Genomic DNA, 57671 nt, shown 5'->3' with positions numbered 1-57671 from the left:
GTCTTAAAACAGATAAAGGCGAATGGTTATTACATCAAGCAAAAGTGGTTGGTGTTGAAACTAAGTCACTTATTGCAACGATGGCACAAAAATCTCTTGATAAGTTACCTATTCCTAAGCCTATGCGCTGGGGTAGCAATACCACACAGTTTATCCGTCCTGTTCACACCGTAACCATGTTATTAGGTGATGAGTTAGTTGCTGGTGAATTATTAGGTATTGAATCAGCACGCACGATCCGTGGCCATCGTTTCATGGGGGTGGATACCTTTGAACTAGACCATGCAGACAACTACTTAACCGAGTTAGAAACGCAAGGTAAAGTATTAGCTGACTACCAACGTCGAAAAGACATCATTAAAGTGAATGCTGAAATTGCAGCCAAACAAATCGGCGGCGTGGCAGAACTTGAAGATGAACTACTTGAAGAAGTCACAGCATTGGTTGAATGGCCGGTTGTGTTGACTGCAAGCTTCGAAGAAAAATTCTTAGATGTGCCAGCTGAAGCCTTGGTTTACACCATGAAAGGCGATCAGAAATACTTCCCAGTATTTGATAAAGCGGGTCAGTTATTACCTAACTTTATCTTCGTCACCAATATTGAATCTAAAGATCCACAGCAGATTATTTCGGGTAACGAGAAAGTCGTTCGCCCTCGCCTTGCTGATGCTGAGTTCTTCTTTGAAACTGACAAAAAACAGTCTTTAGAAACACGTTTATCCAGCTTAGAGTCTGTTGTTTTCCAAAAGCAATTAGGCACGATTAAAGCCCGCGTTGAACGTATTTCAGGTATGGCGAGTTTCATTGCCACCAGCATAGGTGCAAATAGCGAAGAAGCTGCGCGTGCAGGTTTATTGTCTAAGTCAGACTTGATGACAAATATGGTGATGGAATTTACCGACCTTCAAGGCACCATGGGCATGCATTACGCACGCTTAGACGGTGAAACTGAAGCGGTTGCTGTTGCTCTTGCTGAGCAATACAAACCTAAATTCTCTGGCGATACTGTGCCTACTGCACCTATCTCAATCTGTGTCGCATTAGCTGAAAAGCTTGATACTTTAGTGGGTATTTTTGGTATTGGCCAAGCACCAAAAGGCGCAGCTGATCCATTCGCACTTCGCCGTGCTGCTATCGGTATTTTGCGTCTTTGTTTAGAGAACAATTTACCGTTAGATTTAGTTGATTTGATTGCTAAAGCAAAAGAGTTACACGGTGAAAACCTGACTAACGATAAAGTATCTGAGCAAGTACTTGAGTTCTTTATGGGCCGCTTCCGTTCTTGGTATCAAGATCAAGGTGTGGGTGTTGATGTTATTCTTGCGGTCTTAGCACGCAAACCTACAGCCCCTGCAGATTTTGAAAGTCGTATTAAAGCTGTGGCTCACTTCAGAACTTTAGAACAAGCATCAGCACTTGCTGCTGCCAATAAGCGTGTGTCTAATATCTTGGCTAAAGTTGAAGGTGAAATCCCATCTACTATTGATTCAGGACTTTTAGTTGAAAGTGCTGAAAAAGCACTAGCAGACAAATTAGTAGCGCTACAACCTCAGCTAGCGCCTTTATTTGCTGCCGCTAACTATCAAGAAGCATTATCTTTACTAGCAAATCTACGTGAAAGCGTTGATACCTTCTTTGAAGATGTGATGGTAATGGCTGATGATGTAGCACTTAAGAATAACCGTTTAGCACTGTTAAATAGCTTACGTGAACAATTCTTACACGCTGCGGATATTTCATTACTTCAGTAATGAATATGTCTTATAAGCACTTATAAAAAACGCGCCTTTCGGCGCGTTTTTTATTGTTCATCAAGCATTAATCACGTCGAAGTTAGATCAACTTATAACTATAAACTCAGCAATTTTTGATGCAGCACTTCAAACTGCTCGGCATCTATTTTCACTTGAGACAAAAGTTGTCCCTGCGCCTCAACAGTTAATTTATTCACCTGCTTTAGCATAGAACATTCACTGACAATATTGGCTCGCCATACCGCGATTGCTAATGGATCAGTAGGTTGATGAAGTGAGTTAGCCAGTTGCGCTAATGGCTGTTCAAATTGAGCAGGTAACTGCCAATGTTTAACCAGCAACGCACTTAAGCTTAATGATTTAGTGGTCATGACTTGCTTAAACAACACTGAGCTAGGCTGTTCACCCGGTTCTGCTTGTCGAAAAGCTTCAATCATCATTTTAAAAATGGCAATTTTACCCACATCATGCAATAAACCGAGAAAAAAAGCTGTGTCACCATCCTCGTCAGCAAACGCCTTCGCAAGAAAGGCAACCTGCATAGAGTGACGCCAAATTTCGGCACCAAAACGCCTGAAGTAAATAGGCTTAATATTTATCATTTCTTTCATCAAACTAGTACGTACAAACAACTGCAGCTGCTGCAAACCAATTTGAACCACAGCTTGCTGTAAGCTAGTAATCTCTTTGTCAGAACGTTTAAAGGCACTGGAATTACATAGTTTTAAAACCTCGATACTCAAAACAGGATCTTGTTCAATCATGCCGAGCAAATCTTTAGTATCAATATCTTCTTGAGCCAACTTTCTATCTAACTCAGATAGACGGCTTGGCAATTTAAGTACCTTCTCTGCAATCACTTTTGGCGAACTAAAAGCCAGCTCAATTTTAGATAGAACATTGCGCTCTAAACTATTGGCCATTCCACCAGTGTCTTGATCGCTTACAGGAAACAATAAGCTGTAGAACAAAGCTGAAGAGTCGACAGCGATTGCCATCGTTGCCGCTGGCTGATTTGTAGACTGATGTGTCGCCGTTTTGCTCACCGCATGTGATGCGTTTACAGAAGCCGTTTTAGATAAAAGACTGTTTTGCGAATTTAATGCGCTAGCAGCATTCACCTCTTTCTTAGAGCGAATATTAAATATCTTATTAAATAATGCTTTAACCACTTGTATGACCTAAGTAAAAGTAATAACCGCTAAACCGAGAGTAATCCTTTACTGTGTTCTAGTATAAAGTATAGCGACCGCAAGGAATCAAGAACGTAACCACTTCACACATTTGGAAATATAAAAAGATATCTCCCAATAATGTCTAAAAGTGAACGTAACATGATATCCAAACAAACAAATTTATTTTATCCCTTTAAAGGATAATGATTTATAACCCTTTGCTTATATCATTACCTCTATGAGTCATCACAGTAAAAATAAATAATAAAAAACCGAACCATTCAATGTTGTCTCTCGTCTTTACTCTACATCTTGTTAAAACCTTACATGGAGTATCTATTTATCCGACAAGCACAAATAGAACTTTGGGTACTTGAAGCGCAAGCTGGAAATTTAAAAGCGTTTGATCAGCTCTATCAGCACTTTTATCCGCAAGTATTGTCGTTTGCATATAGAACAACCAGCAACAAAGGGCTAGCTCAGGATGCTGTTCAAGAGGCATGGCTAAAGCTTTCAACAACAATGACTAGAATAAATGATCCTGCAGCATTTAAGACTTGGTTATTTAAACTAACTCATTGGCAAGTTTTAGATATGGTCAAAAGCAATAAAAAGCATATGTACACCCCACTTGATGCAATAGGTGAGATAGCAGCAGAAACCAAAACCGATACATCAGAGTTAGCACAAGCAATGAAGCATTTAAGCTTAATTGAGCATCAGGTCATTCATTTATTTTACTTAGAAGGCTTCAGTCTCAGTGAAATAAGTCACATTTTAAACATTGCTTCAGGCACAGTTAAATCAAGACTGTTTCGAGCCAGAGCAGCGTTAAAACAAGTATTAGATAAGGATTAATTATGAGTTTAGATGACAAAATACGTGAACAGCTTGAGCATGAAAATGAGTTATTAAAAGCCCAAATAAATCGAGACCCCAATTTGTGGAGTATGTTGGCAAGTGCCTATCAAGGTAGGCTAGGTGGCTGGATGATCATATCGACTATTGTTGCATTTGGTCTTTCTGCTCTGATGTTGTGGTGTGGCTATGAATTCTTTTTTGTAGAGTCATCAATGGCAACTAAACTGCAATGGGGAGTGGGCCTACTACTGAGTAGTATGATGCAAATAGCAATAAAAATGTGGACCTTTAATGAGATGAACCGCAGTGCAACCCAAAGAGAGATTAAAAAATTAGAAATTGCGATTCAGACATTGAGTCTGCAAATCACAGAAAAGCAGAAATAGGTTTTGTGTAAGTAGGTGATTGTGATTGTGTATGTGTAAATGTATTGGGATGAGTATGTTTGAGTGTGACACTGAGATGTAGGCACAAAAAAGGGAAAGCAAAGCTTTCCCTTTTAATTTAAGACTTAACGAATAATTGTTACACGTCTAAGTTAGCTACGTTCAATGCGTTAGTTTCAATAAAGTCACGACGTGGCTCTACTTGATCACCCATTAACGTTGTAAATAGTTGATCAGCACCTACAGCATCTTCAATCGTCACACGTAACATACGACGTGTTTCAGGATCCATTGTAGTTTCCCACAATTGCTCAGGGTTCATCTCACCCAATCCTTTATAACGTTGGATATAAAGACCACGTTTAGCTTCGCTCATCGTCCACTCAAGCGCTTCTAAGAAAGTTTCTACTTCCTTCATACGCTCACCACGTTTGATGTAACCGCCTTCTTCAATCATACCGTCTAACGCTCTACCTAGCTTAGCAATAAGCGAGTAGTCGTTTGACTGGAAGAAGTCATAGCTGAACAAGTAATTCGTATCGATACCATGCTTACGAATCGTTAAGCTAGGCAGGTAAGCTTTACGCTCTGGATCTAATACCGGCTCAATGCTGTAAATCACGCCGTCAGACTCAAGTTCAATTAAGTCTGCCACGAATGCATCACACCACTGCTTCATTTGACCTTCATCAGATAGCATTTCATTGCTCACACCTGGATGATGGATCATACGATTAGTAATAGACTCAGGGTAACGTTTAGCTAAACGATCAATGATTGCTTCAACTTCACGATATTGGCTCACTAAACGTTCTAAAGGTTCACCAGTCATACCTGGAGCGCCTTGAGTCGGATAAATATGAGTGCCATCTAACGCTTGAGTAGTTAAGTATTCAGTTAACGCCGGCTCATCTTTTAGATACTGCTCTTGCTTACCTTTTTTAACTTTAAACAAAGGAGGCTGTGCAATATAGATAAAGCCACGCTCAATTAGCTCAGGCATTTGACGGAAGAAGAAGGTCAATAGCAAGGTACGAATGTGCGAGCCATCGACGTCGGCATCGGTCATGATGATGATGTTATGATAACGGGTTTTCTCTGGGTCGTAATCTTCACGGCCGATACCACAACCTAGTGCAGTAATTAACGTTGCCACTTCTTGCGAAGATAACATTTTATCAAAACGTGCTTTCTCAACGTTTAAGATTTTACCTTTAAGCGGAAGAATCGCTTGGTTTTTACGGTTACGTCCCTGCTTGGCTGATCCGCCAGCAGAGTCCCCTTCCACTATGTAGATTTCAGAAAGACCAGGGTCTTTCTCTTGGCAATCTGCAAGTTTACCTGGCAAACCACCTAAATCGAGTGCGCCTTTACGACGTGTCATTTCACGAGCTTTACGCGCTGCTTCACGAGCTCGAGCGGCATCAACAATCTTACCCACAATCAATTTTGCATCGACAGGGTTTTCTAATAGGTAATCATTTAATTGCTCACCCATTGTTTGTTCTACAGCGCCTTTCACTTCACTTGAAACCAATTTATCTTTGGTTTGTGAACTGAACTTTGGATCTGGTACTTTTACAGAAACAACCGCGGTCAAACCTTCACGAGCATCATCACCCGTTGCGTTGGTTTTGCCTTTCTTATTGAAGCCTTCACGCTCCATGTAGTTATTTAAGTTACGTGTTAATGCACCACGGAAACCCGCTAAGTGAGTACCACCATCACGTTGTGGAATGTTATTGGTAAAACAGAAAATGCTTTCTTGATAACCATCATTCCACTGCATTGCGACTTCAACGGTAATGCCATCTTCACGTTCTTGAGTAAAGTGGAATACGTCTTTGTTGATTGGCGTCTTGTTACGGTTCAAGTAATCTACGAATGCGCTAATACCGCCGTCGTATTTAAAGAATTCATTACGCTCATCACGTTCGTCAACAAGGCGGATACCCACACCTGAGTTCAAGAATGATAATTCACGTACACGTTTGGCAAGAATATCAAAATGGAACAAGGTATCTGAGAAGGTTTCAGCACTTGGCCAAAAACGGATATGAGTCCCAGTCTTTTCAGTATCACCAACTGGTGCGATAGGCGCATCTGGAACACCCATAGTGTAGAACTGTTCATAAATATGACCATCACGACGAATGATCATTTGCAGTTTTTCAGATAATGCGTTTACTACCGAAACACCTACACCGTGCAAACCACCAGAAACTTTGTATGAGTTATCATCGAACTTACCACCAGCATGAAGTACGGTCATAATAACTTCTGCAGCTGAAACCCCTTCTTCTTCATGGATTGCAACTGGAACACCACGGCCATCATCTGTAACAGATACAGAACCATCAGCATGAATGGTGATAGTAATGTCATTACAGTGACCCGCTAAGGCTTCATCGATAGAGTTATCGACCACTTCGAATACCATGTGATGAAGACCCGTACCATCATCTGTATCGCCGATGTACATCCCTGGTCTCTTACGAACTGCATCAAGGCCTTTTAAAACCTTAATACTCGAAGAATCATAACTATTCTCTGACATATTTCTCTCTCGTTTTTATTCAACTACCGTGACTTGCCCGTGTTCCACATGAAACATTTTACTTGGCGGGCTTGCCAGCGAATCGACTATTGCAACAGGATCAATCGCTGTGACAAAAATTTGTGCACCGGTTTCGGTTAACTGTTTTAGCAATAGCTGCCTATGTTGTGCATCCAACTCAGATGGAAGATCATCCACAAGGTAAATACTATGCTTGTTCTGTTGTTCTTGAAGCAATTTGCCTTGTGCAATACGCAGTGCACAGACTAATAATTTTAACTGTCCTCGGGATAACGCATCTTGCACGGGTAGGTTGCCAACACGTAATCGCAAATCTGCTTTGTGTGGTCCACTACCTGTATTACCCGATGATAAATCTCGGTGATATTGAGTTTCGAGTAACTCGGAAAAATCCGTTTTGCTATCCCAGCCACGAGTAAAGGAAACTTTAATATCAACTCGTGGTAAAAACTCTTCGATTATACCCTTAAGTAGCTCATTTAACGAGTCTACATAGTGATTTCGTATCGAAGTAACTTGTTCAGCATACCGCACCAATTCCTTATCCCAAAATTGAATTGTGGCATAAGAAGATCCGTCTCTAAGCAGCTGATTTCTTTGCTTTAAAATTCTTCTCGTATTTACCCATGCTTGATAAAAATTAACGTCAGCATGAAAAGCGCCCCAATCAATGAATTGACGGCGGGCTTTTGGACCTTCAAATAGCAAAGAAAAACTTTCAGGGGTGATAACTTGAATAGGTAACGTTTCAGCTAAAACAGATAATCGCTTCACTTTATCGCCATTCATTTTGACATCAATGTCGCCATTTCTAAAACGTCTTAGGCCTAATTTCGCTTCACCCGACTCCATTTCGAGTTCGGCAAATAACGTTAGGCTGTCTTGCTCAATATTAATCACCCTTTGCGATAAGTGACTTCGAAAAGAACGCCCCATTCCCAAAAAATATATCGCTTCTAATATACTGGTTTTTCCACTGCCATTTTCACCATAAATCAAGTTTAAACCTGACGCTGGTGTTAATGACGCCGAAAGGATATTACGAAACTGGGCGATATTAAGACGGGTTAAACTCATGAGTGGTAATTTCTCAAACCTATCAACAAAGACATAAAACTAAAAAAGGTGCCTTAATGTAGCACCTTCTTGGGATAAAAACGTTTCGGTAATCTATTTAGTTCAATAGAAACTATAAACGCATAGGCATCACGACATACATTGAATCTTCTTCGGCGTGGTTTTCTATTAACGCACTCGAGTTTCCATCAATAAGCGTGATTCTGACGTCGTCACTGGCTAAGTTATTCAATACATCTAGCAAATAGCTTACGTTGAAGCCAATTTCTAAATTTTCAGCGTTATATTCAACATCGATAATTTCTTCAGCTTCTTCCTGCTCAGGGTTGTTGGCAGTAATGCGCAATAAACCAGGTTCAAGCTGAATACGCACCCCACGGAACTTCTCATTAGATAAAATAGAAGCTCGTGTTAATGCTTGTTTTAAGTGGTTTCGACTAGCAACGACAATCTTATCACCGCCTTTTGGCAATACACGGCGATAATCAGGGAAGCGTCCATCAACTAACTTACTGGTAAATACCGCATTGTCAGTGGTCGCACGTATAGCACTATCGCCAATGGCAATATTAATTTCTTTGTCTTCACTTTCTAGCAAACGAGACATTTCTACCACACCTTTACGCGGCACAATGACTTGTTTTTCAGGTAGTGCAATACCAATGTCACGATGACTTAATGCTAAACGGTGTCCGTCAGTCGCAATCGCTTTTAATGAAGTACCAGAGGTTTCAAATAACAAACCATTCAGGTAATAACGCACATCTTGGTTAGCCATTGAAAATTGAGTTGAATCAATAATCGACTTAAGCGTGCCTTGTTTAAGGCTAAATTCTATTTCAGCTTGGAATGCTTCAACATTCGGGTAATCGGATGCTGGTAAGGTTGCTAAAGAAAATCGGCTTCGGCCTGAGCGCAATAACCATTTGTTTTCTTGTTGCTCAATCTTGATTTCGACTTGTTCTGGAAGTGACTTAACAATGTCTAATAGCTTTTTAGCAGGAACAGTCGTACTGCCCACTTCAACTTCACCTTGAATAGGAGCCTGACCAACAAGCTCAACCTCTAAATCCGTACCTGTAAGCTTAAGTGAGTCTTCACTAACTTCGATTAGCAAGTTGGATAAAATAGGTAAATTGTGACGTCTTTCTACTGCGCCACACACTAATTGAAGTGGTTTTAATAGGGCATCCCTATCAATTGAAAATTTCATTCGACTCAATTTCCTGATATTAAGAAGATAATGTACGTATCAAGTTAGCATAATCTTCTTTAATGTCATGACTTTCTTCACGCAATTGGGCAATTTTTCTGCATGCGTGTAATACGGTAGTATGATCACGACCCCCAAAGGCATCCCCAATTTCAGGTAAGCTTTGGTTAGTTAGTTCTTTTGATAATGCCATCGCGACTTGACGAGGTCTCGCAACACTGCGAGAACGACGCTTAGATAACATATCAGCCATTTTAATTTTGTAGTATTCAGCAACCGTCTTTTGAATATTATCAATGGTCACTAATTTTTCTTGCAGTGCTAATAAATCACGTAATGCTTCACGGACAAAATCAATTGTGATGGGTCTGCCGGTAAAGTTAGCGTTGGCAATCACGCGGTTTAATGCGCCTTCCAATTCACGAACATTAGAACGTAAACGCTTAGCAATAAAGAAAGCCACTTCATCAGGAAGGTTAATACCACTCTCTTCTGCTTTACGCATTAAGATTGCCACACGGGTTTCCAGTTCTGGAGGCTCAATCGCCACCGTTAACCCCCAACCAAAACGTGATTTTAAACGATCTTCTACCCCATCAATTTCTTTAGGGTACTTATCAGATGTCAGGATGATCTGATGATTACCTTCTAATAGTGCATTGAAGGTATGAAAGAATTCTTCTTGTGAACGATCTTTATTGGCAAAGAATTGAATGTCATCAATAAAGAGTGCATCTACACTACGGTAATAACGTTTGAAGTCTTCAATTGCATTATTTTGCAATGCTTTAACCATATCCTGAACAAAACGCTCAGAATGCATATAAACCACTTTAGCATTGGGATTATTTTTAATAATGCCATTACCCACAGCATGTAATAAATGGGTTTTACCTAAACCGGTGCCGCCATATAGGAATAATGGGTTGTATGCACCACCAGGGTTTTCTGCTACTTGCAGTGCCGCCGCTTTACCTAATTGGTTTGATTTACCTTCAACAAAATTATCAAACTGGTAAGTTGGGTTGATGTTACTGCGATGGTTCGCATGTTCAACTGGCTCTGCTTGCGTATTAAATGCAGTGCTAACACGTGGCTTAGCTTGAGTGCTTTGCGGTTGTCTTACCTCTGCCTTTACAGGTGCAGGTGTTCTGACCGCTGACGGACGGCTACCAATATCAAAGCGCAGCTTAGGGGCATTTCCACCTAACTGTTCGGTAAAAAATTGATTGATGATATTGATGTACTTATCTCGAACCCAATCGAGTACAAAACGATTAGGTGCATAAAGTACCAAAGTATCGCCATCCATTTCAGCCTGTAACGGACGGATCCACATACTGAATTGCTGCGCAGAAAGTTCGTCTTGCAGCCTGCCGATACATTGTTGCCAAAGTGAAACCGCCACTTAAAATTCCTTAATATCGTTTGTTGAAGGAGGGGTATTCTATCGTTAGATCTCAATGATCGCTATCGATAAAAAAATATTTATCCCCAGCCTGATCATTGTATGTGGATATCTGTGATCTTTAAAGATCAAAAACGATCCAATTAATCGTATTTGTTCGCAGATCCTGCTTTATTAACCGATCACTCTTGATCTATAATAGCCGCAGTTTGATCTCGTAAAACTGCCTTTGATCCACTACATGTAGTGTTGATTCACAGAGTTATCCACATCCTGTGGTGCATTTTTGGCGTTTAACGAAAAACTAATTAGGTAAAAATTGTTCATATAGCTACTTTCCTTGTTGACGGTAGTGATTAAAGTGATTACAATTCGGCCTCTTTTTTGCCCTTACCTCTTATTTTAAGAATGTAAGGTTTATTAACTACTAAATATACGGATTGCCAAAATGAGTAAACGTACTTTTCAACCAAGCAACCTGAAGCGTAAGCGTTCTCACGGCTTCCGCGCACGTATGGCCACTGTAGGCGGCCGTAAAGTGATTGCACGTCGTCGTGCAAAAGGTCGCGCTCGTTTATCTGCTTAATCGGTAGATATTCATAGTGACTAGCTATGCTTTTACGCGGGAGTTACGTTTGTTAACTCCCGCGCAATTTAAATCTGTATTTTCAAATCCCATCAAAGCATCTTCTGCTGAAATAACTCTGCTCGCTATACCTAATTCAGAACAGCATCCTCGTATTGGATTAACAGTTGCTAAACGTTTTGTTAAAAATGCCAGCGACCGTAATCGTATTAAGCGAATAATCAGAACAAATTTCCGTTTAAGTCAGCATGACATCCCAAATCTTGATATTGTAGTCTTGGTTCGAAATGGCGTGGTCGATATGGAAAATGCAGAACTACATAAATTAACAGAGAAGTTATGGCGCAAGCTCAGTCGCCGTTACAATGGCTAGCCACCAAGGCTATTCGTGGTTATCAACTTCTTATCAGCCCCATGCTGGGACCTCGCTGTAGATTCAACCCAACGTGCTCTTATTATGCAATTGATGCAATAAAAACGCATGGAACTGCGAAAGGTTGTTGGCTTGCAGCGAAACGCATACTAAAATGTCACCCTTTACATCCCGGCGGAAGTGATCCCGTCCCCCCTAAAAACGACAGGTGTAACAAATAGGCTATGGAATCTCAACGCAATTTAATGCTTATCGCACTACTGTTTGTCAGTTTTTTACTTTGGCAAGCATGGCAAGACGATAAAGCACCACAACCGACAGCAACACAATCGGTTGTTCAAACGAATAACGTACCTTCGTCAAACATTGGCGATGTACCCGATGCTGATTCAAGCATGCCTGTTCAATTACCGGCGACGCAAAACCTCATTTCAGTTAAAACTGATCAGCTAGATATCAAAATCGACCCTGTCGGTGGTGATATTGTTTACGCAGCGCTGGTTGACCATAAAGTTGAAATCGACAGTGATGACTCATTTGTTCTATTAGAGCAAAACGGTACATTCAACTATATTTCTCAAAGTGGTTTAATCGGTCGTGATGGTATTGATAGCAGTACTCATGGACGTGCGCATTTTTCTGCTGAATCAGAAGAATATGAATTAGCGGCTGGCCAAGACTCTTTATCTGTACCATTAAGCTATGTAGATGCAAATGGCGCAAGTTACACCAAAGTATTTACCTTCACTCGTGGCCAATATGATGTGACTGTTGATTACAACGTAAACAACACCACTGCAGCTCCGCTTCAAATGCAAATGTACGGTCAAATTAAACAAACCGTTCAAGCATCTGAAAGCAGCATGATGATGCCAACTTACCGTGGTGCAGCATTCTCTACTCAAAACGTGCGTTACGAAAAGTATGATTTTGAAGATATTGCTAAAAGTAACCTGAACCAACAAACACTGGGTGGTTGGGCTGCAATGCTTCAACATTACTACGTGTCAGCTTGGGTGCCACCAGCAACTGATTCAAACACTATTTTCACTAGCATGAGTGCTGGTGGACAAGCGAACATTGGTTTCCGTGGTGCTGTTCATGATATTGCTCCTGGTACACAACAAACCATCAGTGCGCAGTTCTTTGTAGGTCCTAAAGACCAGAAAGCCCTTTCTTCTATTTCAGAAACCCTGAACTTAGTAGTCGATTATGGTTTCCTTTGGTGGTTAGCTATTCCAATTTACAAACTACTGATGTTCTTCCAGTCGATTGTAACTAACTGGGGTTTGGCAATTATCTTAATTACGCTTTCTGTTCGTGGTCTGTTATATCCACTGACTAAAGCGCAATACACCTCAATGGCAAAAATGCGTAACCTACAGCCAAAACTTGCTGAACTGAAAGAACGTTTCGGTGATGACCGTCAGAAGATGGGTCAAGCAATGATGGAGCTGTACAAGAAAGAGAAAGTTAACCCAATGGGTGGCTGTCTTCCTATCTTGCTGCAAATGCCAATTTTCATCGCATTATACTGGGTATTACTAGAAAGTTATGAATTGCGTCACGCACCATTCATGCTTTGGATTGACGATTTATCGGTTCAAGACCCTTACTACGTACTACCGTTACTAATGGGTGTGTCAATGTGGTTAATGCAGAAAATGCAACCAATGGCACCAACCATGGATCCTATGCAAGTTAAGATGATGCAGTGGATGCCGGTTATCTTTACTGTGTTCTTCCTATGGTTCCCATCAGGCCTAGTACTATACTGGTTAGTGGGTAACTTAGTGGCGATTACACAACAAAAGATTATTTATGCAGGTCTTGAGAAAAAAGGCTTAAAATAAGTCATAGCTCAAACTGATATAATCTTTAAAGGCGGCTATTAAGCCGCCTTTTCCTTTACTATTTTCAACAAGGTTTTCCTCAATGACAGACACTATCGTGGCACAAGCAACCGCACCAGGTCGTGGCGGCGTCGGTATCATTCGTGTATCAGGTGACAAAGCAACTGAAGTCGCGCACAGCGTTCTAGGCCACTTACCTAAAACTCGTTATGCCGATTACTGTGACTTTAAAAGTGCTTCTGGAGAAGTCATTGACCAAGGAATTGCCTTATTTTTTAAAGGACCTAATTCCTTTACTGGTGAAGATGTATTGGAACTACAAGGCCACGGCGGTCAAATCGTACTAGACATGCTGATTAAGCGTGTGATGGAAGTCGAAGGACTTCGTATTGCTAAGCCAGGCGAGTTTAGTGAACAAGCCTTTATGAACGACAAGCTTGATTTAACCCAAGCTGAAGCCATTGCCGATTTAATTGATGCCACCAGCGAACAGGCTGCTAAAAGCGCCTTAAACTCGCTCCAAGGTGAATTCTCAGATGAGGTACATCAACTCGTAGAGCAAGTCACTAACTTGCGCTTATACGTTGAAGCAGCGATTGATTTTCCCGATGAAGAAGTCGATTTCTTATCAGACGGTAAAATTGCCAACTCACTGTATAAAATCATCGATAAACTTGATTCAGTTCAAGCGAGTGCAAAACAAGGCTCAATTATCCGTGAAGGCATGAAAGTCGTTATTGCAGGCCGTCCGAATGCGGGTAAATCGAGTTTACTGAATGCATTAGCAGGTAAAGAGTCTGCCATTGTGACTGAAATAGCAGGTACGACTCGTGATGTGCTACGTGAACATATTCACCTTGATGGTATGCCACTGCATATTATCGATACTGCGGGTTTACGTGACACCGTTGATACTGTAGAAAAAATCGGTATTGAGCGTGCTTGGGATGAAATAGCCACTGCAGATAGAGTGTTATTTATGGTTGATGGCACAACTACTACTGATGTTAACCCTCATGATATTTGGCCTGACTTTATCGACCGTCTACCATCAAGACTTGGCGTCACTGTTGTACGTAACAAAGCTGATTTAACCGGCGAGCCCGTTATGACCACAGATGAACATGGTTATAACGTTTACCGCATTTCTGCTAAAACAGGTTTAGGCGTTGAAGAACTTAAACAGCACCTTAAGACATTAATGGGTTACCAAAGTAACCTAGAAGGCGGCTTTATCGCCCGTCGTCGCCATTTAGAAGCATTAGACTTAGCATCAAGTCACTTACAGCTAGGTAAAGAACAGCTGGAAGTGTATTTAGCAGGGGAGTTACTGGCAGAAGAACTGCGCATGGCACAAATGGCGCTATCTGAAATTACCGGTAAGTTCACCTCTGATGATCTATTGGGTAAAATCTTTAGCTCATTTTGTATTGGTAAATAAGTTCCACATTTAAAAGAGAAATTCTGTGTCTATAGCATCAAGCACATTAGCAAATACCGTCATCGTTCTCGACTTTGAAACCACAGGTTTATCACCAGATAATGGTGACCGCTCAATTGAAATTGGTGCCGTAAAGCTAGTTGATGGTGTGGTAGTTGATTCATTTCAAGAATTGATGAATCCAGGGCGTCGAGTAAATAGTTTTATTGAAAACTACACAGGTATTAGCAATCAAATGCTGCAAACAGCTGATGATTGCGAAACCGTCATGGCGCGGTTTGCGGACTTTATTGGAGATTTCAATCTTGTAGCCCATAACGCAAGCTTTGATAAAAAGTTTTTAGATGCTGAATTCAAGCGAATTAATTACCAATACTCTGGACAGTTTGCTTGCTCTTTATTGCTATCACGCAGAATTAACCAAGATGCGCCCAATCATAAATTAGGGACTTTGGTGGATTATCATCAACTACCCAATGATGGTGTTTTTCATAGAGCATTGGCTGATGCCACCATGACAGGTCATTTATGGCTTCACCAGCTTGAAACTATTAAACAACATCAACCTCAGCAAGCTGTCACTTTTGATAAAATTCAAAAGATTACAGGTATGCCAAAGGCGAAAGTCATGGATTATATTAAGCAAACATAATAATTGATGGAAGTTAAAGCTGAGATTTAAATAAATGCCTATCCTTTTAGATAGGCATTTTTATTCATGTTGTAATAATACTTCACTCTTTTTTAATGGCTTGGGGCCCTCTAATCCATATCGCTCAAAATACTGATTTATCTTCCCCATTTCCCCATACTCACTTATCAATTTAGCTACATCTGCGTGTAATTTAGCTGCTTTAGACTTTTTAGGTATGCTTACATACAGAGGGTTTTCAAAAGTATCGACAAGAGTAATTTTTTCGAAGTGTTCATCAAATAACTCAATACTATGGGAAGCGGAAGTCACAGCGACATCTATGCGGTCCCGCTCTAACATCCCTAAAAGTTGTTGAGTTCTACCTACCAGTGTTAACTCCCGACTTTCAATAGTTGAAAAAGTCAGTGAGTAAAAAACCCCACGAATGGCACCAACTCTGTAATTTTCGAGTTCTTTATATGATGTTATATCAACATCTAACCTAGGGGATTTATAAAAAGTCAGATTTCTTATGTTATAGCCATAGGCGATTGGGTATAAGAATACTTGTCGTGCTTCCGTCATAGAATGACGAATCAACAAATCTACTCTCCCACTTTCAGCTTCTTTCATGGAACGGATCCATGGCACATTTTCCCAGTTAATCTGATGCCCTAACTCAGTAAAAATATCAGTCATCATTTCAGGTATAGCACCTTTGCATTCGCCATTTTCAAAAAATAATTCAGGAGGGTAATTGCGGCAGTGTGCAGTGAATGTTTCAGCAAAGATATTCGAGGAAAAAAATCCAACAAAACAAATGATCAATATTTTCATACGCCTCCTTTTTTATCTAATACTTGCAATAAAGTCCCACTTAAACAGTTTAGTTCAAACAAGCTAATTAGGAATAATATGCGGAGACTTTATCAAGGCTAAGCCTGTATCGAGTGCAGAGTTTTACTCTCCACCTTACTTAACCTATGCCGCACACTGTTGCTGCGGCATGTTATTTAACCACTCTTGAAATTTAGCTATCCCAGGTAAACGCTTATCTGAATGCCCCAATAACTGCACAATGGCGTAGCAGTATTGATAATATAACTGGACATCATTACCATCTTTATCAGCATCATCAGTGTTAATTATTGCGCCGCGTAAATAGTTAATCACTAACTCACCTCGATTAAAGCCTTCAACTTTACCAATTCTAGCAATCATCTCATTGAACCATACAAAGTAAGCATCGTAGCTTTGCTGATATGCTAACTGATAAACCTCACTTGCCTGTGATAGTACCTCAGAGTTCGGCATAACTCTTTCAATAACAAAAGTCTTATTCACTAAAGTGTCGTGTAATCGCCAACATTGATGAGCTAAAAATTGAATGAGAGGATCTTGATAATCCTGTTTATCAAGTTCAGCTTGAGCACTCCAGCGATTTAAATCATTAATAGCAACCGCGACCATTAAATCAGCCTCTGTCGGAAAGTGATTATAAATAGTTCCTTTTGAAATCTGGCTCGCTTTGACTAAATGTGAACGGCATAAATCAAAAGTTTTATGTCCTTTTAAGCATCGTTGTGACACTTCAACTAGGTATTCACCTCTTTGCTGCCAACTTCCCATGTTACATTCCTTACTTCATATCAAAATTATGTTATCAGTTCACATTCACACAATAACAAGCTTTTTACGACTTCGATATTAAGTAATACTGATACCACTATGAACATTATCAATAGCCAGTTTTTCTAAAGCCTATGTTAAAAATTGAATTACTAGAAAGCTTCATTGCGGTCGCAGAAAATGGCAATCTTTCGAAAGCAGCTGAGCAAATTTGTCGAACTCAATCAGCATTGAGTTTGCAAATAAAAAAGTTGGAAGAGAGTGTCGGCCAGCCATTATTAATACGTGATAATAAAGGGGTAACACTGACAGAGTCTGGTGTCACTTTACTCAATTACGCCTATAAAATGATGCAACTGAATTCACAAGCTTTAGATGATTTAAAAGATAGTCAAAACCGTGAAATCATTCGTCTTGGCGTGCCAACAGACTATATAAAACGTTATCTAAGTAGCTGTTTACTTGAATTTATTCGTGAATTTACTCGTATCGAATTAGTGATTGATACAGACGTGAGTGGCAACCTTTACAAACGCCTAAAGCAAGGTGAGTTTGATGTGATAGTCGCGACACATTGGCAAACACCGGCCAACGGTGAATTACTGTTTGAGCGACGTTTTCATTGGGTTGCTGCTAAAAATGGTAATGCTCATAAACGTAGTACGATTCCAATGGCTTTATACCCAGAAAACTGCCCTATTCGTGCCCAAGTATTTGCTAACCATCAACTGACAATGCGCTCGATCAATGTATTACTTTCAACCCCCTCACCCCAAGCCTTATGTATGGCCGTTGAAAATGATCTGACTATTGCACCCGTTGCCGAATTTAGGATCAACGATAAAATGCAGATATTAGATCCCGTTGAGCACGGACTGCCTATATTGCCGGTATTCAATGAAGCGCTATACCTCAATCCTGATACTCAAACAGATGCAACGCAGCAACTGATCACTCTAATCAAAGCCAATGTTGAAAACTTAGCAGAAGTGGCTGATAGCTAATAATTCAAAACGATTAAAAAACAAAAAGCCCCTAACCAGATAGTTAGAGGCTTTCAGAAGACTTCATAAATAAATTAAATGAGCAAATTAATAACTCATTATTTGTACTAGCTCAATCTTCTTTTGAGGCGTGACAATTAAGTATTATTTTTTGTGCTTATCATACTTAAACGTATGACAGTCACTACAAATCGGCTCTTTCGCTTTATGTTCACCGTGACATTCCTGACAAGGTAACTCTTTACCGTAATGTAAGTTGTTATGTGGGTTTTGCCACTTATCCTCTTCACTACGGGCAGTTGTTTCAGCTAATTCATCAACATCATGACATTGTTGACACGCTTGGTCTGATGGAAATTGCTTAATACCATTGTCATGACAAGCTTTACAATCTTTGCCGATAACGTCTTGATGGTAAGCTCTGATTTCTACCGCTTGTACTGTTGCACTACTTAAGCAAAGTAATCCCAATGCAAGCATCATCTTTAATGTTTTCATCAATAATTCCTCTTGTTAATGGGGTTAAGCTTTCATTGTGCTACGGGCGGCTGTCATACCCATGACCATACACTCAGGGATAGAACAACTACCTAAACGGCTCACACCATGGATACCACCACACACTTCACCTGCGGCATATAACCCCTTGATAGGGTTACCTGTAAAGCTATCTTTCACTTCAGCTTTAGTAGTAATTTGCACGCCGCCTTGGCAGTAATGCACTTTTGGCCATAAACGAACTACAGTAAATGGTGCTTCAATATACTTATCTTTCGCTTTGGTCATGTTCTTGCCAAACTGAGTATCTTCACCTGACTTAACATACTGGTTATATTCTTCAATTTGGGTTTTAAGTGCTTTTAATGGCACTTTGAAATGCGCAGCTAATTCTTCGACAGAATCAAACTTCCAGCCGACGTTATACTTAATGACCTTTTTAGTATTAGGATGCTTTTTAGAATCCTTATAGCTGGTAATTAAGATTGGCGGTAATGCATTGCCTTTTTCATCACGACAAGCTAACTCAGCATCAGCACGGGTTTTACGGTCGGCAATTTCATTCATGAAGCGCTGACCAGTTAGACGGTTAATCGCAATTGAATGTGGAAAGTTATAAATAGAGTAGTTAGACACATAGCCAAATCCACCTTCATCAGGTGATGCCCAAGGGCCAGATTGAATATGCGCTAAATGAACAGGTACCGCGCCTAAGCGGAACATTTCATACATCCCCTCACCTGTAGCACCAGGCGCATTGGTACAACCCACTTCAGAGGTTAATGTTGGATCTTGTGCCATACGTAAATTAACGTTTTGAGCAAAGCCGCCAGTTGCCATTATCACACCGCGTTTTGCGCGGATATTAATAATTTTTCCAGGTTGGTCTTCGCCAAAGTGGTAGTTATCACGCATTTTAACGCCTACAACTTCACCTTTATCACCAATCAAGAAACCTTCAAACTTTGAGCGATTATGGGTATGAACACCCAATTCACGACACTTATGTAATAAAGGCTGAGTGATACCCGCGCCACAACTCACAGTTGTTTGGTAAGTACGCGCAACCGAGTGACCACCAAGTTGCTGTAAATATGGATGGTATTCAGACCCCGCATCAAAGGTCATTTGCAACGCTTCCATTGCATGTTCTGCAACATGGCGTAATAAAGCTTCATCAGCGATACCACGTCCAGCAGCCATTTGATCAGCAACCATTCGCTCTACTGAGTCATTCACGCCTTCTTTAGATTGCATTGGCGTACCAGGGGCGGCAAACAAACCACCATTAATCGCCGAATTACCACCAAAATAAGACATTTTCTCGAAAATATGGACATCTTTAGCGCCTAGTTTAGTCGCTTCAATTGCGGCGGCTAAACCAGCAAAGCCCGAACCAATAATGACAATTTCAATTTCCTTGTCCCACTTAACACCGTCTGCCTTTTCAGAAACAGCCATCGCAGGCGCTACCATTGCAGCCCCTGCTGCTACACCTAGTCCAGCAATAAATTTACGGCGTCCTAACAGATCTACATTACTCATAGGTCATCACCCTTTGTTTAAATTGACCCTTTCATCATAAAGATGGAATCAATTCCAAAAAGGGAATTAGGCAGCAGTTAGCTATATCTAAAGGAGTAGATATTCAAAAATGAAATGTAGCGCATAATTTAATCAAATATGGATGTGAGTTACCGATTTGGAACCTATTCCAAATCGGTAACTCACAATAAAATCGAGGGAAATAACAAGTAAATTACTGCTGAGTAAGAGAAACTGTCAATTTATCTACTAACAACCTTACTTTAGGAGACAAATGACGGTTTTGTGGGTACAAGGCCCAAATCCCTTCTTTTTCTTGTTGAAACGGTGCCAGTAATACCGTTAACTTATTATCGTTAATAGCCTGCTGAACGTAATATCCTGGCAGTTGTACAATACCTAAGCCTTTTAATGCCGCATCAAGTAAACTAATGCCACTACTACACTGCAAGTTCCCTTGCACTTTTATACTTCTATTTTTACCTGATTCAGTAAAGTGCCAATGGGATTGTGAGCCGATTAAGCAATTATGCTGGCTCAGTTCTGATAACGAATAAGGTGCACCAAAACGGCTAATATACTCAGGCGAAGCGCAAACAAATTGTTCTCTGCTAGTTAATCGTTTAGCCATCATACTTGAGTCTGCTAATCGGCCTAAACGAATAGCAAGATCATAGCCGCCTTCTACCAAATCTAATTGTCGATTGGTTAACTCACATATAACTTCTACATCTGGATATTGCTGCATATAGTCAGTCACAATCGGCATAATAAATTTTTCACCGTAAGTTACAGGCGCTGTCAGTTTAATCAGGCCTTGAGGCTTATTCTGTAAACTGGTTATCGCCCGCTCAGCTTCTTCAAGACCATCGATAACTTGACGGCAATGACGATAAAAAACCTGTCCTTCTTCTGTTAACGATACTTTTCGTGTCGTGCGATAAAACAGTTTGGTACTTAGTCTATTTTCAATTTGACTAATTTGACGACTGACTTGTGCTGTTGAAATCGACAAACGCTTACCCGCAGCAGTAAAGCTATCCGTTTCAGCCACCGCGACAAATTCATAAACCCCTTCCCATGGCAGCATTGTTACTCACTCGTAAAAGTTATTTGCAATTTAAGCTTATTATCAACTGACAGAAAATAAATACAATAGCTCTATCGCTACAAAATTTCATCTACACTTTGTAGATCCCAATATTTTCGTTCATCAGTAATAAGGACAAACACAATGTCAGCACAATTTATAAAATCTAAAGCCGCTGTAGCTTGGGGAGTGGGACAACCATTATCAATTGAAGAAGTGGATGTCATGTATCCAAAAGCTGGTGAAGTCATGGTTAAGATTATTGCTTCTGGTGTTTGTCATACCGATGCTTTCACCTTGTCAGGCGATGATCCAGAAGGTATTTTCCCGGTCATTTTAGGTCACGAAGGTGGCGGTATTGTGGAAATGGTCGGTGAAGGCGTTACCAGTGTACAAGTAGGTGACCACGTCATTCCGCTATACACAGCCGAGTGTGGTAAATGTAAATTCTGTACTTCAGGTAAAACCAACCTATGTAGCGCAGTACGTGAAACTCAAGGCAAAGGTTTAATGCCAGACGGTACGACACGCTTTTATAAAGATGGGCAGCCAATTTTCCACTACATGGGCTGCTCAACCTTTTCAGAATATACCGTGCTTCCAGAAATTTCTTTAGCAAAAGTGAATCCAAAAGCCCCACTTGAAGAAGTGTGTTTATTAGGCTGTGGTGTAACAACAGGTATGGGCGCCGTATTTAATACCGCTAAAGTGCAAAAAGGCGACACTGTGGCCATTTTCGGCCTAGGCGGCATTGGTTTATCAGCCATTATTGGTGCCACTATGGCTGGTGCGAGTCGCATTATTGGTGTTGATTTAAACGAATCAAAATTTGAATTAGCCACTAAATTAGGTGCGACTGATTGTATTAATCCAAAAAATTATGACAAACCGATTCAGGATGTCATTGTGGAAATGACGGATGGCGGGGTAGATTTCTCGTTTGAATGTATTGGTAACGTTAATGTCATGCGCAGTGCGCTCGAGTGTTGTCATAAAGGCTGGGGCGAATCGGTTGTTATTGGTGTTGCCGGTGCAGGCCAAGAAATTTCAACCCGTCCATTTCAATTGGTCACTGGACGAGTTTGGAAAGGGAGTGCATTTGGCGGTGTTAAAGGTCGTAGTCAGTTACCCGGTATTGTTGAGCAATACTTAAATGGTGAATTTAAGCTGGATCACTTCATTACTCATACCATGGGTCTTGAAGGAATAAATGATGCCTTTGACTTAATGCATAGCGGTGAAAGCATTCGTTCAGTCATTCACTTCGATAAGTAATATTATTGTTGTATTGGATTAATATCATGCCCTTAACCTCATGCTAAGGGCATTTTTATCATAAGCGATCAATCAAATGACTTTAGAAAATGTCAGTAGTAATAAAATGTTCGGCGGCTGGCTAAAGCAATATCGCCACCATTCAGATACGCTAAATTGCCACATGCGCTTTGCTATTTATCTGCCGCCACAAGCCGCTTCACAAAAAGTTCCCGTGCTTTATTGGCTGTCAGGACTCACCTGCACCGACGAAAACGTCATGCAAAAATCAGGTATTCAGCGTGTCGCCGCAGAATTAGGTATCGCCATCGTTGCCCCAGATACCAGTCCACGTGGTGAGAATGTCGCAGATGATGAATCTGCAGCCTATGATTTTGGATTAGGAGCAGGGTTTTACCTCAATGCTACCCAAGCCCCCTTTAATACTCACTATCAAATGTATGACTATGTGGTGAAAGAGCTGCCAACATTAATTGAGCAGCATTTTCCTGTCAGTAACATGCGCAGTATTAGTGGTCACTCAATGGGCGGCCATGGTGCTATTTCGATTGGCCTTAAAAACCCTGAGCAATATCAGTCAATTTCAGCATTTAGTCCGATTTGTAACCCTATAAATTGCCCTTGGGGACAGAAGGCCTTTAATGGTTATTTAGGATCAGATCAAACCACCTGGGCTGAGTACGATAGTAGTGAATTAATGAAAAATTCGACTGTTAAACTGCCTATGCTGGTGGATCAAGGCACTGAAGATAACTTCTTAACCGAACAACTAAAGCCTGAAACCTTAGTTGATGCCGCCAAAACTCAGCAATCCCCACTGACATTACGCATGCAGGAAGGTTATGATCATAGCTACTTCTTTATCAGTAGCTTTATAGAAGATCATCTTCGGTTTCATGCAAAGTACTTATTAAAGTAAGTCATTATTTCTTATGACCGAACACAAAAAGGGAGTGAATAATCACTCCCTTTCTGATCCGTTATAATGAATATATTTTAGAATTCACGACACATTTATGAATTATTTTGCGCCAATTTTGCAAAGTACTTCTTAGAAGCAGCTCTGACTTTAGGGGCTAATAAAATTGCAGAGGTCATGGTTGGAATCGCCATTAAGGCATAAGCAGCATCAATAATATTAACGATTTCTTGAATTGTGGCTGTTGCAGCAAATAAGATCGCCAGCAAGAAAAAGCACTGATATAAACGTAGTCTTTTACGGCCAAATAAAAATGCAAAACATTGCCCACCGTAAAAAGCTTGCGTGAAAATGGTACTAATACTGAAAAACACCACACAAAGGATCAGTAAATAGGGACCAACGCCAGGCATAGTCACTTCAAATGCTTGAGCTGATAAGTTCACACCTTGCGCTTCCCCGCCTTGCCAAACCCCCGATATTAAAATGATCATAGCCGTTGCGGTGCACACAATTAATGTATCAATAGCAGGGCCTAACATGGCTACTAAGCCTTCTTTAACTGGTTCATTAGTTTTGGCACTCCCGTGAGCCATTACCTCAGTACCAATACCCGCCTCATTAGAAAAAGCAGCTCTGCGGATCCCAATTAACATGGTACCTAATATGCCTCCTCCCACAGAATTAAGTGAGAAAGCTTCACTAATAATCAGCTCAAAATAACCGGGAATATCAGTTAAATTAGTGGCTATCACATAAAAAGCACAACCCATATAAATGAAGATCATTAATGGCACCACTTTAGATGCCACCGATGCTATACGTTTGATCCCACCTAAAATGACGCTTGCGACAATCAACATCACTACAATACCCAGGGAAAGATCGACCCAAAAAGTTGATTCACCAGCTGGAAAATGTCCCGGTTTCACGATTAGCCATTCACGAATGATCTGCACTAATTGATTGGCATTAAATAATGGAAAGTTGCCCACTAAGCCTACAACACAGAAAAATACCGCTAAAAAGTGCCATTTCTTAGACAGTCCTTGGGTGATAATGTACATAGGTCCACCTTGTACATCACCATTTTCATCTTTACCGCGATACATAATAGCCAAGGTACAAGTAAAGAATTTCGTCGCCATCCCCACAATCGCACTGATCCACATCCAAAAAATAGCACCAGGTCCACCCACCATTATAGCTACGGCGACACTACCAATATTCCCCATTCCCACAGTGCCCGCCATCGCACTGGATAACGCACCAGCATGTGTAATATGGCCTTTAGCCCCTTTTTCAGGGTATTTCCCTCTGACTATATTGATGGCATGACCAATATAACGAAATGGGATAAACCTAGAATAAATAAGGAAAAAAAGACCACCACCGACTAATAGAACCAGCATGTGTGGCCCCCATGCTAAATCAGCAATTTCAGCCGTAATAGAAACAAGAGACATAGATAAGTTACGCATTTGTTAAAAGTTATCTTTGAAAATACGGACAAAAAGCGCTTTGTGCAATGACAAATCTGCGTAAACTATGCTTAAAACTATGGTTAATCGTAGCCAAAAATAAGGTGTTCACATGGCAAAAGTAGAGATATTAGTCGGTACAACGCAAGGCGGAACCGAGTACGTAGCAGATGATATGGCGGCTCAATTGACCGATATAGGCCACCAAACTCAAATACATTTAAGCCCAAATCTAACTGATTTAGACCCAGATTCACTGTGGTTAATTGTCTGTTCAACACATGGAGCTGGCGATCTTCCAGACAATATTGAGCCCTTTTATCGGCAATTATTTGGTAATAATGGCGATCTTAAGTCGTTAAAATATGCTTTATGTGCCATTGGTGATTCAAGTTACGATACTTTTTGCCAAGGACCTGAAAAAATAATTTCTGAGCTAGATCGTTTAGATGCAAAGCCAATTGTGAATAAGATCCAAATTGATGTACAAAGGGATCCTGTGCCTGAAGATGCTGCTTTAGCTTGGTTATCTGAGTGGCAAGCAAGTATTTAATCAATCAACTTAGTTAATATCTTCATTTATACTCACAATATCATCCAATCTTATCCACAATAAGTTAATTTAGAAGATAACTATGTGGATAAGCTATTATTTTATCCGATCATAACTTTGTATTGATCTACACTCGATCTTGTTAATGATCCCCCCTGTGGATAACTAGGCGATCTATCCCCAAGTTATATTGAAATAGATCGCAGCTAGATCACAGGATCGTTTTGACGTTACCTAATGATTATAAACAAAAAATAAGGTTTTCCACAGAAAAGGGCGATCCTAATAGTAATAGTAATAAAAAGATCTATTTAAAGATCTTAAGATCTATTAAGCGAAGCGTGTCTGATCAAAATGAGAAAATTGATCATTCCCGAAAGGCAAAGCAAGTGCTAAAATACTCGGCTGAAACAGTCTTTCGATTTAAATTCTGATTTAACTGTAAATTAGAAAAATTACTTTTATCCAAGGTTACAAAATGCATTTTCATGAACGGTTTGATGTAATTGTTGTTGGTGGTGGTCATGCCGGAACGGAAGCGGCACTTGCAGCAGCAAGAATGGGATCAAAAACCCTCTTACTGACTCACAATATCGATACCCTCGGACAAATGTCTTGTAACCCAGCCATAGGCGGAATTGGTAAAGGTCATTTGGTTAAAGAAATTGACGCTTTAGGTGGAGCAATGGCAACAGCCACTGATTTCGCTGGTATTCAATTTAGAACCTTGAATTCAAGCAAAGGCCCAGCAGTAAGAGCCACTCGTGCACAAGCTGATAGAGCGCTTTATCGTCAAAAGATCCAACAAATTCTTCAACACCAACCAAATTTACGTATTTTCCAACAAGCCGTAGATGACTTAGTTGTTGAAAATAATAAAGTTATTGGTGTAGTTACTCAAATGGGCTTAGCATTTGAGTCTCCAAGTGTTGTACTGACAACAGGCACTTTTTTAAGCGGGAAAATCCATATTGGATTAGAAAACTACAGCGGCGGACGTGCTGGTGATCCACCAGCTATCGCATTAGCAAACCGTTTAAAAGAATTACCAATTCGTGTAGGACGTCTTAAAACAGGCACACCACCAAGAATCGATGCAAACAGCATTGATTTTGACAAGATGCAAGAGCAAAAAGGTGACACGCCATTGCCGGTAATGTCGTTTATCGGTGATGTAAGCCAACACCCGCAGCAAGTCTCTTGTTATATCACTCATACCAATGAAAAAACTCACGATATTATTCGTGGAGGACTTGATCGCAGTCCAATGTATTCTGGGGTTATTGAAGGCATTGGCCCAAGATACTGCCCATCGATTGAAGATAAAATTAATCGTTTTGCTGACAAGACTTCGCATCAAATATTTATTGAACCTGAAGGTTTAACGACTAATGAGATCTACCCAAACGGGATCTCAACCAGTTTACCATTTGATGTTCAGCTAAATTTAGTCCGATCAATTCAAGGTATGGAAAATGCTGAGATCATTCGACCAGGTTATGCCATTGAATATGATTATTTTGATCCACGAGATCTGAAGAATTCATTAGAAACCAAAAATATTGATGGTTTGTTCTTTGCTGGACAAATCAATGGTACAACCGGCTATGAAGAAGCCGGTGCACAGGGCTTACTTGCTGGTATGAATGCTTCATTACAAGTTCAAGGCAAAGAAGCTTGGTGTCCAAGACGTGATCAAGCTTATATTGGTGTTTTAGTTGATGATCTATCAACTTTAGGGACAAAAGAGCCTTACCGCATGTTCACTAGCCGTGCGGAATATCGATTATTGCTGCGAGAAGACAATGCTGATTTACGTTTGACTGAAAAAGGTCGCGAACTTGGCCTTGTTGATGATGAACGTTGGCAGAAATTTAATGAGAAAAGAGAATCGATTGAAACTGAATTACAGCGTTTACGCAGTAATTGGGTTCATAACAATTCACCTTTGTTAGATGTATTAAATCCTGAATTAAATACGCCTATTTCACGTGAAGCTTCGTTTGAAGATTTATTGCGCCGTCCAGAAATGGATTACCAAAAGCTCATGAGTTTAGAAGGTTTTGGCCCAGCGATTGAAGATCCATGCGCTGCAGAACAAGTTCAAATTCAAGTAAAATATTCGGGCTATATCCAAAGGCAGCAAGGTGAAATAGATAAAGCTATTCGTCATGAAACCACTAGTTTACCGTTAGATCTTGATTATCAAGAAGTGACAGGCTTATCTAATGAAGTCATCGCTAAGATGAATGAGCATAAGCCAGAAACCATTGGCCAAGCTTCTCGGATCTCTGGAATGACGCCAGCTGCGATTTCAATTTTACTTGTTCACTTAAAAAAACGCGGTTTATTGCGTAAAAGCGCCTAAATAGCAGTAAAAAGTTGTGTTTTAACTAATAAGGGAAGCTTTGAGGCTTCCCTTAGTCATTTCTGCCATTCATAATACCCGATGATTTATGATTCCCTTTGATTTTGAGGTCACTTAGCGTGCTAGCCGATCAACTTAAAACTTATCTAGCTGAAACCAATATTTCAGCGACTGAAACTCAACAGCAACAATTGGTTGGGTTTGTTACCATGCTAAATAAATGGAATAAAGCCTATAACCTGACATCAGTCAGAGATCCTGAACAGATGTTAATCCGTCATGTTATGGACAGTTTGGTGGTTTCTCCTTATCTTAAAGGGCAAAGGTTCATTGATGTCGGAACGGGACCAGGTTTACCAGGGATCCCATTAGCAATTTTAAATCCCGACAAAGAATTCGTATTACTAGACAGTTTAGGAAAACGGATCCGTTTTCAAAAACAGGTTCAGTTTGAATTAAAAATTAATAACATTACATCAGTTGAAAGCCGTGTTGAGGCTTATGAGCCTGAACAGAAATTTGATGGTGTGATCAGTCGTGCATTTGCGTCAATTGAAGATATGTTGACTTGGTGTCATCACTTACCAGCTGACAATGGTCAATTTTATGCGCTAAAAGGCCAATTGAGTGATGCTGAGTTAACCAGTATTCCTGCTGGGTTTGACGTGGTTGAAACAATCACGTTAACAGTACCAAGGTTAGATGAGCAAAGACATCTGTTAAAGCTAGTGAAGCAAAAATAGCACTAGCAATAGAATAAATATTATCGGACATCGTAAATATGTCCTTAGGGTGAACACGTGGGTAAAATCATTGCCGTAGCTAACCAGAAAGGTGGCGTAGGAAAAACAACAACTTGTGTTAATTTAGCAGCCTCACTTGCGGCCACAAAACGCAAAGTGCTGTTAATCGATCTTGATCCACAGGGTAATGCCACTATGGGCAGTGGTGTCGATAAGTACGAAGTTGAAAACACGGCTTACGAGTTACTTGTCGAAGAAAAGCCTTTTGCCGAAATAGTCATTAAAGATACGACGGGTAAATACGATCTTATTGCCGGTAATGGTGACGTTACTGCTGCAGAAATCAAACTCATGGAGTTTTTTGCCAGAGAAATTCGATTAAAGAATGCACTTGCAGAAGTTAAAGATGATTATGATTTCATCTTTATTGACTGTCCACCTTCATTGAACATGTTGACGGTGAATGCCATGTCTGCGGCAGACTCTGTATTGGTGCCAATGCAGTGTGAATATTATGCCTTAGAAGGCTTAACTGCCCTGATCGATACCATTACTAAATTAGGCGCAATGGTGAATCCTACGTTAAATATCGAAGGGATCTTACGTACTATGTATGATCCTCGAAATCGATTATCAAATGATGTATCTGATCAACTTAAACAGCATTTTGGTGAAAAAGTTTATCGCACAGTGATACCACGAAATATTCGTTTAGCTGAAGCACCTAGTTTTGGTGCGCCAGCAATGTATTACGACAAGTCCAGTGCAGGTGCAAAAGCCTATTTAGCTTTAGCCGGAGAAATTATTCGCCGCGCTGAGCAACAAACAGAATCTAAGTAAGCGTAAGGGAATAAAATGACGTTAAAAAAACGCGGTTTAGGTAAAGGCTTAGATGCTTTGTTAAGCAACAGCAACGCTGCGAGCCGAAAAACTGAACAGACTCAAACAGAAGCAAAAGTAACACAATCGCCACAGGAAGATGGCTTACTGATGCTCGATTTAGATTTACTGCAGTCTGGTAAGTATCAACCGCGTAAAGATATGTCACCTGAAGCGTTAGAAGAGTTAGCAGAGTCAATTAAGTCACAAGGGGTGATTCAACCTATTGTGGTGCGTAAAGTTGATGCTGAAAAGTATGAAATTATTGCTGGTGAACGTCGTTGGCGCGCATCACAAATTGCTCAACTAGACAAAGTCCCTTGTATTGTTAAGCAGGTACCTGATGAGTCAGCGGTTGCTATTGCGTTAATTGAAAATATTCAACGTGAAGACCTAAATGCAATGGAAGAAGCGATTGCATTACAACGTTTACTCGAAGAGTTTGAATTAACTCACCAGCAAACTGCCGATGCGGTCGGTAAATCTAGAGCAAGTGTGTCTAACTTATTACGTTTAAATAGTTTAAATGAACCAGTGAAGCGTTTATTAGAGTATGGCGATATTGACATGGGTCATGCTCGCGCACTGCTAGCAATTGAAGGTGAAGAGCAAACTAATTTAGCTCGATTGGTCGCTTCTAAAGAAATGACAGTTCGAGAAACTGAACGATTAGTTAATAAAGCCCTAAATCCTGCTAAAGAAGCTGAAAAACCAACTAAAGATCATGATGTAACCCGCTTGGAGCAACAGTTAATTGAAAAACTAGGTGCTAAAGTGGCTATTAATCATGGCACTAAAGGCAAGGGTAAAATTGTAATAAACTACCAAGATCTTGCTGAATTAGATGGAATACTTAGCAAAATTCACTAAATCCCTCAACAAAGTCATTTCAATAGTAACTTTGTAACAAGGCGTAATTTTGAGTTTTTAGAAATATAAAGCCAAATCACGCCTAATATCACTGTTTAACCTCTCATCAAAGTTGCAAACAAGGTGTGAAAAGGTATACTTTGCATGCTTTTTTTCCTGTCTGAGTCGTTAATGATCACATTAATGGCCTAGTGGAAAAATAAGTACTAATGCGGAGATTCAAAATTGAGTAAGGTTTTAGCGCGTCGTGGCCGGTGGTCAGCCTATCGAATAGTGTTGTTACAGGCGGCGGTAGCTGGGGGAACTTCAATTTTCTTTTTCGCTCTGTGGGGAGCTCAGTATGGCTTATCTGCTTTGGCAGGTGGTCTCATTGCTGTACTCCCTAATTTTGTATTCGCAACCCTTGCTTTCTCTCATGCGGGAGCTAAAGCGTCAGGAAAAGTCGTTTGGATGTTTTTCTTGGGGGAAGCGGTAAAGTTGCTGCTAACCATTGTGTTGTTTGCCATCGCATTTGGCATGCTAAAAACGCCATTTTTGCCGTTATTTAGCTGTTATTTGTTGGCATTACTAATACCTTGGACAGCCCCTTTATACTTCAAGCAAAATTAAGTGAGATTAATCATGGCGACAACTGGTGAAGCATTAAATGCTTCCGAGTATATCCAGCATCACCTGACTAATGCGAAAATGTGTTCTGCTGATGGCGGAATTGCTTTTAATCATGCATGTCAAGATGCCGGTTTTTGGACTTGGCACATTGACTCACTTTTGTTTTCAGTAGGTCTTGGGGTTCTATTTTTGTGGGCATTCTTCAAAGTAGGACAAAAAGCAACAACTGGCGTTCCAGGTAAATTTCAATGTTTCGTTGAAATGTGCGTGGAAGGTGTAGATAAAATCGTTAAAGACTCATTTCATGGGCGTAACGCTGTTATCGCACCATTAGGTCTGACTATCTTTGTCTGGGTTTTCCTGATGAATTTAATGGACTTAATTCCAGTTGACTTTGTACCTGAAGCCGCAAACAGATTTTTAGGTGTTCCTTACCTTAAAATTGTACCAACAACCGACTTAAACGTAACTCTAGGTCTAGCCTTGAGTGTGTTCGCGTTGATTGTTTTTTACAGTATTAAAGTAAAAGGATTTGGTGGTTTCACAAAAGAAATGACCTTACAACCTTTCAATCATTGGTCTTTGATTCCAGTAAACTTAGTATTGGAAACAGTGACTCTGATTGCGAAACCGATTTCATTATCGCTTCGTCTGTTTGGTAACCTGTATGCAGGTGAGTTGATCTTTATTCTGATAGCACTGATGCCTTGGTGGGCTCAGTTTGCACTATCAGTGCCTTGGGCTATTTTCCATATTTTGGTTATTGTGCTGCAGGCGTTTATCTTCATGATGCTTACGATTGTATATCTAAGCATGGCACATGAAGAACATTAATTTATTTAAAATTAGTTATTTATCGGAGATAAAATGGAAACTGTAATTAGCTTTACAGCATTAGCTGTTGCGATCATGATTGGCTTAGCAGCGCTAGGTACTGGTATTGGTTTTGCTATCTTAGGTGGTAAATTCTTAGAAGCTTCAGCTCGTCAACCAGAACTAGCTCCAGCATTACAAACTAAGATGTTCATCGTAGCTGGTCTACTTGATGCGATCTCAATGATTGCAGTTGGTGTTGCATTATTCTTCGTATTCGCTAACCCATTCTTAGGTCAATTAGCTGGCTAATCGCCCCCCTTAGAAGGAGTTGTCGTTATGAGTATTAACGCTACCCTGCTAGGCCAAGCGATTTCTTTTGCACTCTTCGTGTGGTTTTGCATGAAGTTTGTATGGCCGCCATTGATGAACGCTATCGAAGAACGCCAGAAGAAAATTGCCGATGGGCTAGCTGATGCAGGACGTGCTGCAAAAGATCTAGAGTTGGCTCAAGCGAAAGCTAATGAGCAACTAAAAGAAGCGAAGGCGACTGCTAATGAAATTATTGAGCAAGCTAATAAGCGTAAAGCTCAAATAGTTGAAGAAGCTAAAATTGAAGCTGATACAGAGCGTGCGAAAATCATCGCTCAAGGTCAAGCTGAAATTGAAAACGAACGTAATCGCGTTAAAGATGACTTGCGTAAGCAAGTTGCTACTCTTGCCGTAACTGGTGCAGAGAAAATTCTTCAACGTTCGATTGATCCAGAAGCTCACAGTGACATAGTTAATAAACTTGTTGCTGAAATTTAATTAAGGAATCGGAGTTATGGCTGAAATAAGCACCATTGCTCGTCCTTATGCAAAGGCAGCTTTTGATTTTGCTGTTGAACATAAAGCAATTGAAGATTGGGCAGAAATGCTGAACTTCGCGGCATTGGTAAGTGAAAACGAATCAATTAAACCGTTGCTTGGTGGTTCATTGGCTAGTGCGAAACTTGCCTCACTATTTATTGAAGTATGTGGTGAGCAGGTCAATGCACAGGGTCAAAACCTTATAAAGGTTATGGCTGAAAACGGTCGTTTAGAGATACTGCCATCAGTATCTTTACTTTTTGCTGAATATCGCAATGAGTGGGCAAAAGAAGTTGAAGCAACTGTTGTTTCAGCGACTGAGCTAAGCTCTGAGCAGCAAGAGCAAATTAGTGTTTCTCTTGAGAAACGTCTCGCACGCAAAGTTAAGCTGAATTGTAGTGTAGATGCAGCGCTTATTGGCGGTGTAATTATTAAATCAGGCGACTTAGTCATTGATGGCTCTGTTAGCGGTAATTTATCGCGCTTGTCTGATAAGCTACAATCGTAATTGGGAGTTTGAGCATGCAACTGAATTCCACTGAAATCAGCGATCTGATTAAACAGCGGATCGAGCAGTTCGACGTCGTTAGTGAAGCTCGCAACGAAGGTACAATCGTTGCAGTAAGTGACGGCATCATTCGCATTCACGGCCTTGCCGATGTAATGCAAGGTGAAATGATCGAACTGCCTGGTGGCCGTTTTGCAATCGCGTTGAACTTAGAACGTGATTCTGTCGGTGCCGTAGTAATGGGCCCTTATGCTAATTTAGCTGAAGGCGCAAAAGTTAAGACTACTGGTCGTATTCTTGAAGTACCAGTAGGTCGTGGTTTATTAGGCCGCGTTGTTAACACTCTTGGTGAGCCAATTGATGGAAAAGGACCAGTCGATAACGATGGTTACTCTCCAATCGAAGTGATTGCTCCTGGTGTTATTGAACGTCAGTCTGTAGATCAACCAATCCAAACTGGTTATAAAGCCGTTGATGCCATGATCCCAATTGGTCGTGGTCAACGTGAATTGATCATTGGTGACCGTCAGACTGGTAAAACAGCGATGGCTATCGATGCAATTATTAACCAGAAAGATTCAGGCATTAAATGTGTATACGTAGCTGTAGGGCAAAAAGCTTCTACTATCGCTAACGTTGTACGTAAGCTTGAAGAGCACGGTGCATTAGCTAACACTATCGTTGTAGTAGCAACAGCTTCTGAAGCTGCAGCATTACAATACTTAGCACCTTACTCTGGTTGTTCAATGGGTGAATACTTCCGTGACCGCGGTGAAGATTCTTTAATCGTATATGATGATCTATCTAAGCAAGCAGTTGCTTACCGTCAGATCTCTCTACTATTGAAGCGTCCACCAGGACGTGAAGCATACCCAGGTGATGTATTCTATCTACATTCTCGTTTATTAGAACGTGCTTCACGTGTAAACGAAGTCTATGTAGAGAAATTCACTAACGGTGAAGTAAAAGGTACAACCGGTTCTTTAACTGCGTTGCCTATTATTGAAACCCAAGCAGGTGATGTATCTGCATTCGTACCGACTAACGTAATTTCTATTACTGATGGTCAAATCTTCCTTGAAACTGATTTATTTAACTCAGGCTTACGTCCTGCTGTTAACCCAGGTATCTCAGTATCTCGTGTTGGTGGTGCGGCTCAGACTAAGATCATTAAGAAACTGTCTGGTGGTATTCGTACCGCGTTAGCACAGTATCGAGAGCTTGCTGCGTTCTCACAATTTGCATCTGATTTAGATGATGCAACTCGTGCTCAACTTGAGCATGGTGAGCGTGTTACCGAACTTATGAAGCAAAAGCAATATGCTCCTATGAGCATTGCTGCCCAAGCTATCTCAATCTTCGCTGCTGAAAAAGGCTACTTGAAGACTGTAGAACTAAGTAAAATCGGTAGCTTCGAAGCTGCTCTGCTTTCATTCATGAACAGCGAACATGCTGAGCTTGTTAATACTATTAATGCTTCTGGCGATTACAACGCAGACATTGAAAGTCAATTAAAAGCGGGCATGGACAAGTTCATTGAAACCCAAACCTGGTAATAATTATCGAGGTGTCTTTGGGCACCTTCGGTCCCAGATTGGAGAGTAGAAATGGCCGGCGCTAAAGAGATTAAAACCAAGATCGCGAGTGTTAAAAACACTCAAAAGATCACTTCTGCAATGGAAATGGTTGCTGCCAGCAAAATGCGCAAAGCGCAGGAACGTATGGCATCTAGCCGCCCGTATGCAGAACATATGCGTAAGGTGATCGGTCACGTAGCGCAAGGTACTCTTGAATATAAACATCCATATTTGGAAGTTCGAGATGCCAAGCGGGTTGGTTACATTGTTGTGTCAACCGACCGTGGCCTTTGTGGTGGTCTGAACGTTAACCTTTTCAAAAAGGTTGTGTCAGACGTGAAAAACTGGAAAGACCAAGGGGCAGATGTTGAATTTTGTCCTATTGGTGCACGTAGTGTTCAGTTTTTCAAAAGCTTTGGTGGAGATGTTTCTGCCCATGCCTCAGGTTTAGGCGATGCGCCTAAGTTAGCCGATTTAATCGGTACCGTGAGAGTTATGCTACAAGCTTACAACGAAGGTAAACTGGATCGTCTGTTTATTGTGTTTAACAAATTCGTTAATACAATGACTCAGACTCCTGTGATCGAGCAGCTGCTACCTTTGCCTAAATCGGAAGAAGAAGTAGCTAAGTACCCTTGGGATTATATTTACGAGCCAGATCCAAAAGAAATTTTGGAAGTATTACTGACTCGTTATGTGGAGTCTCAAGTTTACCAAGGTGTTGTCGAAAATATTGCGTCTGAACAAGCTGCCCGTATGGTAGCTATGAAGGCCGCAACAGACAACGCAGGCGATTTGATCAGCGATTTGCAGTTAGTTTACAACAAGGCACGACAAGCCGCGATTACGCAGGAATTGTCGGAGATTGTTTCAGGCGCTGCAGCGGTTTAGGTTAGGTAACGAAATCAAGTTTAGAGGATTAATCATGAGCACAGGTACTGTTGTCCAAGTAATTGGCGCGGTTGTGGACGTAGAGTTTCCACAAGATTCTGTACCTCAGGTATATGACGCTCTGAAGATCACAGGTGAAGGAACTTGTAATGGTTTGGTGCTGGAAGTTCAGCAGCAACTAGGTGGTGGTGTTGTTCGTGCCATCGCTATGGGTTCTTCTGATGGTCTGCGTCGTGGTCTAGAGGTAGTAAACTCGGGTTCACCAATTTCTGTTCCGGTTGGGGTTGCAACCCTTGGCCGTATCATGAACGTATTGGGTGAGCCTATCGATGAATGTGGCGACATTGGTGAAGAAGAGCGTTATGAAATTCACCGTGAAGCTCCTTCATACGAAGATCAGTCAAGCTCAACAGAACTTTTAGAGACTGGTATCAAGGTTATTGACCTTGTATGTCCATTCGCTAAAGGTGGTAAAGTTGGTTTGTTTGGTGGTGCTGGTGTTGGTAAAACCGTCAACATGATGGAATTAATTAACAACATCGCAAAAGCACACTCGGGTCTTTCTGTATTCGCTGGTGTTGGTGAGCGTACTCGTGAGGGTAACGACTTCTACTACGAAATGAAAGATTCTGGTGTTCTCGACAAAGTAGCCATGGTATATGGTCAAATGAACGAGCCTCCAGGAAACCGTTTACGCGTAGCATTGTCAGGTTTGACAATGGCTGAAAAATTCCGTGACGAAGGTCGTGACGTACTGTTATTCGTTGATAACATCTACCGTTACACCTTGGCCGGTACTGAAGTATCTGCACTTTTAGGCCGTATGCCTTCTGCAGTAGGTTACCAACCAACACTAGCTGAAGAAATGGGTGTTCTACAAGAACGTATTACTTCAACTAAGTCTGGTTCTATTACCTCTGTACAAGCGGTATATGTACCTGCGGATGACTTAACCGATCCGTCACCAGCAACAACCTTCGCTCACTTAGATGCGACTGTTGTACTGTCTCGTAACATTGCTTCGCTAGGTATTTACCCTGCGGTTGACCCACTGGATTCGACTTCGCGTCAATTAGATCCATTAGTAGTTGGTCAAGAGCATTACGATGTAGCAAGCGGCGTACAAACTGTACTTCAACGCTACAAAGAGCTGAAAGACATTATTGCTATCTTGGGTATGGATGAATTATCTGATGAAGATAAAACAACTGTATTCCGCGCACGTAAGATTGAGAAATACTTATCTCAACCTTTCTTCGTAGCAGAAGTCTTTACAGGTTCTCCTGGTAAGTACGTTTCTCTTAAAGACACTATTCGTGGCTTCAAGGGCATCTTGAGTGGTGAGTTCGATCACATTCCTGAGCAAGCGTTCTACATGGTTGGTTCTATCGACGAAGCTGTCGAAAAAGCTAACAAAAAGAAATAACTGAGCATTAGCTTAGTATTTTAGGAGATCTTGATGGCAGCCATGACAGTCAAACTTGATATAGTAAGTGCAGAGAACAGCATGTTCAGCGGTACTGTAAGCTTCTTAGAAGTGAGCGGTACTGAAGGCGAGTTAGGCATTATGCCTAACCATGCTCCTTTGCTAACTAAGATCAAACCTGGCATGGCGCGCATGATTAAGGAAGATGGAAGTGAAGAAGTGATGTATCTTTCAGGTGGTATCCTGGAAGTTCAACCTGATTCAATTTCTGTTCTTGCTGACGTCGCAATGCGTGCCGATGATATTGATGAGCAAGCTGCACTTGAAGCTAAGCAACAGGCTGAAGCGAAAATCGCTAATGCAGGTGCTGACTTCGATTATGAAGCTGCAACAATCGAATTAGCTAAGTCTTTAGCTCAACTTCGCGTTGTTGAAACCATCAAAAAGAACATTGCCAGATAAAGGTTATTGTTTTAAAAAGGCGACCCTAGGGTCGCCTTTTTTGTGCTTGAAATTCATGCTCTATTTTTGTCAAGTTATCAAATTGATGTAAATGACCTCTAATTTCAAATCATGCTTTCAACTGCCAACTAAACTGCGTTAAAATTAACGTATTAAAACTGAATAGTTGTTCAAGGAATCCCGATGTCATTAAATGTTGTTATTTTAGCTGCTGGTAAAGGAACACGGATGCGTTCTGACTTACCTAAAGTACTTCATCCCATTGCCCATAAAAGTATGGTGCAGCATGTGATTGATACTGCTAACTCATTAGGAAGTGACGCTATTCAATTAGTTTATGGTTACGGTGCGGATAAACTTAAGAATGTATTAGGTGAACAATCAGTCAATTGGGTACTACAAGCTGAGCAGTTAGGTACAGGTCATGCTGTAGCGCAAGCAAACCCAAATATTAATGATGAAGATACCGTATTGATCCTTTATGGCGATGTGCCTTTAATTCAACAATCTACTTTAGAAAAGTTATTAGCTGCACGCCCACAAGATGGCATGGCAATTTTGACTGTTAATTTGGATAACCCAACGGGATACGGCCGTATAGTTCGTGAAGGTGGCAATGTAGTCGGTATTGTTGAGCAAAAAGATGCTGATGCTGAACAGCTGCTTATTGAAGAAGTGAACACAGGTATCATGGCGGTACCAGGTAAGCAGTTAAAGTCTTGGTTAGGCCGATTATCTAATTCAAATGCCCAAGGCGAATACTATCTAACAGATATTGTTGCGATGGCGAAAGAAGATGGAGTTGCAATTGATACTGCACAACCAGAATCCGCTGTTGAAGTTGAAGGGGCAAACAACCGAGTTCAACTTGCGCAACTAGAACGAGCTTATCAAGCACGCGCTGCTGAAAAGCTCATGCTAGAAGGTGCTAACCTTCGCGACCCTGCTCGTATTGATATTCGTGGTGAAGTCACAGTAGGCATGGATGTGATGATTGACATCAATGTAATTGTTCAAGGTAAAGTCACCATAGGCAATAATGTCACTATTGGTGCTGGTGCAATTTTGATTGATTGTGATATTGCTGATAATGCTGAAATTAAACCTTATTCTATTGTCGAAGGCGCTAAGTTAGGTAAAGCAGCAAGTGCTGGGCCTTTTGCGCGTTTACGTACTGGTGCAGAGTTAAAAGATGATGCCCATATTGGTAACTTTGTCGAAATGAAGAAAGCAGTATTAGGCGTCGGTTCAAAAGCCGGGCATTTAGCCTACTTAGGTGATGCAACTATTGGTGCTGGCGTGAATATTGGTGCGGGTACCATCACTTGTAACTATGATGGCGCAAACAAATTTCAAACAGTGATTGAGGATAATGTCTTTGTGGGCAGTGATTCACAACTAATTGCCCCAGTTACCATTGGTAAAGGGGCGACACTTGGTGCTGGCTCTACTATTGCAAAAGACGTCGGTGAAGGAGAGTTAGTTATAACTCGGGTTAAGCAGCGACATATTGCTGGTTGGGCGAGACCGGTTAAGCGTCCTAAATAAAAACTAAACTTTATAAAAACGGCCTGTTATTTAACAGGCCGTTTTTTTATGTCTGATCAAAATTTAGAAAAACTGATTGAAATATTGTCAATAAAGTTTCGATTGATTATAATTATCTTTCGAAACGAAACTTTGGTAGTTATGAATAAACGTAATACACAGCAACGTAGACATAATATTATTAGCATTTTATCTCAGCAAGGTGAGGTAAGTGTCGATGAGTTATCGTTACGCTTTGAAACTTCAGAAGTTACCATTCGAAAGGATTTAGCAACGTTAGAAGAAGCTGGATTACTGCTGCGCCGTTATGGTGGTGCGATTGCTGTGCCTGATGAGGTTACGCAGCAATTTAGCGCTAAGATTGCGCCGAATAAGCTATCGATTGCCAAAAAAGCCGCGCAACTTATTAATGATCATAATCGAATTCTCATTGATAGTGGCAGCACTACATCGGGTTTAATTCAGCAATTAGACAATAAGCGTGGCTTATTAGTTATGACTAACTCATTGCAACTCGCCAATGCCATCAGAGAGCTGGAGAATGAACCAACATTATTGATGACCGGCGGCACCTGGGATCCCCACTCTGAATCCTTCCAAGGGCAAATAGCTGAACAAGTATTACGTTCTTATAATTTTGACCAACTGTTTATTGGAGCTGACGGCATTGATCTTGAGCGTGGGACGACTACGTTTAATGAATTAACAGGCTTAAGTAAAGTGATGGCTGAGGTTTCTCGCGAAGTGATTGTCATGCTTGAGTCAGATAAATTTGGCCGCAGAATCCCTAACTTAGAGTTAGCTTGGGAAAACATCAGTGTTCTGGTATCAGATGACCGACTATCAGACGATATGGTCGAAAAAATTACTCAATATGGCGTCAAAGTATTATTGGCTCCATATAAAAAATAAATCAAATTACTTTTATTATTAGATTTCTAAATTAAGTGCAAAAATAGGTATTAAATTATGTGCGGAATTGTTGGCGCGGTAGCGCAAAGGGATATTGCTGAAATTTTAGTTGAAGGTTTGAAACGCCTTGAATATCGCGGATATGATTCCGCAGGTGTCGCGATTATTAACCAAGGTGAATTGGGTCGTACTCGCCGAGTGGGTAAAGTTCAAGAACTTGATGATGCGTTGACTGAACAATCGTTAGTTGGTGGCACTGGTATTGCTCATACTCGCTGGGCAACTCATGGTGAACCAAGTGAGCGTAATGCACATCCACATTTATCTGAAGGTGATATTGCTGTAGTACATAACGGTATTATTGAAAATCACAATAAATTACGTGAGACGCTCAAAGGCTTGGGTTACAGCTTTAGCTCTGACACTGACACTGAAGTTATTTGTCATCTCGTACATCATGAATTAAAAACACATGACACCTTACTTGCAGCAGTTCAAGCGACTGTTAAGCAACTTGAAGGTGCTTACGGCACCGTAGTGATTGATCGCCGTGATAGTGAGCGCATGATTGTTGCACGTAGTGGCAGCCCGTTAGTTGTGGGCTATGGATTAGGCGAAAACTTTGTTGCTTCAGATCAATTAGCATTATTACCAGTGACACGTTCTTTTGCATTTTTAGAAGAAGGTGATGTTGCTGAAATTACTCGTCGTGAAGTGAGTATCTTTGATGTTGATGGCAATGCGGTTGAGCGTGAAGTAAAAGAGTCAGAAGTGACTCATGATGCCGGCGATAAAGGTGAGTATCGTCATTACATGCTCAAAGAAATTTATGAGCAACCAACAGCGATAGCACATACGCTTGAAGGTAGAATTGCTGCAGGTAAAGTCTTGGACTCAGCTTTTGGTGAAAATGCTGCTGAGTTTTTAAAAGATATAAAGCATGTACAAATTATTGCCTGTGGCACAAGTTATCATGCTGGCATGGCCGCTCGTTATTGGTTAGAAGATTGGGCAGGTGTATCTTGTAACGTCGAGATTGCATCAGAGTTTAGGTACCGTAAGTCGCACATGTTCCCAAATAGCTTACTTGTCACCATTTCACAGTCTGGCGAAACAGCTGATACGTTAGCGGCTATGCGTTTAGCTAAAGATATGGGCTACAAAGCCACATTGACGATCTGTAATGCACCAGGTTCTTCTTTAGTTCGTGAGTCTGACATGGCTTACATGATGAAAGCCGGTGTTGAAATTGGTGTGGCATCTACTAAAGCCTTTACAGTCCAACTTGCTGGCTTACTCATGTTGACTACAGCTATTGGTCGTCATAACGGTATGACAGAAGAGATGGAAACTGAAATAACTCAAAGCCTACAATCTATGCCAGCTAAAGTAGAACAAGCACTAAGCTTGGATGATGCCATTGCTGAATTAGCAGAAGACTTTGCTGATAAACATCACGCTTTATTCTTGGGCCGTGGCGATCAATATCCTATCGCAATGGAAGGTGCATTAAAGCTTAAAGAGATTTCCTACATTCATGCCGAAGCTTATGCATCGGGTGAATTAAAGCATGGTCCACTTGCGTTAATTGATGCGGATATGCCAGTCATTGTCGTTGCACCGAATAACGAACTACTGGAAAAGCTTAAATCAAACGTAGAAGAAGTCCGCGCTCGCGGTGGCCTTATGTATGTATTTGCAGATAAAGATGCGGAGTTTGAGTCTGACGACACCATGAAGGTTATTCCAGTACCACACTGTGATGAATTTATGGCGCCGCTTATCTACACTATTCCATTACAGTTATTGTCTTATCATGTTGCCTTAATTAAAGGGACGGATGTAGACCAACCACGTAACTTAGCTAAATCTGTAACAGTTGAATAAATTTAGTGTTTAAAGGTAAGTTTTAAAAAAAGCAGCCATTTATGGCTGCTTTTTTGTTTTTACTTTATAACCTGAAACACATATGGTTATCAGAATTTAAAAGTTGATTTGCACAAGTAAGTACCCATAAAAATAAGGCTATAAAGTGATATTTGAGATAACACTGTTGTTCGTTGCTGGGATAATCGGCGGAATACTTAATTCAGTGGCGGGTGGCGGCAGTTTCGTGACATTTCCGGCATTAATGTTTGTCGGGGTTCCCCCTGTGATAGCTAATGCGACCAATACTTTCTCCTCTTTTTTTGGCTACCTTAGTGGTGTTTTCGCCTTCAGAAAAGAACTAAAAGGTCACGGCAAAGAAATTAAAATCATTGTTTTAACGAGTTTCATTGGTGGCGGGGTTGGTGCATGGCTGTTGCTTTGGGCATCAGAAGACGTTTTTCAGAAAGCGATTCCGTGGTTATTGTTGTTTGCTACTTTGCTGTTTATATTCGGTAGTCAGATTAACCGTTTTGCTAAACAATTATCAAACCAAAGCCAATATGCTTCTAAGTTGGGTGTTGGCTTGTTGTTTCTAGTGTTATTGGCTATCTGTGTTTACGGTGGTTTTTTTAATGCTGGTTTAGGGATAGTGGGGTTAAGTTATCTAGCGCTAGCTGGTCACACGAATATTAACGTCATGAACGGCATTAAGCTGGTTATTTCGTCTTCAGTGTCGCTAATTGCTATCATTTGGTTCATTTATAATGATGCAATAGCATGGTTTGAAGGGGGAATCGTGATGGTAGGTACACTTATTGGTGGTTATATATCTGCTGGTATTTCAATGCGTATTCCACAAAAGTTGATGCGCCAATTTGTCATTGTTATGAGCTGTCTCATTACGGCTTACTTCTTCATTAAGACCTATATCTGATTTAACGTCCCTACTTTATTTACAAAAAGGCCTCTTCAGTAGAGGTTTTTTTACTCTGTTTTGAATATAAAAACATCAATTATCTGTAGTTAATTTTCAGAAAAGATCCTAAAAGTTCGCTTTTATCATTATCGCTTATTGGTCTGTATAGATATCTAATAACGCTTTCTTGTTGTTCATATATTGCGATTGTTTTGAGTTGGTTTTAATTGTGGTTTTGGGGTTACTTTTGGGTGGGTAGGGTTGTTAGTTTAAGGCGTTTTTTTGTCCTGTTTCTATAGGTTTTCTTTGTGAGTATAAAAATGTAATTCAAGTTGATACAAATAGCTTGAGTCCCGTTACTGCCCCGATACACTGCAAGCATCTAAATGCTTAATGAGTAAAAAATGTATGGAAGTTTTCATCAGTTTATTGGGTATGTGCGCATTGATCGGATTGGCCGTTTTATTGTCTGAACGTCGAAGTGCAATTAACCCAAGAACGGTTCTCGGTGCACTTGCCTTTCAAGTAGCATTTGGCGCTTTTGTGATGTATTTGCCTATGGGGCAGACCTTGCTTGATGCAGCATCAAATGGTGTGATGCATGTAATTAATTACGGTAATGAAGGTTTAGCTTTTGTATTTGGTGATTTAGCCAAATTCAGTGTTGGTTTTATTTTCGTGATTAACGTGCTGTTTGTGGTGGTATTCATTAGTGCATTGATTGCAGTCTTGTATTACCTCGGCATTATGCAATTAATTATAGGTGTGATTGGTGGCGGCTTATCTAAGCTGTTAGGGACCAGTCGCGCTGAATCTCTTTCTGCTACTGCCAACATTTTTGTCGGACCTATCGAAGCGCCATCTATGGTGCGTCCATTTGTAAAATATATGACTCGCTCAGAATTGTTTGCCGTGATGACAGGTGGGCTGGCTTCAGTTGCTGGTGGCACAATGATTGGCTATATACAAATGGGCGTTGACATTAAGTATGTGTTAACCGCTGCATTTATGACGGCTCCAGCGGGTCTATTATTTGCCAAACTGATGTGGCCAGAAACTGAAACACCACGTAATGATATTAAAAAGGTCATGGAAGAGCAGGAAGACAAACCAACTAATGTATTAGATGCTGCAGCAAGTGGCGCTGCAATGGGGATGCAGCAAGTATTAGCTGTATCTGCACTATTAATTGCTTTTGTTGGTTTAATCGCCATGGTTAATGGTTTGATTGGTGGTATCGGTGGCTGGTTTGGCTACGCTGAACTCACCATGCAAGCGATATTGGGTTACTTCCTTGCACCATTAGCTTGGTTGATGGGAGTACCTTGGAGCGAGGCAACCCAAGCGGCATCATTTATTGGCCAGAAAATGGTGATTAATGAGTTTGTTGCCTACATTGATTTCTTAAAAGTCGCTGATGACTTATCGCCAAAAACTCAAATTATTATCAGCTTTGCTTTGTGTGGTTTTGCCAACCTTGGTTCATTAGCAATGGTAATAGGTGGTTTAGCGGCTTTGTGCCCTGAGCGTCGCCAAGATTTGAGTGAAATTGGTATGAAAGCATTGATTGCTGCAGCTTTAGCCAACTTAATGAGTGGCACTATTGCTGGCTTATTATTTAGCCTAGCAAATTAATTTTAACTGTATGTTATGCCTGTTGAGTGAACAGGCTTTATCGGAGTAACAAGATGACCCCACATATCAACGCCCCAGAAGGTGCATTTGCAAAAACTGTGTTAATGCCTGGCGATCCTTTGCGTGCTAAATATATTGCGGAGAACTTTTTGGATAACCCAAGGCTTGTGACCGATGTGCGCAACATGTTGGGTTATACAGGCGAATATAATGGTAAAACTATTTCAGTAATGGGTTCAGGTATGGGGATCCCTTCGATTTCCATATATGCCAAAGAATTGATTACTGAGTATGGTGTTGAAAATATCATTCGTATTGGTTCATGTGGTGCAATTAGTGACAGTATTAAACTCATGGATGTAGTTATGGCAATGGGGGCAAGTACAGACTCTACAGTTAACCGTACACGTTTTGCTAATACTGATTTTGCGATGATTGCCGACTATGGTTTATTACGCTTAGCGACAGATGCAGCGGAAAAACAAGGGGCGAATTACCATGTCGGTAACTTGTACTCTTCTGATTTATTCTACTGTGAAGATGAAAGCCGTTACGACTTAATGGAGAAATACGGCATCTTAGGTGTCGAAATGGAAGCCGCTGGTTTATACGGTGTTGCAGCAGAATATGGTGCTCGTGCACTTGCAATGATGACAGTGACTGACCATATAAGACAAGGTCTTCACTTAACTGCTGAAGAACGTCAGCAAACGCTTAATGAAATGATTAAGCTAACTTTAGAGGCGGTTAGTCATATCGAATAACTGCGTTAGTTTAGTTTTAACATACAAAATGCCGGACTTATTTCTACAGAGGTGAGTCCGGCATTGTTGTTTTATCAGCGATTAAATTAAATATTAAAAACCAAATTTTCCGTTACTGTTTTGCCATTCAGCTTGGGCAGGAATAGTTTCAATGGTGTCCCAATGCTCAACGATTTTTCCATTATCTAGGCGAAACAAATCATAAAAAGCGACGTGCTGGTTCATGAATGTTCCTTCACTAATGGAAAGCACAAAGTTGCCTTCTCCGAGTACTTTATGGTTTTTGGTCACAATCATAGGCATATTAGCTGCGGCAAGTTCACCTAAGGCTTTGCCTAACCCGCTTAGACCATCTGCAATTGCTGGGTTGTGTTGGATATAAGCATTGTCGTCATTATCAATAAATTGATTAATCTTGCTCATATCGCCTTCCATTAATATTGTTGCGACAAAATCAGCGACAATTGCTTTATTCGAATCTGTTTTATCTAAATCTGTTATTTCCGTCGCGCCATCAAGTTGGGTTCTGCCACTTGGGTTGCTTGGTGTTATTGCTTGAAGATTGTCCCAGTGCTCAACAATTTTTCCTTCTTCAAAGCGAAACACATCAAAGCCAACTTTAGGGCCAAAGAAATTATATTCGGTGTGGGTGAAGGTATATTCACCATCTTGGAATGCACGTTTAACTTTGGCTTTTGCGCTTCCTTCGGGAAGCTGCTGCAGCACTGCCCCAAAGCCTGCTAATCCATCTGCTACCGCTAAATTATGTTGGATATACTTTTCTGGGTTGATGTAACCAATGGCTGTTTGCTCGCCTGTTTCGATACTTGAGATTACCGCTACAGCTTTTTGCTTATTAGATAATGATTGAGCGCTTGAGTCTGCCATAGTTATTACTTCCTGATTTGATGTACATGCGATAAGGCTAAAGATACTGGCTGCTATAAGTGAATGTTTAATAAGGTTAGGTGTTGTCATTGTTTTGTCCTCAATTGGCTTGAGAGCAATATTAGAGATCAGTGGAGTAATTGGGCAGAGTGTATTTAAGTGTAAAAATGGTAAATATCGAACCTAAAGAAAGTCGCTAGTGGTTAACTAACCTGCTTTAAAAACTGACTTGGTGTGATATTGGTTTGATTTTTGAAGTACTTAACAAAGTTGCTAGCATCGTCAAAACCAAAGTCATAAGCAATTTGCTGGGAAGGCTTTTTACTTATGACAATATGGCGTTTGATTTCTATAACGGTAAAAGCATCAATCATTTGTTTAGCTGTTAAGCCAGTTGCTAGCTTACAAATGTGATTCAAGGTTTTATAAGTTGTATTAACTTGGTTGGCATACCAGCTTGCATCTCGAGTTTTACGGAAGTGTTGCTGCATTAACTCAAAAAAGCGTGCAAATTTAACATTTTGATCTAACGACATTTTGTCATGTTTTGCTTCGGGTCGAACCCGGTGTAATATCAAAGCAAGAGCTGAAAATAAATACATGATAACTAATGGATCAGTTTGTGGGTGATTAACCTCTAATGTTATTTGTTCGATTAATAAATTGGCTCTCTGGCAAGTCGGTTGATCCAGATTGAATTGAGGTGAGTGTTGCTGATTAAGATGTGTTGGAGTGTACTTAGGTAAGCGCATATTAGCATGTACTTGATCTAAAAATGCTTGCGTAAAAATAAGTACTTTACCCTGCGGCTTAGCAGAGAAATCAAATGCATGGACCTGTTCTCGCTGGACCAGTAATACAGAACCAGCACTGAAAGAGTAATCATTGAAATCAATCATGTGCACTCCCTCGCCTTGCTCTATATAAATGAGCATAAAGAAATTCACTTTATGGGGGAGCTGTGGATTGTGGTCGATATTGGCTCTTTGATATATCGAGGCGAGATCAATAACCTCGAGTTCTTCTTCATCTGATTGCTGATGGTTAAAGCCAATATCGGGTATATTCAATGTTAAACTCCACTAATATAATAATAAAAGTGTAGTGGAATTTAGCTGCGTCTAGCAAGTCATGAAATTGAAGCTCATCATTGCTAGGCTGCGTGATAATAAGATGATTAAGTGATTATCTCATTCCTAAATTCGCAACGCTGCTATCTTGAGTATATTGTATGGCTTCTTTGCATAAATTAAATTTGTTGTCTTCATCTGATGCTTCGAATTTTGCAATATATAAATCTAATTCATCGCTTGTGCGTTGTGTCATCATCATTTCTTCAATACCTGTTTTATATTTATCAGCCATTAATTTTTTGATGATAGCTGTTTGGCTTGCTGACTCTTCAGATTCAATGTCACTATAAAATGCATCGCAGATCATTAATCCTGCCATGCCAATAGCATCTTCTGTTGATAGTTGTTGAGCGGCTGATACTGGTGGCCCTATAAGTAAACAGCTAGCAATAGCGACTGAGATCAATCTTTTCATTTGTTACCTCTTTTCACACTAAAAAACGTTCTATAAATATCGAGTTTATGATTAGAAATATTAGCTAGAAATCAGTAGATGTATTGATACTTGACTCAATAGGTTGGCAGTTTTTAGAGTTTTTTATTTATTAAATGACTCAGTTTATTGAACTTGAGCTAACAATTATGTTGCAGCTATAAATGTCCTGAAATGATTATTGGTAAAGGGTGGCGTATCTTCATCAGGATCTAAGTCATTTCATGGTGACTTTGCCGCCAATCATTTTAAATGCAGGGGTGCCACGGACTAAACAATCTCTAGCAAAGGTGATGCTGCAATTAGGGCAGACACAAGCAGTTTTGGTGTAGTCATCGACAATGCGCTCTTTAAAGCACTTCACTAACGCACCTTTTCCGCCTTTGCGGTACTTAAACAGCTGGGCTTTACATTTAGCACAGAAAATATCAACGGTGCGGCTTGGGCCTTTCGGGTTGGGTTTTGCCACAATTAACTCATTCAAAGTTAGAGAGTTGCACTAACAACTCTTAGGTTCATTTTTTTACTGTTTGATTTTTCTTAAAAACGATAACCTAAACTCGTGGTATAGGAATGTGTTTCAATAATATCTAAATCTTGATACGAGTATATTACAGCAAGCTCAAGTCCCATATTAAAATCAAAACGCCATCCGATAGAGGCTAATAAACCATTTCCATCGACAGTGTCATTAATTCCTGAACTATCTTCTCTATAGTCAGTCGCATCGATCGAGTAATCAGTGACGCCAAGCTTGAGTACTAAGCGATTTCTAAGTGATAGTGGGTAAGAGTAGACTGCAGCAATACGGAAACTTTCAGCGTCATTTAAGGAGTATTTATCAAATGCAGAGTCAAACCAATTGGTAAAAGTTACATCCTGGTGTCTATAGCCAACTTCAGCGCCCCAATAATTATCAAACTGATATCGATATGCAAAGTCATAATTAAGCTCAAAATCATTATTACCCTGATCCATTTCTCCACTTAAAAAGCCCATGCCAGCTCCAGCACTGATGACATGGTGCGCTTCATCTGTAGCTGCTTGAACTAAAGGGGATGTGAGTAAGGCAGCTGTAATAAATATGTACTTCATTTTAAAATCCTTTTTAAATTGTCCTTTTATTATCAATATACTAAAACATACTATAGACCGATAAAAAAGCCCCCATAGCAATGGAGGCTTTATATCTATATATCAGTGATTAATGTTAACCAAACTCACCGCTAACATACCCTTGAGTACGTGAGTCTTGAGGGTTATTAAATACTTGATGTGTTTCGCCTTGTTCAACCAACTCACCCATCCAAAAGAACGCGGTTCTATCTGAGATACGCTTTGCCTGGTTCATTGAGTGGGTCACAATTACGATGGTGAACTTTTTGCGTAACTCATCCATTAACTCTTCAATTTTATGGGTCGCAATTGGATCGAGCGCACTGGTTGGCTCGTCCATTAAGATGACCTCTGGCTCCATAGCAATAGCACGGGCAATACAAAGACGCTGTTGTTGACCACCTGAAAGACCAAATGCTGGTGTATTAAGACGGTCTTTTACCTCTTCCCATAATGCTGCGCCGCGAAGTGATTCTTCTACTACTTGATCAATTACTTTTTTATCTTTAACACCTTGAGCCTTTAGGCCAAAAGCAATGTTTTCATAAATACTCATTGGGAATGGGTTTGGTTTTTGAAAAACCATACCAACACGCATTCTTAAGTTTTTAACGTCTACATCGGCATAAATATCTTCGCCTTCAAATGCGACAGTACCAGTGATTTTTACGCCCGCAACCAAATCATTCATTCGATTTAAAGTACGAAGTAGCGTTGATTTACCACACCCAGAAGGACCAATTAATGCGGTGACTTGGCGTGATGGGATATTGATTGAAATATCTTTTAGTGCGTGGTTCTCACCGTAGAATAAATCTAAGTTGTTTACTTCAAGTTTGTTCATTTTCAGGCCTTTATCTAACACGACTTTTTACGTGTTATTGCTATTTGTTTATGACTATTTGCGTATTGATTAAGATTGTTTATTTAATCGGGTCGCAATCACTTTGGTTGTTAAATTCAATACCAGCACTAATACAATCAATATGGTTGCAGTTGCGTAGGCTTGATCCCACTCATGTTGAGTAAATAACTCTTGGGTTAACTTATATAAATGAACGGTCAATGTTCGGCCTGAATCTAATACTGATTCAGGAATTTGAGTCACCATACCGGCGGTTAAAAATACCGGTGCAGACTCTCCAATAACGCGGCCAGTACTTAAAATGACTGACGTGACAATACCTGGTAAAGCGCTCGGTAAAATGAGGCGCCAAATGGTGTAGATTTTACTGCTTCCTAGCGCATAACCGCCTTCACGGTAACTCATAGGTACAGCCATTAATGCTTCTTCAGTGGTTCGGATAATCACGGGTAAAATGAGCATTGCGAGTGTTAGTGCACCTGAAAGGATAGAGAAACCAAGTCCTAAGGTAGTCACAAAAAATGTCATACCGAATAAACCGTAAACAATAGAAGGAATACCCGCTAATGATTCAGTACAAAAACGGATAACTTGCACGAACTTACTGCCGGGAGCCGCGTATTCAGTTAAGTATATTGCCGTCATAATGCCTATAGGCGCAGCAAAAGCTAATGAAAGTAGCACCATATAAACGGTTGAAACAATCATTGCCCAAATGCCTGATGCTTCACCGATTCGGGTATAAGAACCAGTGATAAATTCCCAGCTTACATGGCTTAAACCATTAGATAAGATGTGCCATACCACCCATAGTAAAAATAAGATGGTGATGCCTGCTGCTGCCCAAATAGCGCCATGCAGCAATTTATCTTGGTTTTCTCTCGATAGTAATGATTTCGAGTCTTTCAGTGTCGAAATAGTCGAGTTTGATTGAGTAAACTTAGACATGATTAGTAAGCTCTCTTGCGGTTTAGATATAACAGTGAACCGTTAAGCAATACGATAAATGCTAATAGCACGATACCGGTAGCATATAAGGCACTTGAGTGGATGCCTGTTGCATAGGACATTTCCATCGCGATATTTGCAGTTAATGTTCTTGCTGGTTCAAGCAATGAGCCTGGCATTGCTGGTGCATTCCCCATAACCATGATAATTGCCATCGTTTCGCCAATAGCGCGCGCAACGCCTAAAGCTACACCAGTTAAGATGCCACTTTTAGCCGCAGGGATGAGTACTTTAAAAATGCTGTAAACATGTGATGCCCCAAGTGCTAATGCGCCTTCTTTGTAGACCGAAGGCAATGCTCTAATTGAGGTTTCTGAAATAGTAATTACAGTTGGCAATATCATAATCGCCAACACAATGATCCCCGCTAAAACTGTGTTACCTGCAGGAATATTAAATAGGGTTTCGATAGCTGGAACAATAATCACCAACCCGAAAAAACCGTAAACAACAGATGGAATACCTGCCAGTAACTCTACGGCTGGTCTTACTAAGTCTGCTAGCCATTTAGGTGCTATTTCAGCAAGGAATACCGCAGTAAGGATGGCAATAGGAACACCGATAATAACTGCGCCTGCAGTTGAAATTATCGAGGCGACTATCATTGGGAAAATGCCGTATAGCGCTGGTGGTAACCACTCTTTACCTGTTACAAACTCGGTTACTCCAGCTTCTTTGAATGCTGGTAAACCTTCATTAAATACAAACCATCCAATGGTAGAAACGGATAGAACGCCAACCATAGCGCAACATAGGAATAGACCATGAAAGAAGATTTCTTTTATGTCCACGGTGTTCTTAGGTGCAAGTTGTAGTCCTGTCGGTTGGACTTTAGTTGCTGTATTCATCATATGCCTCAGGGTCGTACTGATGATTAAATCATTTAAATATTTGTAGAAACTACAAAAGAGGAGCGCAAGCTCCTCTTAAAAACTTAGTTGTAATTATTACTGAACGCGGATGTAGCCTTCTTCAGCAACAATGCTTTGACCATCTTCAGACATGATGAAGTCGATAAAGCCTTCTGCGTTCGGGTGTGGTTTGTTATTCACTAATACGATGAAAGGGCGAGCAATTTGATAGTCGCCAGCTGCGATGTTTGAATCACTTGCTTCAACACCGTCAACATTTAAGGCGCGTAGTGAGTCATCAACACTGCCCAATGATATATAGCCGATTGCAAATGGGTTGTTAGCAACGATGGTCTTGATCATACCGTTACCGTTACCTACCTGAGCAGTTGGTGTAATAGCCGTTACTTTGTGGCCATTAACCGTACGTTGTAGCTTCATGATTTCTTCAAATGCGCCACGAGTACCTGAACCGTTTTCGCGAGTAACGACAACGATTGGGCGAGACTCACCGCCAACTTCACTCCAGTTTTTGATTTCGCCGCGATAGATTTTTGAAATTTGTTCTTGAGTTAAGTTCTGAACAGGGTTTGCTTTGTTTACTGCTGCAGCAATACCATCACGAGCAATAACGATTTCTTTTGTTGTATCGTTTAACTCATTCTCTTTAACGTTACGAGAAGACATACCAATCATGCTGGTGCCGTCTTTCGCTGCACGAATACCAGCAGAAGAGCCAGTGCTTTGTACTTCAACGTTCTTTTTAGCAGTGTTTTGATAGTTCTCTGCTAGCACTTCCATAACGTGTGCAACAGATGTTGAGCCAGATACTGTTACTGTACCAGCTTGAACAAGAGGTGCCGTCATTAAGCCAACAGCAGTTAATAAACCAATCACTTTTTTCATCACAAATTCCACTTATTATTTGTTTCAATATCCGTCTTGGATATCTGAAGTTAGGGTGCTTCTTTCAACGCTGTAATTTGAAGCGAGTGCATTAAGACAGATCAATATGACAGTAAAGTTACAGTGAAATGGGGTGCTTTATTTTTTATATGATGCATCTAAGCTTATGTTTTATATATGTTGTTGCGATGTTACTACTTGTGGTTTGTTAACTATAATTTAGCAAAAAGATATGAGGTTTTCTTAAGTGAGGCTAAAGTTTTGTAGTGCGCAGCCTGGCTGTTTTTTTGTCCGTTAGGTGTAGAAATTTAACTGACTGAATAGTTTTGTGTTAATCGTTGTTTAAGGCTATTTTAAGTTTAGCTGTAAGAAAAGTGCTATATTGTGCGCAAACTAATATTGGTTAATTATTTTATTAAAGTTTTATTACAGTCGTGCTTTACAGTCCGTTAAGTTATAAAACTCTCTACCCTTATAACTTTGGCTTTTATTCCAAAAAGCTAATCTATCAAAATACGCTTATTCAATTCCTAAAGGTGGCTTTATGACAACCGAGATGATCATGATTGGAATGTCTATTCTGATTGTTATTGGCATTCTATTACATCACCCATCTCGTACGCTTGGTATTCCGTCGCTATTTATCTTCATGGGCGTTGGCTTATCACTGGGTAATGGTGAGTTTAACTTTGTATATGACAATTTAGACAAAACGGCTTGGATAGGTGGGCTTGCTTTAAATGTGATTGTTTTTGTGGGGGGCTTAAACACCTCAACAGCAAAAATTAAGGTGGCATATAAAGAGGGCGGAGTATTAGCCTCGTTTGGGGTTGTTTTTACTACGATTATATTTGCTGCAATACTTTACTTATTACTCGATTTTAATTTTATTACCTGTTTATTGTTCGCGGCAGTCGTGTCATCAACCGATGCAGCAGCTGTGTTTTCAATTTTGGAATCTAAAAAGCTCAAGTTAAAAGAAGAAACCGATACGGTTTTGGAATTTGAATCAGCAACCAATGACCCTGTAGCTATGCTAATGGTGATTGTGCTGACAGAAATGGCGCTTTCATCGACGCAATCAGTGACACTGTCGTCGTTAAGCTTAGATTTAGTCACTCAGATATTGGTCGCGGTAGTTGTAGGTTTTTTGATTGGTAAAATTGCAGTGACCTTATTGAGTAAAATAAGCTTATCTGAATACGGGCTCATTCCTGTGTTTGTCTTGGCGAGTTTTATTATTGCGACTTATGGTGCGGAATTAATGGGAGGCAATATTCTATTGGCTTCTTACATTGCTGGCGTGGTGATTGGTAATGGGATTAAACGTGGTCAGCAGGTTAATTTGCACTTCTTTAACAGCCTATCGTGGTTAGCACAGGCATTGATGTTTATTGTATTGGGACTACAGATTTTCCCACAAACATTAATGACCGTATTTTGGGCGTCTATTATCCCTGGTTTATTATTAATTTTTGTCGCAAGGCCATTAGCCGTGCAACTGTGCTATTTACCTTTTGTAAAAGCAACCTGGAAAAAACGACTATTTATATCCATGATCGGTTTAAAAGGCGCAACGCCAATTGTGTTTGCACTTATACCTGCAGCAGCAGGCGTACCTGGCGCGATTGATATCGTGCATATGGTGTTCTTTTTTGTATTGTTCTCTATCTTTATTCAAGGTGGCGCAATCGCACCGTTAGCTAAAAAATTGGGTTTAGAGAAAGAAACTCCGCCAAAATAGCTTCGCTATAACGCTTTCAATCAGAACAAAGATTATGAAACAGCAATACTGGCTAAGTCATTATTAGCTGTTTCATTTGCTTCAATGCGATTCCAGGCTTTGTCATGGAAATAAAACACCACTGTATTCACTGCAGGTTCAATTAAAGCGACCGCCCCACCAATGACAATACTGCCTGTTAGTAGGTAGGTAATCGTAAAAGCGACGCTGAAATGTAAAATTGCGAAAGAGATAGTTTTTTTCATGATTAAAGCCTTTTCAGTATTGGTGTTGATTTGATTCAAATGATAACAGTTCTTATTATCATTTAAAGTGTTTTTTACCAATTAAGACGAAAGGTTTATTCGATTAAGGTTTTGTAGGTGCATTTTTTTATACTAAAAACAAATAAAATCAGAGGTTTGGTGGGTTTTATTCATGTTTGTGCTCAGAAGAAACATTGGGAAGTTAGATAAACCCTCTCAATAATTGCAGAGGGTTTATCTTTGAAGCTAGATTAGTGAGCGAGTGGCGTTAATAATGCCAAGGGAATTTAGAAAAATCCTGATCGCGTTTTTCAAGGAATGCATCACGGCCTTCTTGAGCTTCTTCAGTACCATAAGCAAGACGAGTTGCTTCACCTGCAAATAGTTGCTGACCCACTAAGCCGTCATCTGGCAAGTTAAAGCCATATTTAAGCATGCGCATTGCAGTAGGAGACTTACTATTGATTTCTTTTGCCCAAGATAATGCTTCAGTTTCTAGTTCGGCATGTGGGATAGAACGGTTTACCATGCCCATATCAAATGCTTCATCTGCAGTATAATTAAAACCAAGGAAGAAAATTTCACGAGCGCGTTTTTGGCCAATCATTTTAGCTAAGTAAGCACTGCCGTAACCTGAGTCAAAACTGCCTACATCCGGATCAGTCTGTTTGAATACCGCATGCTCTTTTGAGGCCAAGGTTAAATCACACACCACGTGTAAACTGTGGCCACCGCCAACAGCCCAACCAGGAACAACAGCAATAACCACTTTAGGCATAAAGCGGATGAGTCGCTGTACTTCTAATATATGTAGACGACCCATACGTGCGACATCAGGTTTACCTTCTTCTGCACCTTCATATTTATAGCCATCTTTGCCACGAATGCGCTGATCGCCGCCAGCACAGAAAGAATGCTGTCCCTTAGCCGAAGGGCCGTTTCCAGTAATTAACACACAACCAACATCAGACCATTGGCGAGCATGATCTAGTGCGGTGTAGAGCTCGTCTACAGTTTTAGGACGAAAAGAATTAAGACAATCTGGACGATTAATCGCAATCCTTACAGTGCCTTGGTCTTTTGCGCGATGGTAAGTGATGTCTTCAAAGTCGAAGTCGCTTACCGTGTTCCAAAGTGATGGGTCGAAAATATCGGAAACCTGTTGAGTCATTTTACTAGCCTTTTTCAATCGAATATCCAAAGGCTAGGCTGAATTAAATCTCAGGTCAATTGACAGATGTCAGGAAAGTTAAATTTATATCTTGTCACAGATTAATTGCAGGTTTTCTTTGCCAATAACTGGGTGTCTAGCACCAAAGCCGCAGTAGTCCTCTTTAAATACTGCCACAGTACTATTATCAGTAAAGATAGCTTTGAATTCAGAGGCCTCTTTGTCTGAAAGTCTTTCTATTACACCTGAAGGAATTGCAATAACCTTCTCACTCTTTCTTATGATCTTTGTGCCTGTCATTGATGTCACCTTGTCATCAGCGCTGTTTATGACAGACTGAATTTCAGCAATAGGTTCATCTAATTTATTTGTTTCGGTCGCAAAGTAGTAAATAACACCGCCAATCAGTGCAATAAGGATCCAGCCTCTCATCATTTAGTCCAATTAAAGTGAATAACCATGAATAATACGAGTATAATATACTCAATTAACACTCTATATACGAGTGTGTAGCAGTTAATAGGTTTTTTTGACTAAAAACGATAACTTATATTTGGTAACTGCCACTTTCTTTGCCCCTTTTATAAGTAGTAAGGCATTAAGATGACACAAGAATCTACACCTAAAGATTACGCCAAACAAAAACGGATTAAGATCCACCAACCCGATGCCAGTAAGGCAGATAGATTTAATCCGAGTAATAGTATTTATGTTCGCGCAGTGACAGGTTTATGGACGACTGTTAGAAGGCGTATTGGCTGGGCAACCATGTCATTCTTTTTAATATTACCTTGGCTGCCTTGGGGAGATCGCCAAGCGGTTTGGTTTAACCTAGCAGAACAGAAGTTTCATATTTTTGGACTGACTATTTGGCCACAGGATTTAACCTTACTCGCAGCACTCTTTACGATTGCCGCATTTGGCTTGTTTTTTGTGACGACTTATCTTGGGAGAGTATGGTGTGGCTACACGTGTCCGCAAACCGTGTGGACCTTTATCTTTATTTGGTTTGAAGAAAAATTTGAAGGCGCACGTAATAAGCGAATTAAATTAGACCAAATGCCATGGAGCTTTAATAAGCTATGGCGAAAAACCGCCAAACACACCTCCTGGATACTTATCTCATTATTAACTGCAATGACCTTTGTGTCGTATTTCGTACCAAGTCGCGAGGTGTATATAGATGTATTTACCTTAAATGCTGATCTAAGCATTTATTTCTGGGTGGTGTTTTTTACCTTTGCTACTTACGGTAACGCAGGTTGGATGCGCGAAATTATGTGTATCCACATGTGCCCATATGCACGATTCCAAGCGGCGATGTTTGATAAGAACACTTATATAGTGGGTTACGATAGTAAACGTGGTGAAACCAGAGGGCCGAGATCTCGTAAAGCTGACCATAAAGAAATGGGCTTGGGTGACTGCATTGATTGTGACTTGTGCGTGCAGGTTTGCCCGACTGGTATCGATATTCGCAATGGACTTCAATACGAGTGTATTAACTGCGGAGCCTGTATTGATGCTTGTGACACTACAATGGAGCGCATGGGCTATGACAAAGGCTTAATTAGTTATACAACCGAAAATAAACTGGAAGATGTAAAAGAGACGATCGTAAGACCCAAACTGATTGGTTACGGCGTAGCATTAACAGTGATGATACTAGTGTTCGTTTATGCCAGTGCCACAATCGCACCTTTGCGTATGGATGTGATTCGTGATCGAAACGCCCTTTACCGTATCACTAATGATGGTTTAGTTGAAAATACCTATACTTTGAAACTGCTCAACAAGACCGAACAAGCTCAAGAGTATCAACTCTCAATGGACGGTTTAGAAGGATATGAGTGGAATGGACCAAAACAAGTTGCAATCAAAGCGGGTGAAGTATTAACACTACCTATTAGTATTGCAGTAGATCCTGGCCAATTGGAACGAACAGTGACAAAAATTAACTTAGTCGTTGACGCCAACATTGAAGGTAAAGCAGTGACTATTAAACAAGAATCAAGATTCTTTGGTGAATAAATGCTGCTATAGCTGGATTAAGGGACAATTTAGTCCCTTTTTTATGCGTTTCGTTTAAAAGTTCATCTGTCATTCATATTTCTGTCATTTTCTTTTAAAAAGCCCTTGCGCGAAAATCTGATTTGCCTATAATGCGCATCCACTGACACGGCAGAGCGCAATAGCGAAACACTGAGTCAGGTTGATTTGAGATGGTTTTAACCGCTTCAAATTAACGGCAAAAAGAAGTTTGAAAAAACACTTGACGCCAACGAGGGAAAGCGTAGAATACGCATCCCTGACCAACACGGTCAACGCTCTTTAAC

57 protein-coding genes (1 of these 57 running past the window's edge) are annotated in these 57671 nt (G+C 40.5%); 34 read left to right on the top strand and 23 right to left on the bottom strand.

All coding sequences use genetic code 11. The annotated features are described in order from the left end of the window. A protein-coding gene (gene glyS / locus L2737_RS20565; protein WP_248956950.1) for a glycine--tRNA ligase subunit beta crosses the window boundary here: on the top strand, nt 1-1751 show its 3' portion. 319 nt of this gene lie to the left of the window's left edge; 1751 of the gene's 2070 nt are visible here — the last part of the coding sequence; its start codon lies off the left edge, out of view; it ends in the stop codon at nt 1749-1751. A gap of 98 nt (nt 1752-1849) precedes the next feature. Here glyS and L2737_RS20560 read toward each other — a convergent pair whose 3' ends face one another. Beyond that, a complete protein-coding gene (locus L2737_RS20560) occupies nt 1850-2926 on the bottom strand; it encodes an HDOD domain-containing protein (protein WP_428848412.1) in 1077 nt (358 codons plus the stop codon). Nucleotides 2927-3256: 330 nt separating this feature from the next. Between L2737_RS20560 and L2737_RS20555 the strand changes: the two genes are divergently transcribed. Both L2737_RS20555 and L2737_RS20550 read left to right on the top strand, forming a co-directional pair. After that, nucleotides 3257-3787: an RNA polymerase sigma factor gene (locus L2737_RS20555; RefSeq protein WP_248956949.1), complete on the top strand. Its 531-nt coding sequence runs from the start codon at nt 3257-3259 to the stop codon at nt 3785-3787. Nucleotides 3788-3789: 2 nt separating this feature from the next. Beyond that, nucleotides 3790-4176 (top strand): DUF6768 family protein, encoded by a 387-nt coding sequence (locus tag L2737_RS20550; protein ID WP_248956948.1) that lies wholly within the window; start codon nt 3790-3792, stop codon nt 4174-4176. A 139-nt stretch (nt 4177-4315) separates the two neighbouring features. Here L2737_RS20550 and gyrB read toward each other — a convergent pair whose 3' ends face one another. The 4 genes from gyrB to dnaA all read right to left on the bottom strand — a co-directional run bounded on the left by gyrB (nt 4316) and on the right by dnaA (nt 10452). After that, entirely contained in the window at nt 4316-6733 is a 2418-nt protein-coding gene (gene gyrB, locus L2737_RS20545) for a DNA topoisomerase (ATP-hydrolyzing) subunit B (RefSeq protein ID WP_248956947.1), read from the bottom strand. 15 nt (nt 6734-6748) lie between these two features. Further along, nucleotides 6749-7831, bottom strand: a complete 1083-nt coding sequence (gene recF / locus L2737_RS20540) for a DNA replication/repair protein RecF (protein WP_248956946.1) — start codon at nt 7829-7831, stop codon at nt 6749-6751. A gap of 112 nt (nt 7832-7943) precedes the next feature. Beyond that, the gene (gene dnaN, locus L2737_RS20535) at nt 7944-9044 is read right to left on the bottom strand and encodes a DNA polymerase III subunit beta (RefSeq protein ID WP_102529115.1); all 1101 of its coding nucleotides are present in this window, start codon (nt 9042-9044) and stop codon (nt 7944-7946) included. A gap of 19 nt (nt 9045-9063) precedes the next feature. Further along, complete coding sequence (dnaA, locus tag L2737_RS20530; RefSeq protein WP_102529116.1) at nt 9064-10452, bottom strand: chromosomal replication initiator protein DnaA; 1389 nt, start codon at nt 10450-10452, stop codon at nt 9064-9066. A gap of 448 nt (nt 10453-10900) precedes the next feature. Between dnaA and rpmH the strand changes: the two genes are divergently transcribed. The 6 genes from rpmH to L2737_RS20500 all read left to right on the top strand — a co-directional run bounded on the left by rpmH (nt 10901) and on the right by L2737_RS20500 (nt 15357). Continuing rightward, nucleotides 10901-11038: a 50S ribosomal protein L34 gene (rpmH, locus tag L2737_RS20525; protein ID WP_011867659.1), complete on the top strand. Its 138-nt coding sequence runs from the start codon at nt 10901-10903 to the stop codon at nt 11036-11038. Nucleotides 11039-11054: 16 nt separating this feature from the next. Beyond that, nucleotides 11055-11411 carry a ribonuclease P protein component gene (rnpA, locus tag L2737_RS20520; RefSeq protein ID WP_102529117.1) on the top strand — a complete coding sequence of 119 codons (357 nt, stop codon included), beginning with the start codon at nt 11055-11057 and terminating at the stop codon, nt 11409-11411. Further along, the gene (gene yidD, locus L2737_RS20515) at nt 11378-11632 is read left to right on the top strand and encodes a membrane protein insertion efficiency factor YidD (protein ID WP_102529118.1); all 255 of its coding nucleotides are present in this window, start codon (nt 11378-11380) and stop codon (nt 11630-11632) included. The genes rnpA and yidD overlap by 34 nt, the downstream gene beginning before the upstream one ends. A 3-nt stretch (nt 11633-11635) precedes the next feature. Then, on the top strand, nt 11636-13264 hold the full coding sequence (yidC, locus tag L2737_RS20510) for a membrane protein insertase YidC (protein WP_102529119.1): 1629 nt from the start codon (nt 11636-11638) through the stop codon (nt 13262-13264). A gap of 82 nt (nt 13265-13346) precedes the next feature. Then, complete coding sequence (mnmE, locus tag L2737_RS20505) at nt 13347-14705, top strand: tRNA uridine-5-carboxymethylaminomethyl(34) synthesis GTPase MnmE (protein WP_229370989.1); 1359 nt, start codon at nt 13347-13349, stop codon at nt 14703-14705. A 25-nt stretch (nt 14706-14730) separates the two neighbouring features. Then, on the top strand, nt 14731-15357 hold the full coding sequence (locus L2737_RS20500; RefSeq protein ID WP_248956945.1) for a 3'-5' exonuclease: 627 nt from the start codon (nt 14731-14733) through the stop codon (nt 15355-15357). A gap of 60 nt (nt 15358-15417) precedes the next feature. Here L2737_RS20500 and L2737_RS20495 read toward each other — a convergent pair whose 3' ends face one another. Continuing rightward, nucleotides 15418-16176: a substrate-binding periplasmic protein gene (locus L2737_RS20495; RefSeq protein ID WP_248956944.1), complete on the bottom strand. Its 759-nt coding sequence runs from the start codon at nt 16174-16176 to the stop codon at nt 15418-15420. Nucleotides 16177-16320: 144 nt separating this feature from the next. Continuing rightward, the gene (locus tag L2737_RS20490) at nt 16321-16968 is read right to left on the bottom strand and encodes a TetR/AcrR family transcriptional regulator (protein WP_248956943.1); all 648 of its coding nucleotides are present in this window, start codon (nt 16966-16968) and stop codon (nt 16321-16323) included. Between the two features lie 134 nt (nt 16969-17102). On the opposite strand from L2737_RS20490, the gene L2737_RS20485 reads away from it, so the two are divergent. Further along, entirely contained in the window at nt 17103-17972 is an 870-nt protein-coding gene (locus L2737_RS20485) for a LysR family transcriptional regulator (RefSeq protein WP_229370982.1), read from the top strand. Nucleotides 17973-18116: 144 nt separating this feature from the next. On the opposite strand, the gene ardB is transcribed toward L2737_RS20485, so the two are convergent. The 3 genes from ardB to L2737_RS20470 form a co-directional block, all read right to left on the bottom strand. Continuing rightward, nucleotides 18117-18470 (bottom strand): acrylate reductase cytochrome subunit ArdB, encoded by a 354-nt coding sequence (gene ardB / locus L2737_RS20480; protein ID WP_102529124.1) that lies wholly within the window; start codon nt 18468-18470, stop codon nt 18117-18119. A gap of 24 nt (nt 18471-18494) precedes the next feature. Then, entirely contained in the window at nt 18495-20015 is a 1521-nt protein-coding gene (gene ardA / locus L2737_RS20475; RefSeq protein ID WP_102529125.1) for an acrylate reductase flavoprotein subunit ArdA, read from the bottom strand. Nucleotides 20016-20229: 214 nt separating this feature from the next. Beyond that, nucleotides 20230-21105, bottom strand: a complete 876-nt coding sequence (locus L2737_RS20470) for a LysR substrate-binding domain-containing protein (RefSeq protein WP_102529126.1) — start codon at nt 21103-21105, stop codon at nt 20230-20232. 144 nt (nt 21106-21249) lie between these two features. On the opposite strand from L2737_RS20470, the gene L2737_RS20465 reads away from it, so the two are divergent. Beyond that, a complete protein-coding gene (locus L2737_RS20465) occupies nt 21250-22380 on the top strand; it encodes an S-(hydroxymethyl)glutathione dehydrogenase/class III alcohol dehydrogenase (RefSeq protein ID WP_248956942.1) in 1131 nt (376 codons plus the stop codon). A 76-nt stretch (nt 22381-22456) separates the two neighbouring features. Beyond that, the gene (gene fghA, locus L2737_RS20460; protein ID WP_248956941.1) at nt 22457-23299 is read left to right on the top strand and encodes an S-formylglutathione hydrolase; all 843 of its coding nucleotides are present in this window, start codon (nt 22457-22459) and stop codon (nt 23297-23299) included. A 95-nt stretch (nt 23300-23394) separates the two neighbouring features. Here the strand turns inward: fghA and L2737_RS20455 are convergent, their stop codons facing one another. Then, the gene (locus tag L2737_RS20455; protein WP_229370970.1) at nt 23395-24780 is read right to left on the bottom strand and encodes an alanine/glycine:cation symporter family protein; all 1386 of its coding nucleotides are present in this window, start codon (nt 24778-24780) and stop codon (nt 23395-23397) included. 112 nt (nt 24781-24892) lie between these two features. Between L2737_RS20455 and mioC the strand changes: the two genes are divergently transcribed. The 20 genes from mioC (at nt 24893) to deoD (ending at nt 44975) form a co-directional block, all read left to right on the top strand. Next, nucleotides 24893-25333 (top strand): FMN-binding protein MioC, encoded by a 441-nt coding sequence (mioC, locus tag L2737_RS20450; protein ID WP_229370968.1) that lies wholly within the window; start codon nt 24893-24895, stop codon nt 25331-25333. A gap of 478 nt (nt 25334-25811) precedes the next feature. Continuing rightward, nucleotides 25812-27701, top strand: coding sequence for a tRNA uridine-5-carboxymethylaminomethyl(34) synthesis enzyme MnmG (gene mnmG / locus L2737_RS20445; protein ID WP_248956940.1), 1890 nt, complete (start codon nt 25812-25814; stop codon nt 27699-27701). A gap of 119 nt (nt 27702-27820) precedes the next feature. Beyond that, on the top strand, nt 27821-28444 hold the full coding sequence (rsmG, locus tag L2737_RS20440; RefSeq protein ID WP_102529131.1) for a 16S rRNA (guanine(527)-N(7))-methyltransferase RsmG: 624 nt from the start codon (nt 27821-27823) through the stop codon (nt 28442-28444). A gap of 57 nt (nt 28445-28501) precedes the next feature. Then, nucleotides 28502-29284, top strand: a complete 783-nt coding sequence (locus L2737_RS20435; RefSeq protein ID WP_102529132.1) for a ParA family protein — start codon at nt 28502-28504, stop codon at nt 29282-29284. Nucleotides 29285-29299: 15 nt separating this feature from the next. Beyond that, nucleotides 29300-30193 carry a ParB/RepB/Spo0J family partition protein gene (locus L2737_RS20430; protein ID WP_102529133.1) on the top strand — a complete coding sequence of 298 codons (894 nt, stop codon included), beginning with the start codon at nt 29300-29302 and terminating at the stop codon, nt 30191-30193. Nucleotides 30194-30418: 225 nt separating this feature from the next. After that, nucleotides 30419-30802: an ATP synthase subunit I gene (locus L2737_RS20425; protein ID WP_102529134.1), complete on the top strand. Its 384-nt coding sequence runs from the start codon at nt 30419-30421 to the stop codon at nt 30800-30802. 12 nt (nt 30803-30814) lie between these two features. Continuing rightward, nucleotides 30815-31636, top strand: a complete 822-nt coding sequence (atpB, locus tag L2737_RS20420) for a F0F1 ATP synthase subunit A (RefSeq protein ID WP_102529135.1) — start codon at nt 30815-30817, stop codon at nt 31634-31636. 33 nt (nt 31637-31669) lie between these two features. Beyond that, nucleotides 31670-31927: a F0F1 ATP synthase subunit C gene (gene atpE, locus L2737_RS20415; protein ID WP_248956939.1), complete on the top strand. Its 258-nt coding sequence runs from the start codon at nt 31670-31672 to the stop codon at nt 31925-31927. A gap of 27 nt (nt 31928-31954) precedes the next feature. After that, nucleotides 31955-32425, top strand: coding sequence for a F0F1 ATP synthase subunit B (atpF, locus tag L2737_RS20410; RefSeq protein ID WP_055025454.1), 471 nt, complete (start codon nt 31955-31957; stop codon nt 32423-32425). Nucleotides 32426-32441: 16 nt separating this feature from the next. Continuing rightward, nucleotides 32442-32975: a F0F1 ATP synthase subunit delta gene (gene atpH / locus L2737_RS20405; protein ID WP_102529136.1), complete on the top strand. Its 534-nt coding sequence runs from the start codon at nt 32442-32444 to the stop codon at nt 32973-32975. Between the two features lie 14 nt (nt 32976-32989). Next, nucleotides 32990-34531 (top strand): F0F1 ATP synthase subunit alpha, encoded by a 1542-nt coding sequence (gene atpA, locus L2737_RS20400; protein WP_102529137.1) that lies wholly within the window; start codon nt 32990-32992, stop codon nt 34529-34531. Nucleotides 34532-34582: 51 nt separating this feature from the next. Then, nucleotides 34583-35443 (top strand): F0F1 ATP synthase subunit gamma, encoded by an 861-nt coding sequence (gene atpG / locus L2737_RS20395; protein WP_102529138.1) that lies wholly within the window; start codon nt 34583-34585, stop codon nt 35441-35443. Nucleotides 35444-35477: 34 nt separating this feature from the next. Further along, nucleotides 35478-36869: a F0F1 ATP synthase subunit beta gene (gene atpD / locus L2737_RS20390; protein WP_102529139.1), complete on the top strand. Its 1392-nt coding sequence runs from the start codon at nt 35478-35480 to the stop codon at nt 36867-36869. Between the two features lie 33 nt (nt 36870-36902). Further along, nucleotides 36903-37331 carry a F0F1 ATP synthase subunit epsilon gene (locus tag L2737_RS20385; RefSeq protein ID WP_102529140.1) on the top strand — a complete coding sequence of 143 codons (429 nt, stop codon included), beginning with the start codon at nt 36903-36905 and terminating at the stop codon, nt 37329-37331. A gap of 183 nt (nt 37332-37514) precedes the next feature. Next, the gene (gene glmU, locus L2737_RS20380) at nt 37515-38879 is read left to right on the top strand and encodes a bifunctional UDP-N-acetylglucosamine diphosphorylase/glucosamine-1-phosphate N-acetyltransferase GlmU (protein ID WP_102529141.1); all 1365 of its coding nucleotides are present in this window, start codon (nt 37515-37517) and stop codon (nt 38877-38879) included. Between the two features lie 141 nt (nt 38880-39020). After that, a complete protein-coding gene (locus L2737_RS20375) occupies nt 39021-39791 on the top strand; it encodes a DeoR/GlpR family DNA-binding transcription regulator (RefSeq protein WP_229370964.1) in 771 nt (256 codons plus the stop codon). Nucleotides 39792-39848: 57 nt separating this feature from the next. Next, complete coding sequence (gene glmS / locus L2737_RS20370) at nt 39849-41678, top strand: glutamine--fructose-6-phosphate transaminase (isomerizing) (protein ID WP_248956938.1); 1830 nt, start codon at nt 39849-39851, stop codon at nt 41676-41678. A gap of 145 nt (nt 41679-41823) precedes the next feature. Next, nucleotides 41824-42594: a sulfite exporter TauE/SafE family protein gene (locus L2737_RS20365; protein WP_248956937.1), complete on the top strand. Its 771-nt coding sequence runs from the start codon at nt 41824-41826 to the stop codon at nt 42592-42594. A 390-nt stretch (nt 42595-42984) separates the two neighbouring features. Further along, entirely contained in the window at nt 42985-44211 is a 1227-nt protein-coding gene (locus tag L2737_RS20360; protein ID WP_248956936.1) for a NupC/NupG family nucleoside CNT transporter, read from the top strand. A gap of 53 nt (nt 44212-44264) precedes the next feature. Beyond that, the gene (gene deoD / locus L2737_RS20355; RefSeq protein ID WP_248956935.1) at nt 44265-44975 is read left to right on the top strand and encodes a purine-nucleoside phosphorylase; all 711 of its coding nucleotides are present in this window, start codon (nt 44265-44267) and stop codon (nt 44973-44975) included. 93 nt (nt 44976-45068) lie between these two features. Here the strand turns inward: deoD and L2737_RS20350 are convergent, their stop codons facing one another. From L2737_RS20350 to L2737_RS20310, 9 genes are all read right to left on the bottom strand, one after another. Beyond that, nucleotides 45069-45863, bottom strand: coding sequence for a nuclear transport factor 2 family protein (locus L2737_RS20350; protein ID WP_248956934.1), 795 nt, complete (start codon nt 45861-45863; stop codon nt 45069-45071). A gap of 203 nt (nt 45864-46066) precedes the next feature. Continuing rightward, nucleotides 46067-46933: an AraC family transcriptional regulator gene (locus L2737_RS20345; protein ID WP_248956933.1), complete on the bottom strand. Its 867-nt coding sequence runs from the start codon at nt 46931-46933 to the stop codon at nt 46067-46069. Between the two features lie 115 nt (nt 46934-47048). Beyond that, a complete protein-coding gene (locus L2737_RS20340) occupies nt 47049-47411 on the bottom strand; it encodes a hypothetical protein (protein ID WP_102529149.1) in 363 nt (120 codons plus the stop codon). Between the two features lie 235 nt (nt 47412-47646). Further along, nucleotides 47647-47898, bottom strand: coding sequence for a hypothetical protein (locus L2737_RS20335; RefSeq protein WP_102529150.1), 252 nt, complete (start codon nt 47896-47898; stop codon nt 47647-47649). Between the two features lie 71 nt (nt 47899-47969). Continuing rightward, nucleotides 47970-48524, bottom strand: coding sequence for a porin family protein (locus L2737_RS20330; RefSeq protein WP_248956932.1), 555 nt, complete (start codon nt 48522-48524; stop codon nt 47970-47972). A gap of 115 nt (nt 48525-48639) precedes the next feature. Then, the gene (gene pstB / locus L2737_RS20325; protein ID WP_102529151.1) at nt 48640-49389 is read right to left on the bottom strand and encodes a phosphate ABC transporter ATP-binding protein PstB; all 750 of its coding nucleotides are present in this window, start codon (nt 49387-49389) and stop codon (nt 48640-48642) included. Nucleotides 49390-49458: 69 nt separating this feature from the next. Continuing rightward, nucleotides 49459-50358 carry a phosphate ABC transporter permease PstA gene (gene pstA / locus L2737_RS20320; protein WP_248956931.1) on the bottom strand — a complete coding sequence of 300 codons (900 nt, stop codon included), beginning with the start codon at nt 50356-50358 and terminating at the stop codon, nt 49459-49461. A gap of 2 nt (nt 50359-50360) precedes the next feature. Then, nucleotides 50361-51266 (bottom strand): phosphate ABC transporter permease subunit PstC, encoded by a 906-nt coding sequence (gene pstC / locus L2737_RS20315; RefSeq protein ID WP_248956930.1) that lies wholly within the window; start codon nt 51264-51266, stop codon nt 50361-50363. A gap of 99 nt (nt 51267-51365) precedes the next feature. Beyond that, a complete protein-coding gene (locus L2737_RS20310) occupies nt 51366-52175 on the bottom strand; it encodes a phosphate ABC transporter substrate-binding protein (RefSeq protein WP_229370958.1) in 810 nt (269 codons plus the stop codon). Between the two features lie 544 nt (nt 52176-52719). Between L2737_RS20310 and L2737_RS20305 the strand changes: the two genes are divergently transcribed. After that, a complete protein-coding gene (locus L2737_RS20305; RefSeq protein WP_102529155.1) occupies nt 52720-53919 on the top strand; it encodes a potassium/proton antiporter in 1200 nt (399 codons plus the stop codon). Nucleotides 53920-53951: 32 nt separating this feature from the next. Here the strand turns inward: L2737_RS20305 and L2737_RS20300 are convergent, their stop codons facing one another. From L2737_RS20300 to L2737_RS20290, 3 genes are all read right to left on the bottom strand, one after another. Then, a complete protein-coding gene (locus L2737_RS20300) occupies nt 53952-54164 on the bottom strand; it encodes a DUF2061 domain-containing protein (RefSeq protein WP_248956929.1) in 213 nt (70 codons plus the stop codon). Between the two features lie 268 nt (nt 54165-54432). Further along, nucleotides 54433-55335 carry a 1,4-dihydroxy-2-naphthoyl-CoA synthase gene (locus tag L2737_RS20295; RefSeq protein WP_229370956.1) on the bottom strand — a complete coding sequence of 301 codons (903 nt, stop codon included), beginning with the start codon at nt 55333-55335 and terminating at the stop codon, nt 54433-54435. 84 nt (nt 55336-55419) lie between these two features. Next, nucleotides 55420-55770: a hypothetical protein gene (locus L2737_RS20290; RefSeq protein WP_248956928.1), complete on the bottom strand. Its 351-nt coding sequence runs from the start codon at nt 55768-55770 to the stop codon at nt 55420-55422. A gap of 168 nt (nt 55771-55938) precedes the next feature. Between L2737_RS20290 and ccoG the strand changes: the two genes are divergently transcribed. Then, nucleotides 55939-57366: a cytochrome c oxidase accessory protein CcoG gene (gene ccoG / locus L2737_RS20285; RefSeq protein ID WP_102529159.1), complete on the top strand. Its 1428-nt coding sequence runs from the start codon at nt 55939-55941 to the stop codon at nt 57364-57366. Nucleotides 57367-57671 lie beyond the last annotated feature (305 nt).

This window comes from Shewanella electrodiphila (genome assembly GCF_023283985.1).
GTDB classification, from domain to species: Bacteria; Pseudomonadota; Gammaproteobacteria; order Enterobacterales; family Shewanellaceae; genus Shewanella; species Shewanella electrodiphila.
The sequence above is the reverse complement of the archived record's forward strand: the minus strand, read 5'-3'. Positions and strand labels throughout refer to the sequence as shown.

Coding starts and splice junctions, on each gene's coding strand:
- atpD (WP_102529139.1), top strand. CDS start 35,478: ATGAGCACAGGTACTGTTGTCCAAGTAATTGGCGCGGTTGTGGACGTA.
- atpB (WP_102529135.1), top strand. CDS start 30,815: ATGGCGACAACTGGTGAAGCATTAAATGCTTCCGAGTATATCCAGCAT.
- mioC (WP_229370968.1), top strand. CDS start 24,893: ATGGCAAAAGTAGAGATATTAGTCGGTACAACGCAAGGCGGAACCGAG.
- ardA (WP_102529125.1), bottom strand. CDS start 20,015: ATGAGTAATGTAGATCTGTTAGGACGCCGTAAATTTATTGCTGGACTA.
- L2737_RS20350 (WP_248956934.1), bottom strand. CDS start 45,863: ATGGCAGACTCAAGCGCTCAATCATTATCTAATAAGCAAAAAGCTGTA.
- atpA (WP_102529137.1), top strand. CDS start 32,990: ATGCAACTGAATTCCACTGAAATCAGCGATCTGATTAAACAGCGGATC.
- L2737_RS20465 (WP_248956942.1), top strand. CDS start 21,250: ATGTCAGCACAATTTATAAAATCTAAAGCCGCTGTAGCTTGGGGAGTG.
- L2737_RS20385 (WP_102529140.1), top strand. CDS start 36,903: ATGGCAGCCATGACAGTCAAACTTGATATAGTAAGTGCAGAGAACAGC.
- atpE (WP_248956939.1), top strand. CDS start 31,670: ATGGAAACTGTAATTAGCTTTACAGCATTAGCTGTTGCGATCATGATT.
- L2737_RS20430 (WP_102529133.1), top strand. CDS start 29,300: ATGACGTTAAAAAAACGCGGTTTAGGTAAAGGCTTAGATGCTTTGTTA.
- L2737_RS20340 (WP_102529149.1), bottom strand. CDS start 47,411: ATGAAAAGATTGATCTCAGTCGCTATTGCTAGCTGTTTACTTATAGGG.
- L2737_RS20485 (WP_229370982.1), top strand. CDS start 17,103: ATGTTAAAAATTGAATTACTAGAAAGCTTCATTGCGGTCGCAGAAAAT.
- fghA (WP_248956941.1), top strand. CDS start 22,457: ATGACTTTAGAAAATGTCAGTAGTAATAAAATGTTCGGCGGCTGGCTA.
- recF (WP_248956946.1), bottom strand. CDS start 7,831: ATGAGTTTAACCCGTCTTAATATCGCCCAGTTTCGTAATATCCTTTCG.
- L2737_RS20295 (WP_229370956.1), bottom strand. CDS start 55,335: ATGACTCAACAGGTTTCCGATATTTTCGACCCATCACTTTGGAACACG.
- deoD (WP_248956935.1), top strand. CDS start 44,265: ATGACCCCACATATCAACGCCCCAGAAGGTGCATTTGCAAAAACTGTG.
- pstA (WP_248956931.1), bottom strand. CDS start 50,358: ATGTCTAAGTTTACTCAATCAAACTCGACTATTTCGACACTGAAAGAC.
- mnmE (WP_229370989.1), top strand. CDS start 13,347: ATGACAGACACTATCGTGGCACAAGCAACCGCACCAGGTCGTGGCGGC.
- L2737_RS20360 (WP_248956936.1), top strand. CDS start 42,985: ATGGAAGTTTTCATCAGTTTATTGGGTATGTGCGCATTGATCGGATTG.
- atpF (WP_055025454.1), top strand. CDS start 31,955: ATGAGTATTAACGCTACCCTGCTAGGCCAAGCGATTTCTTTTGCACTC.
- L2737_RS20290 (WP_248956928.1), bottom strand. CDS start 55,770: ATGATGAGAGGCTGGATCCTTATTGCACTGATTGGCGGTGTTATTTAC.
- mnmG (WP_248956940.1), top strand. CDS start 25,812: ATGCATTTTCATGAACGGTTTGATGTAATTGTTGTTGGTGGTGGTCAT.
- L2737_RS20495 (WP_248956944.1), bottom strand. CDS start 16,176: ATGAAAATATTGATCATTTGTTTTGTTGGATTTTTTTCCTCGAATATC.
- dnaN (WP_102529115.1), bottom strand. CDS start 9,044: ATGAAATTTTCAATTGATAGGGATGCCCTATTAAAACCACTTCAATTA.
- L2737_RS20550 (WP_248956948.1), top strand. CDS start 3,790: ATGAGTTTAGATGACAAAATACGTGAACAGCTTGAGCATGAAAATGAG.
- L2737_RS20300 (WP_248956929.1), bottom strand. CDS start 54,164: ATGAAAAAAACTATCTCTTTCGCAATTTTACATTTCAGCGTCGCTTTT.
- ccoG (WP_102529159.1), top strand. CDS start 55,939: ATGACACAAGAATCTACACCTAAAGATTACGCCAAACAAAAACGGATT.
- gyrB (WP_248956947.1), bottom strand. CDS start 6,733: ATGTCAGAGAATAGTTATGATTCTTCGAGTATTAAGGTTTTAAAAGGC.
- glmS (WP_248956938.1), top strand. CDS start 39,849: ATGTGCGGAATTGTTGGCGCGGTAGCGCAAAGGGATATTGCTGAAATT.
- L2737_RS20375 (WP_229370964.1), top strand. CDS start 39,021: ATGAATAAACGTAATACACAGCAACGTAGACATAATATTATTAGCATT.
- L2737_RS20330 (WP_248956932.1), bottom strand. CDS start 48,524: ATGAAGTACATATTTATTACAGCTGCCTTACTCACATCCCCTTTAGTT.
- L2737_RS20310 (WP_229370958.1), bottom strand. CDS start 52,175: ATGAAAAAAGTGATTGGTTTATTAACTGCTGTTGGCTTAATGACGGCA.
- rpmH (WP_011867659.1), top strand. CDS start 10,901: ATGAGTAAACGTACTTTTCAACCAAGCAACCTGAAGCGTAAGCGTTCT.
- pstB (WP_102529151.1), bottom strand. CDS start 49,389: ATGAACAAACTTGAAGTAAACAACTTAGATTTATTCTACGGTGAGAAC.
- atpG (WP_102529138.1), top strand. CDS start 34,583: ATGGCCGGCGCTAAAGAGATTAAAACCAAGATCGCGAGTGTTAAAAAC.
- yidC (WP_102529119.1), top strand. CDS start 11,636: ATGGAATCTCAACGCAATTTAATGCTTATCGCACTACTGTTTGTCAGT.
- yidD (WP_102529118.1), top strand. CDS start 11,378: ATGGCGCAAGCTCAGTCGCCGTTACAATGGCTAGCCACCAAGGCTATT.
- pstC (WP_248956930.1), bottom strand. CDS start 51,266: ATGAATACAGCAACTAAAGTCCAACCGACAGGACTACAACTTGCACCT.
- L2737_RS20455 (WP_229370970.1), bottom strand. CDS start 24,780: ATGCGTAACTTATCTATGTCTCTTGTTTCTATTACGGCTGAAATTGCT.
- L2737_RS20555 (WP_248956949.1), top strand. CDS start 3,257: ATGGAGTATCTATTTATCCGACAAGCACAAATAGAACTTTGGGTACTT.
- L2737_RS20305 (WP_102529155.1), top strand. CDS start 52,720: ATGACAACCGAGATGATCATGATTGGAATGTCTATTCTGATTGTTATT.
- atpH (WP_102529136.1), top strand. CDS start 32,442: ATGGCTGAAATAAGCACCATTGCTCGTCCTTATGCAAAGGCAGCTTTT.
- L2737_RS20490 (WP_248956943.1), bottom strand. CDS start 16,968: ATGGGAAGTTGGCAGCAAAGAGGTGAATACCTAGTTGAAGTGTCACAA.
- ardB (WP_102529124.1), bottom strand. CDS start 18,470: ATGAAAACATTAAAGATGATGCTTGCATTGGGATTACTTTGCTTAAGT.
- glmU (WP_102529141.1), top strand. CDS start 37,515: ATGTCATTAAATGTTGTTATTTTAGCTGCTGGTAAAGGAACACGGATG.
- L2737_RS20470 (WP_102529126.1), bottom strand. CDS start 21,105: ATGCTGCCATGGGAAGGGGTTTATGAATTTGTCGCGGTGGCTGAAACG.